The following is a 57671-nucleotide window of genomic DNA, read 5'->3' as shown; positions in this document are numbered from 1 at the left end:
TCGCGGAAGTCAGCAGTGGTATCCAACTGCCCGCCGAACGTCCGCTCGCTGTGGTCAATAAGCACCGGCGTATAGAACTGGCCGTCATACTTAACCAGCAGCGGTTTGTCATTGGCGATCAGTTCGGAAAACAGGCTGACGATAAACAGCACCATGAAAATCCACAGCGACCAGTAACCGCGACGATTACTTTTAAAACGCGCCCAGCGCGCCTGATTAATCGGGCTTAAGCGACTCATTGGCGTCCCTCAAAATCGATACGCGGATCCACCAGCGTATAGGTGATGTCGCTGACGATATTCAGCAATAAGCCGATCAGCGTGAAGATATACAGCGTGCCGAACATGACAGGATAGTCACGTTGCAGCGTGGCGTCATAGCCCAATAGACCGAGCCCGTTGAGCGAGAACATCACCTCAATCAGCAGCGAACCGGTGAAAAACATACTGATAAACGTGGCGGGGAAGCCAGCGATCACCAGCAGCATGGCATTGCGGAACACGTGGCGGTAGAGAATGCTCTTTTCATCCAGCCCCTTAGCGCGCGCGGTAACCACGTACTGCTTACGAATCTCATCCATAAAGGAGTTCTTGGTAAGCATGGTTAAGGTGGCGAAACCGCCAATGACGGAAGCCAGAACCGGTAGCGCGATATGCCACAAGTAATCGGTAATCTTGCTGTACCACGGCAGGGTATCAAAATTGCTGGAAACCAGCCCTCGAAGCGGGAACCAGTCCAGATAACTGCCGCCTGCGAACAGCACAATCAAAATGATCGCAAACAAAAACGCGGGAATGGCATAGCCGATAATGATTAACGTGCTGCTCCAGGTATCGAACGGTGTGCCGTTCTTCACGGCTTTTTTGATGCCAAGGGGGATCGATATCAGGTAGACGATCAACGTACTCCACAGCCCCAGTGTAATCGAAACCGGCATGCTCTCCTTAATGAGTTGCATCACCGAAGAGCCACGGAACAGGCTGTCGCCGAAGTCAAAACGCACGTAATCCCACAGCAGTTTAAAATAACGTTCATGGATCGGCTTATCGAAGCCATAGCGCTTGGTGATTTCCTCGATAACTTCCGGGTCAAGCCCGCGCGAACCCCGGTAAGCGTTCTCGATGTTGGGTGCGCCGCTGGTGCCTGTTCGTGCCATTCCGGCATCCATCCCACTGCTAGCTGTATAACCGCTGCCGTGGCCCATTTCAATTGCCGCGATGGCTTGATCTACCGGGCCGCCGGGGGCAATTTGCACAATGAAGAAATTAATCGTGATGATCGCCCACAGGGTTGGAATGACCAGCAAGAGGCGGCGTAACAGATACGTTCCCATTTTGATTCCTTAACGTCGCTCTGCGGGCAGCGTAGCCGCCTGTTTGGTGTCGAACCACCAGCCATCAAAACCAAGCGAATAGGCCGGGCGTACAGCAGGCATGGCAAACTTGTTCCAATAGGCGAAACGGTCATGATTGGAATACCACATCGGGATCATGAGCTGATTCCAGGTCAAGATCCTGTCCAGCGCGCGGCCTAATGACAGCAGGGGGACTTTCTGCCCTTGATGCTTAACGATTTCCTCGATGAGCGAATCAATCGCGGGATCGCTGACGCCCGGTCTGTTGTATGTCGAATCGATATACTGTGAGCTCCAGCGGATTTGCAGGTCGGCACTGGGGTAGAGAAACGCGCTGTACACCGTAGCCGTCATATCAAAATCCCGCTTACGGATGCGGTTGTTGAACTGCGTGCTGTCGATGTTACGTACGTTCATGGTGATGCCCAGCTTTTTCAGGCTCTGCTGAAAGGGCAGGACATACTGCGAGTTGCCAGCGCTGGGCAATAGCAGTTCAAATGTAAACGGCTGTCCGGTTTTGCTATTGACCAGTTTTTGATCTTTCAATTCCCAGCCAGCCTCTTCCAGCAGTTTGAGTGCCTTCAGCCAGTTTTGTCGATCATAACCGCTGCCATCGGAGGAGGGCGGTTGATAGCTGGGGCCAAAGACCTCGGCTGGCACCTTGTCCTTCAGCGGTGTCAACCATGCCAGTTCTTCTGCACTGGGTTCGCCTTTAGCGGCATACTCCGTATTCTGGAAATAGCTATCGGTACGTTGATAGGCGTTGTAATACAGAGCCTTGTTCATCCAGTTGAAGTCAAATGCCAGCGCTAACGCCTGACGCACGCGTCTATCCTGAAACAGCGGTCGCTGGATATTGAATGCCAGCCAGCGCGTATCCTGAGCGGATTGGTTGACCTGATCCTGTTTGATGATGTAGCCGCGCGCAAAGTTGCCGCCCTGATATTGTGTCGCCCAATGCTTTGGCGAGCCTTCTTCACGCAGATCGAAAGCTCCAGCTTTAAAGGCTTCCAGGGCAACGCTGTCGTCGAGATAGTAGTCGTAGCGGATTTTATCGAAATTGTACTGGCCTTTATTTACTGGCAAGTCGGCACCCCAATAGTCTTTCACACGAGAATAGGTGACATATTGTCCGGTACGATAGGCGGTGATGCGGTAAGGGCCGCTGGCAGGTGGCGGATACGATAGCGGATCGCTGAGTTTATGATTCTTCCAGAATTTCTCCGGCATGATGGGCAATGTCATCAGACTGAACATGCGGTTTTTGTCGGATACGGGAAAATCGAAGCGTACGGTCAGCGGTGCAACGGCCTTGGCGGTGACATCTTTAAAATAGATGCGAAACTGCGGCACACCCTGCGTCATAAACATATTGTAGGTAAACGCGACGTCAGCAGCGGTGATTGGTGAACCGTCATGAAAGCGGGCTTTGGGATTCATCTCGATTTCAATCCAGCGGAAATCCGCCGAATGACGTGTCGTCAGGGCGACCAGCGGATAATAACTGCCGGGTTCGTCATCAGAGGAAACAAAGAGCGAATCGTAGAGGCGTTCAGTACGTGCCGCTGCCACGCCACGTAGCGCGTAACGGTTGAAATTGTCAAAGGTACCCAGTGAGCTGAGAGTGATGCTACCGCCTTTGGGAGCATCAGGATTGACGTAATCAAAATGGCTGAAGTTCTCGGCATATTTGGGTTCACCCAAAAGTGCAAAGCTGGTGCTGTTTTCAGTCGTCTCGGCATACGCCCCAAGATGGGCCGTGCAGAGCAATACGGCAGCGATAACGCGCTTTAACATCTGACGGTAATCTCCTGCGAGTGGACGTTATCTGGTTGGGCGTCGTTTGATGCAGACATGCCATACCGTAACATCAACAATGCCGATTTCCTCGGCATAAAGTTCTTGAAATAATTAACATTCCCATCGGGAAGCTGCGTGTTTTCTTTTTATCATGAAATCAGGTGATAAACCTACCTTAATCACGGCCTGTTAATGTTTCAGGTTGTTGAGTCAGTCATATTTTGCGCAGTATGCCGCAGAAGGGGAGGAGCTCGGTGGTATTCGGGGGAAAAGCAGGCATAAAAAAACGTAGGGAATGTTTTTCAACGTTGCGTAGCAACGGCCTGTAGGGTGATGGACAAGGATGTCCATCATAAAAAAACGCCGCTTATAGTGATAAGCGGCGTTGATGTCGTCTGGTTTCGTTGGCTAACAGCAAAGTTCTTTTACTAACAAAACAATATCACAGCAAGGGAGAGATATTGTTTAGCTGGTTTTTCCTTTACTCAGGACACGGCGTCCTTCCTGATAACGCTTATTCCAGTAGTCTTCGGTCATCTTGGAAATGATGACACCACTGCTGGTTGACGCATGGACGAACTGATCGTTGCCAAGATAAATGCCAACGTGGCGGCCGGTTGAACCTGCACGGAACAGAACAAGATCGCCAACGCGCAATTTGCTGCGCTGAATTTGCTGGCCCATCTCTTGCTGTTCATAGGTTGAACGCGGTAAATCCATACCAAACTGTTCGCGGAAGGTGCGCTGAACGAAAGCTGAGCAGTCAATGCCACGGCGACTATCACCGCCTAAACGGTAACGAACACCTTTCCAGCTGGCATATTGGTTGAGTAACTTGGACTTGATGTCCACGTTACGAACCAGTGCTTCAAATTCATCCTGAGAGGCTTGCAGTAAAAGACCATCTTTATCATTAACTGCATGCATATCAGTTTGAGCTTTACTGTTGTATGCACTATTACTTCCACAGGCGGAGAGCATCATTGCTACCGCGACGGCAGGCACTGCCCGCCAGATATATCTCAGAATCGGTTGAGACTTGACCATTATTGTTATGTTCCCTTGCTGTCCTTAACGATAAATATCGCTATGTAGTATCCCCATTTCACTGGGGTATAAATGCCAAACGAAAACGAGACTCAGACTAAATCAGAGTTTCTTCTTAGCCAAACACTCATCGGCGAAAGTGTGCCGGAATGCACATTATTTCTCTTGCCGCTGGTAGTTCAGTGTGCGCTAAAAAGCAAACTTGAACGAGACTACCGTAACAGCAGCAGGATTGCGAGCAGTTTTAACTATTTTATTTATAAGATTTAATGATGTGTTCAGCTAAAAAATGTCGATGTAAAAAATCTGAAATCATGTGAATTTATACTGTCGATTTTTTAGGTAATAGTCGGTTTAACAGGGCAATAGCGGCATCGCTTGCTGGCGTTAATAGCCACCAGCTTAGCCCGACCAGAACAACCGAGAACGAACCAACGGCAATATCGGTAAACCAATGTGCACCAATCATGATGCGAGGCAATGAGAAAATCGCCATGATGGTCAGACCGATAGCGAAAGCGGTGCGGGTAAAATAACGCAGCATAAACGCAGCAAAGATCATCAGCATCATGCCGTGGTCGCCGGGGAAGCTGTCCGATGAAGCATCTTTGGTTGGAATACCAGTTAAATCCGAAACGCGGTTGACGTCACTAAAATAGAGCGTCGGGCTGGCGTGTTGCACCGGTAATAAATGTCCTGCCTGATTCAGCACGACGGCAGTTAACAGCATGACAAAACCGAGGATCAATAAACGGCGACGTTCTGTGGGCGTAGCTTTTAGATAAAACGACAGATACAGCAACCCCATCGCAACGAGCGCACAGCCGTCAAACGCGCGGTTATTAGTAATCGCAACCAGATGTAAAAACGTCGGGCTATCAACCAAGAGGCGGTTGAAATAGAAAAAGATATGGCTGTCGAGCGTGAGCCAAAAACCATGATTTTCCGGTAGATACCAGGATAAAAACAGGCCGATGCCCAATACATTGAGCATTAAAATAGAAGAAAAACGAGCAAATGACATAAGGCAAAACATCCAAACAAAGACGAAAAAACTCCAGTTTACTCTACGTTAGTTAAACGAGCCTTTAACAACGAGGCTTGTAACGTATTCCATTCTGCTGGTGTTTCATTAATGACTTCGATACGGCTATCAATCGGTGCCGCCGATCGGGTTTCTATATGAAGATCGTGTCCCTGACGGTTCACGACGAGCGTCCCTTCCTTTATACGCATTACCCCTTTAACCCGACTCACGGGAGAAAGGCGAACCCAGTCCAGCAGCGCGGCGGTATCAAAAGCGGTTTCAGGTGCGAATATCCAGCCGCAGGCGTGGTAGCCCTGTCCCTGATTGAGAGAGCGGCGCCAGGGTTGCCCACCCGGTAATTGCAGCGCGGCCAGGCCATTTTTTGGCTGATGCGCATGGTGATGTGCACCGTCCGGCAGTTCGCGCATGTTATATCTAGGCTGATCCAGCAGTTGCCAGCCAATGTTTCCCTGACTCGCCTCGATAATTTGTCGACCGCCGCCGCTTGCCTGCTGCCACTGCTGCAAGGCCGCGAGATCGTCGGCGGTATAAGTATCGCGCTTGTTGGCGATAATAATGTCAGCGGCGGCAAGCTGATCGCGGAAGTTCTCATTTTCCGTATAGCGAGTATCACTCAATTGACGCGCATCCAGTAGGCACAGCGTAGCCTGTAATGTCAGCCAGGGCTGATAGATATCACTCGTCAGCAAGGAGAGAATTTGTTTCGGGTGGCCGAGCCCCGTCGGTTCGATGAGCAACCGATGAGGCTTTTTCTGTTGCAGCAGCATATTCAGGCCAACCTGCATCGGCAAGCCGTTCACGCAGCACATGCAGCCGCCGGGAATCTCTTTCAGGACGGCACCGCTGTCCGCCAGTAACGCACCGTCAATGCCCACTTCGCCGAATTCATTGACCAGCACCGCCCAGACTTCGTCCTCAGGCTTTTGCGACAGAAGATGACGAATCGTGGTGGTTTTTCCACTACCCAGAAATCCCGTAATCAAATTGACTTTCGTTAGCATGGCAGGCTCCTAATGCGGGGAGGGTTGACGTGTGCCGGATTGGTCATCCGGCGACAAGTATTGTGCGGAAAGCACAATGTAGACTGTTAGTCTGCGCGGCCCATGTAGCGACGTTCTGGAATATGAATGCGGATCTTTTCACCTGCGCTCAGATATTCTGGAACAGGGATAACCAGACCAGTGCTCATGGTCGCAGGTTTGTTGCGCGAACTGGCTGAAGCACCTTTAATGCCCGGTGCCGTCTCAACAATTTCCAGATCGACCGTCTGTGGCAGTTCCAGCGCGATGATTTGGCCGTCCCAGCTCAATACCTGAATCCCCGGCATGCCGCCTTCAGGGATAAACAGCAGCTCTTCTTCTATTTGATCTTTTTTGAAGAGGTAAGGAGTGTAGTCCTCATCATCCATAAAGACATACTCATCGCCGTCAATATAGGAAAAAGTAACCGTGCGGCGCGTCAGCGTGATGGTATCGATAATGTCGTCGCCTTTAAAACGTTCTTCCACTTTCAAACCCGTGCGGACATCAGAAAAACGCATTTTGTACAGCGTGCTGGCTCCGCGGGCGCTAGGGCTCTGGACGTCGATGTCCTTTACCAGCAATAACTTGTCGTTATAGTTAACGACCATTCCGCGTTTAATCTCGTTCGCTCTTGCCATAAAAATTACCTGCTATAAAGGAGTGTGATTTTTGTGGCGACACGTTACTCGCGCCGGAGAATTCAGGCAAGCATAAGATACGTGGTCTTATATTGGTTTTTGGTAGAAGGGCTGTTATGGTGGCGCTCTCTACTTCTTGTCAGCCCACCGGAGAGCCTGCTGATGGACTGTCGCCCCCATTGCGGTGCCTGCTGTATCGCGGCATCGATTTCAACGCCGATGCCGGGTCTGCCGCACGGCAAACCTGCAAACACGCCCTGTATTCATCTTGATGACGCGATGCGCTGCGGGCTGTTTCATTCTCCACTGCGGCCTGCGGTTTGCGCGGGGCTGAAGCCGCGCGCCGATATGTGTTTCAGCCATCGTGATGAGGCGATGATTTATCTGCTAAAACTGGAAGCCGACACCGCCCCTTAACGTGCGGCGATCAGGCGTCTTTGATGCGCCACATACAATAGATAGAGCCAACGATCATCAGCAGCGCGAAGAAGAAGACGGCGTGATAGTTCCAGATTTCAGCAACAATTCCAGCCAGTGAGCCGGAGATGATCCAACCAACGCGCGTGGTATTGGTAAATAGCGTGGTGGCAGCGCCTGCCTGTCCGGGCATCAAGTCCTGAAAGTAAAGCATGCCGATTCCTGCCAGAATACCGATGAAAATGGCGTTCAACGCTTGTAACGCCAGCAGCGCTATTTCGCCATCAAGAACCAGTAAGCCGCCGAAGAACAGCAAACCAGAGGCAACGGCAAGCCGCATCAGGAAACGTTTACCGAAGCGTTTGGCAACGTAGCCCGCAATCAGCATCACCGGAATTTCCAACCCTGCGGCCACACCCATCATGATACCTGCCAGCTTTTCCGGCAGATGCAGCTCATGCACCAGATACAGCGGCATATTAATGAGGTAAATGCCGTTGCAGGTCCACATCAAGGTACAGGCTACGAACAGCAAGAGCGTGTCCCTACGGTTGCGGCGCGGTGATTCCAGCGTGGAAGTGGTCTTTTCCACGGCTTTGGGCATGGAAGGCAGAAAGAGTTTGACCAGAATGCCGCACAAGATAAAGACGACAGCGGCGGTCAGGTACATCGTTGTGAAGCCGAATCCCAGTGCCAGCGCAAAGGCGATAGGCGGGCCGACAACCCAGGCGAGAGAAATTTGCGCGCGGAGGATGGAGCTGAACATCGCTGCTTCACGACCGGTTTTATCCGCGTGCTCTCGCGCCAGTGCAAAAAGCTGTGGGTTCGCGGTCGAGCCAAAGCTGCTCAGCAACACGCCGATAAAGAGCAGAATAAAGTAGTTACGGTTCCATGCAAACAGCATGCAGGCCAGTGCGCCTAACAGACAGCAGACGAAGATCAGTGATTTGCGATCGCCCTGACGGTCCGAACGCGTAGCCAGCATTTGGCTGACGACAATGCCGATAACCGCGCTGCCGGTATAAAACATCCCGACTAAGAAAGGACGAGCCTGTACTTCGCTGGAAAGAAAGAGGCTGAGCGTAGGAAGTTGCAGGGCTCCGGCCGTTCCGGTCAGGAAGGCTATAACTAAAAATGCTGACGATGTCAGGTCGAGCGGACGTCGCGTTGTGTTTGCAGGAGTGAACATAAATTGATAGCGCTTGGAAAATAGGCAGAGGCTGTCGAGCGCGACATAGTACTCGGGTTTATAATGAAACAGAAATCTTGTTTCATTATTTTTCGTCAGCACGGCTTCAGCCATTGGGTGATTTTTGTTGGCGAGCAGCGCGTCATCCACGTTAAAATGTGCGTGATGTCAAAATTCTGTTACGTCAGCAGCGCAGAAAGCTTGCATAAATGGCGTAATAGAATGAGACTTTTGAAACGTTTCAGCGGAATTTTTTTTGAAACGCCCTAACAATCGACACATTTTTTTCTCATAAAAGCTGAAACGATTCAACTTTCAGCAAGAGAGGAGTGCCATGTTCCAGTTGTCACAGCAAGATATTCATTTGGGCGCAGCGGCCAGTACTAAGCAGGAAGCTATCCAGCTTGTTGCTTCAGCACTGACCGAGGCCGGGTGCGTTAACGCAGGGTATGTCGACGGCATGCTACAGCGCGAACAGCAAACATCCACCTATTTGGGAAGCGGCATTGCTATCCCTCACGGCACAACCGATACCCGCGATCTGGTATTGAAGACCGGGGTTCAAGTATTTCAGTTTCCTCAGGGTATTTCCTGGGGTGAAGATCAAACCGCCTACGTGGTGTTGGGGATTGCAGCCCGTTCTGATGAACACCTTGCGTTGCTGCGTCAGCTGACTCACGTCCTGAGCGACGATCGCGTCGCAGCACGTCTGGCAAGTACAACGTCAGCAGAAGAACTGCGTAGCCTGCTGATGGGCGAGCAGCAACTGGCGGAGTTCCGCTTTGATACCTCGCTGATCGCGCTGGACGTGGCGACCGATAATCTGCTGACGCTTCAGGCTCTGAACGCGGGTCGTCTTCAGCAGGTCGGTGCAGCAGACGCCAGCTTCGTCAGCACCGCAGTCAGCAACAAGCCGCTGAATCTGGGACAAGGCGTGTGGTTCAGCGATAGCGCTGTCGGTAACCTCAGCAGCGCGGCTGCGGTGGCACGTCCGGCTACGCCTTTCAGCGTTGACGGTGAAAACGTGGCCTTACTGGTGACGGTGGCCGCGGCTGACGATCAGGCTTTTGCGCCGATCGATTACCTGAGCAACCTGCTGATTGCACAAAAAGCGGAACGTCTGCTGACGGCTGATGCGCCGACGCTGCTGGCTTTACTGACCAGCGACGTACCGGAAGAAAGCGAAGTGCTGACGGCAGAATTTACCATTCGCAACGAACACGGTTTGCACGCGCGTCCGGGAACGATGCTGGTGAACGTGATCAAGCAGTTCAGCAGTGACATTACCGTCACCAATCTGGATGGCACAGGTAAACCGGCAAATGGCCGCAGCCTGATGAAAGTCGTCGCGCTGGGCGTGAAGAAAGGTCACAAACTGCGTTTCACCGCCAGCGGTAGCGATGCGGAACAAGCACTGGCCGCGATTGGCGAGGCGATTACGTCCGGTTTGGGCGAGGGGGCAGCATGAGCAGGAGAGTAGCCACAATCACCCTGAATCCAGCTTATGACCTGGTTGGCTATTGCCCGGAAGTTGAGAAAGGTGAAGTCAATCTGGTTCAGACAGCGGGTCTGCACGCTGCAGGCAAAGGTATCAACGTTGCCAAGGTGCTGAAAGATCTCGGGATTGATGTCACGGTAGGTGGCTTTCTGGGTAAAGACAATCAGGATGGTTTTCAGCAATTGTTCAGCGAGCTGGGCATTGCCAACCGTTTCCAGGTTGTGCCAGGACGTACGCGTATTAATGTCAAATTAACCGAAAAAGATGGCGACGTAACCGACTTCAACTTTTCCGGTTTTGAAGTGACACAGCAGGACTGGCAGCGTTTCGTCAATGATTCGCTGAGCTGGCTTGGGCAGTTCGACATGGTTGCGGTGAGCGGCAGTTTGCCTGCTGGCGTCGATCCTGATGCGTTTACCGACTGGATGTCGCGTCTGCGCACGCAGTGTCCTTGCATTATTTTCGACAGCAGCCGTGAAGCGCTGGTGGCGGGACTGAAAGCCTCTCCTTGGTTGGTGAAACCAAACCGCCGGGAGTTGGAGATATGGGCTGGGCGTAAATTACCTACGCTGGCTGATGTGGTGGATGCCGCCCACGCGCTGCGTGAGCAGGGTATTGCGCATGTTGTGATCTCACTGGGTGCAGAAGGCGCGCTGTGGGTGAATGCATCGGGTGCCTGGCTGGCAAAACCACCGGCTTGTGATGTGGTAAGTACGGTAGGTGCGGGCGACTCCATGGTTGGGGGGTTGATTTATGGCTTATTAATGCGTGAGTCCAGTGAGCACACTCTGCGTTTGGCTACGGCGGTTTCAGCGCTGGCCGTCAGCCAAAGTAATGTTGGTATTACCGATCGTCCTCAGTTGGCCGCAATGATGGCGCGTGTCGACCTCAAACCCTTTAACTGATACAGCAGGAGATAAACAATGAAAACGCTGCTGATTTTGGATAAATCACTGGGCCTGGCGAGAAGCCAACTGGTGAAGAACCTACTCGGCGCTGCCGCTGCGAAAGCAGGGGTGACGTTTACAGAACAAGCTAACGACGCTGAACTGGCGATCGTTCTGGGTGCGTCCGCTGCGGCGGATAGCGCACTGAATGGCAAGCAGGTTCATGTCGGTGATATCGAACTGGCTGTTTCGCAGCCGGACGCCTTCTTGGCGAAAGCGCAGGCTGAAGCCACGGTCTATCAGGCTGCGGCGTCAGCTCCCGTTCAGCAGCCTGCGGCTGCCAAACGCATTGTTGCAATAACGGCGTGCCCGACGGGTGTCGCGCACACGTTTATGGCGGCAGAAGCGATTGAAAGCGAAGCGAAAAAACGCGGCTGGTGGGTCAAAGTGGAAACACGCGGCTCCGTTGGCGCGGGCAACGCGATTACCCCAGAAGAAGTAGAACAGGCCGATCTGGTGATCGTCGCGGCGGATATTGAAGTCGATCTGGCGAAATTTGCCGGTAAGAAGATGTATCGCACCTCGACCGGGCTGGCACTGAAGAAAACGGCGCAGGAGTTAGATAAAGCGCAAGCTGAAGCTAAAGTGTATCAGCCATCCGGGCAAGCCAGTGCGTCAAGCGCTAGCGAGTCTGGTCAGAAAGGCGGAGCAGGCCCGTATCGTCACCTGTTGACCGGCGTGTCTTACATGCTGCCGATGGTGGTGGCGGGCGGTCTGTGTATCGCGCTGTCGTTTGTCTTTGGTATTGAAGCCTTTAAACAGGAAGGTACGCTGGCTGCGGCGCTGATGAAGATCGGCGGCGGCTCTGCCTTTGCGCTGATGGTGCCAGTGCTGGCGGGCTACATCGCGTTCTCCATTGCGGATCGTCCGGGCTTAACGCCGGGTCTGGTTGGCGGGATGTTAGCGGTGAGTACGGGAGCGGGCTTCCTCGGTGGGATCATTGCCGGTTTCCTGGCGGGTTATATTGCCAGAGCGATCAACAATAAACTGATTCTGCCGCAAAGTTTGACTGCGCTAAAACCGATCCTGATTATTCCGCTGTTCGCTACGTTGATCACCGGTCTTATCATGATTTACGTCGTTGGTACGCCAGTGGCGAAAATCCTGACTGGCCTGACAGGCTGGCTGCAATCCATGGGCACGGCGAATGCTGTGATTCTGGGTGCGATCCTGGGTGCGATGATGTGTACGGACATGGGCGGGCCGGTTAATAAGGTGGCTTACGTCTTCGGTACGACCTTACTCAGTAGCCAGATTTACGCACCGATGGCCGCCGTTATGGCTGCTGGTATGGTGCCACCGTTGGCAATGGGTCTGGCGACCGTGCTGGCAAGCAAGAAATTTAACCCGACCGAGCGTGAAGGCGGTAAAGCAGCGTTCGTACTGGGCCTGTGCTTTATTTCCGAAGGGGCGATTCCTTACGCGGCGCGTGATCCAATGCGCGTTCTGCCTTGCTGCATCATCGGTGGCGCACTGACTGGTGCGCTGTCGATGGCGGTGGGCGCTAAGCTGATGGCACCACACGGTGGTCTGTTCGTGCTGTTGATTCCTGGCGCGATTACCCCAGTTATTGGCTACCTGTTAGCGATCATTGCGGGAACCGCAGTGGCTGGCGTGCTGTACGCGCTGCTGAAACGCTCTGATGAACAACTGGCGAAAGTCGCGTAAGTCTGACTTTTACGATGCAGGAAACGGCGTCGTGAATAACAAGTAATGCCATAACACAAGGATGTGGATGAGATAGCGCCAGTTGGGTAAACCAACTGGCGCTTTTTACTATTATGGAGTGAAGAAGCTAATTAGCGCTGCGCTTCGGATTTGAGCCAGGCGATTTCGTCAGCCCAGATATCGGGGTTGATCGTTTCTAGAATCATCGGGATACCGTCAAAACGGGCATCTTTCATGATATAGCTGAAAGCGGTTTTGCCGATATTGCCTTCCCCCAGGCTATGGTGTCGGTCAACGCGGCTGCCGAACGCGCTTTTGGCATCATTCAAATGCATTCCGCGCAGATAGCGAAACCCAACAATGCGATCGAATTCAGCGAAAGTGGCTTCGCAATCGGCTTCTGTCCGCAGGTCATAACCACCGGCGAAAGCGTGGCAGGTATCGATACAGACGCCGACGCGGCTTTTATCTTCTACGCCGTCGATGATGGCCGCCAGATGCTCAAAGCGAAAACCCAAATTACTGCCTTGCCCGGCGGTGTTCTCAATCACAGCGGTGACGCCATCCGTTTCCGCCAGCGCGATATTGATAGACTCGGCGATACGTGCCAGACAGTCCGCTTCCTCTATCTGTTTCAGATGGCTGCCGGGGTGAAAATTTAGCAGGCTCAGCCCAAGCTGCTGGCAGCGAGACATTTCATCAATAAACGCGATGCGAGATTTCTCTAGCGCTTCGGCGTCCGGGTGACCCAGATTAATCAGATAGCTATCGTGGGGCAGAATCTGTGCTGGCGTATAGGCGTACTGCTCACAGGCGGTTTTAAAACGGTCGATGACCTCTGTACTGAGCGGCGCGGCCTGCCATTGGCGCTGGTTCTTGGTAAATAAAGCGAAAGCCGTCGCTTGTATCTCATGTGCGCGAATCACGGCCTGATCGACTCCGCCAGATGCGCTAACGTGCGCCCCGATGTATTTCATGTTGGTCTCCTCTGATAACGGAGACATTATGCAGGTTAATGAGACGTTAACAGGTAAATAATTTATCGTTAGCCGAATAAATGTTCGAAGAACAGATTAATGCCCGCACCGCCAACGACCAGCCAGAGAAACAGAACGAGTGCCAGCAGCAGCGGCTTTGCACCTGCCTGCTGGATGGCGCTGAAGCGGGTTGTGAGTCCTAATGCCACCATCGCCATGGTCAACAGCACATTATCGAGCTGTACCAACTGCGTGACGAGCGCAGTAGGAAGTAGCTGGAAGGAATTGAAGGCGGCTACGGCAATAAACCCCAGAGCAAACCACGGGAACATCAGTGGAATCGCGTCTTCCGCGTCACTTTTTTGCGTCGTTTTTTTCAGGTAAAACCCAAGAATGAGAAGGAAAGGGGCCAGCATCATCACGCGCAGCATTTTGCTGATGACGGCGATGTTCTCTGTTGCACCATCAATGGCATGTCCTGCGGCAACAACCTGAGCGACTTCGTGTATCGTTGAGCCAAAGTACAGGCCGACGATCTGGGGTGTGATGTCAATCCAGTGATGATCGAGATTGAGCTGATAGAGCCACGGATACAAAAACATCGCCGTCGTACCGAAAATCACCACGGTAGAAACCGCGACGGCAATCGCATTGCTGGATGCTTTGACCACGGGGGCTGTTGCCATGATCGCCGCCGCACCGCAGATGCTGCTGCCAGCGCCGATGAGCATCACGGTTTCATTGTCGAGTTTCAGCCAGCGTTTGCCTATCCAGCAGGCGAGTAGAAACGTCAACGTGACGACGGTAAGATCGACCGCGACACCGGTAAAGCCAACGGCAGCAACCTGCTGAAAGCTGAGGCGAAAACCATAAAGGATGATGCCCCAGCGGAGTAAATGCTGTTTGGCCCACTGCACGCCAGGATCGCACAGAGGATGAAGACGCGGATAAACGCTATTTCCCAGCACGATCCCAATTAGGATCGCCAATGTCAGTGAACCGGGTCCCCACTGGGCGATTTTCGGAATATTTGCCAGCCAGAGGAGCGAAAAAGTTATTAAACTTACTAACAGCAGACCGGGCAATCGCGCTTTTGCTCCATCAGGTGGGGCTATCGTAGGTAATGTCGCAGGAAGAGCCATGGATGTAGTGCCTATTCTGACCGTACCGAAAATTGAGAAGCCAGCTTATAATCCACAAGATTAAAAGAGAAATTGATTATATATTTATAACCTATAAGTATTTTAGATAAAGAGCGCACTATGCATATCACGTTACGTCAACTGGAAGTCTTTGCCGAAGTCCTGAAAAGTGGTTCAACGACACAGGCCTCCGTTGTGCTTGCCCTGTCTCAATCGGCTGTCAGCGCGGCTCTGGCGGATTTAGAAGGGCAGTTGGGTGTTCAACTTTTCGATCGCGTCGGCAAGCGTCTGGTGGTTAATGAACATGGGCGCCTGCTGTACCCGAAGGCACTGGCACTGCTTGAACAATCGATGGAAATTGAGCAACTGTTCCGGCGTGATAACGGAGCGCTGCGTGTGTATGCCAGCAGCACCATCGGCAACTATTTATTGCCTGCGATGATTGCCCGCTATCGTCATGACTACCCTGATATTCCGCTAGAGCTGCATGTTGGCAATACGAAAGATGTGATTACCCGCGTGTCTGAATTCAGTGTCGATTTAGGCTTGATCGAAGGGCCTTGCCATCACCCCGATTTGATTACGCAGCCCTGGTTGGAAGATGAGCTGGTGGTGTTTTGTTCTCCCGAACATCCGCTCAGCCGGGGCTCTGTATCATTAACGGCGCTGGCGGATGCGCACTGGATCCTGCGTGAACGTGGATCAGGCACGCGTGAAGTGCTGGATCATCTGCTGCTGACGCACCTGTCGCATTTCCATCTGGTGATGGAATTAGGTAATTCAGAGGCGATTAAACATGCGGTTCGCCACGGGATTGGCATCAGCTGCCTGTCACGGCATGTCATTGCCGAGCAGTTGGCGTCAGGTTCGCTGGTGGAGTTGAAGGTGCCGCTGCCTAAACTCACGCGGACGCTGTATCTGGTTCATCACCGACAGAAGCATCTTTCAAATGTGCTGCAGCGTTTCTTGAGTTATTGCTGCGAAACGCCATAGCGAAAATATTTTCTGCTGCTAATAATCGGACGTGAGTTATTAACCTCTCTTATAACTCGACGATCTTAACTATTCAGCACAACGCTATTTGCTACAATCCCGCCTCGATTTTTAGCACGAGCACGCAGGATAACAATGGCTCAGCACGATATTCAACAAACTACACAGGGCGCACCGACCCTGCGCCGTGAACTGAAAGCACGGCATTTAACGATGATCGCCATTGGCGGATCGATTGGCACCGGGTTATTTGTCGCGTCTGGTGCGACGGTTTCACAAGCAGGCCCAGGTGGCGCACTTCTGTCTTATGCCCTGATTGGGCTGATGGTTTACTTCCTGATGACCAGCCTGGGTGAACTGGCGGCGTTCATGCCGGTTTCCGGTTCGTTCTCCAGCTACGGTTCTCGCTATGTAGAAGAAGGGTTCGGCTTTGCGCTGGGCTGGAACTACTGGTACAACTGGGCGGTGACTATCGCGGTCGATCTGGTGGCGGCGCAGCTGGTAATGGGATATTGGTTCCCCGACGTCTCCGGCTGGATCTGGAGCGCGTTGTTCCTGGCGCTGATGTTCCTGCTTAACTACATTTCTGTGAAAGGATTTGGCGAAGCGGAATACTGGTTCTCACTGATTAAAGTGGTCACGGTCGTCGTTTTCATTGCCGTTGGCGTGATGATGATTACGGGCATCATGAGCGGTGCGGAAAATGCTGGATTCCACAACTGGGAAATTGGCGATGCGCCGTTTGCTGGCGGCTTCTCTGCCATGATCGGCGTGGCGATGATCGTCGGCTTCTCTTTTCAGGGAACGGAACTGATCGGCGTGGCGGCTGGAGAATCTCAGGAGCCAAGCAAAAATATTCCGCGTGCCATCCGTCAGGTTTTCTGGCGCATTCTGCTGTTCTACATCTTCGCGATTCTGATTATCAGCTTAATCATTCCGTATACCGATCCGAACCTGCTGCGTAATGATGTAAAAGACATTACGGTGAGCCCGTTCACGCTGGTGTTTGAGAACGCGGGCCTGCTGTCTGCGGCGGCGGTGATGAATGCGGTCATCCTGACGGCGGTGCTGTCGGCGGGTAACTCCGGGATGTACGCCTCTACACGTATGCTGTTTACGTTAGCATCGGAAGGGAAAGCGCCGCGCATTTTCGCCAGGCTGTCAAAAGGCGGTGTGCCGCGTAATGCGCTGTACGCAACTACGGTGGTGGCGGCGCTGTGTTTCCTGTCTTCTTTATATGGCAACCAAACGGTTTACCTGTGGCTGCTGAATACCTCCGGTATGACAGGCTTTATTGCCTGGCTGGGGATCGCGATCAGCCATTACCGGTTCCGTCGCGGCTATGTTATGCAAGGTCATGACCTGAATCGTCTGCCTTATCAATCGAGCTTCTTCCCGCTGGGGCCGATCTTTGCGTTTGTGCTCTGTCTGATCATTACGCTGGGTCAGAACTATCAGGCGTTTCTGGAAGATAAGATCGACTGGTATGGCGTGACGGCAACGTACATCGGTATCCCGCTGTTCCTGCTGATTTGGTTCGGCTATAAGCTGTATCGTGGAACGCGTTTCGTTAAGTATCAGGATATGACGTACCCCGATCATAAAGACTAAATCGTAAGAATGCGGTTAACCAACTCTGCTTTTTTATCTTAGAATCACCTCTCACGAACACCGCTGATAACATATTTATCAGCGGTGTTTTTATTTGGTAAAACTCGTTTTATATCAAATATTCTGAATGATATTGTTGCTGCGTATACCTTTCTGACTGTTTTTATTCTTCCCGATTAGCGTTTTCGCGCTACTAAAATCAGCATTTATAAACCGTAGTTAAACGAAACTAAAAATGCTAATACTTATCATTTACGTTTAAATGCATTCCTTTACACTATTTTTTGCAAAAAAACTCAATAAAATAACGAGGAATCATGAAAGGAAATTCTCTGATTAATCTCAAGAGTGCAGTGGCGCTGGCTCTGGCGGCAACAACAACAAACGTCGCGGTAGCCGCAGGTAATGATGATGTTTTGGTCGTTACAGCGAGTGGTTATGAGAAAAAGTTGACGAACGCTCCAGCCTCCATTTCTGTCGTCAGTGAAGAAGAGCTCTCTCAAAAAAGCTATCACGATCTGGGTGAAGCCTTAAGTGGCGTGGAAGGGGTTGATGTGCGCAGCGGCACGGGTAAAACCGGTGGTCTGGATATCAGCATTCGCGGTATGCCAAGCAGTTACACTCTGATTCTGATCGATGGCGTACGCCAGAACGCCAGCGGAGATACAACACCGAATGGTTTTGACACTATGAATACAGCGGTGATGCCGCCGTTGTCAGCCATTGAACGTATTGAAGTTATTCGTGGGCCGATGTCGACGCTGTATGGTTCTGATGCGATTGGTGGTGTGGTCAACATTATTACAAAGAAAAACAGTAAACAGTGGAGTGGCAGCGTTAATCTGTCACATACGGTGCAGGAACACCGTAAATGGGGCGACAGCTCAACGCTAGGGTTCTATACCTCAGGCCCGTTGGTGAACGAGCAATTTAGTTTGGCGTTACGCGGTAATCTGGAGCATCGACAGGCCTCCAGTGTGACCTCATTGAATAATAGTGGTGGTGATACTCGTATTCCCTTCCCGACGAAAACGGATAACTACAATGTGGGTGGGAAGTTGAGTTTCAAGACCAGCGAAGCGAATACGCTGTGGGTTGATGGCGATGTTTCGCGCCAGACTTATGATAATAAGAACAGCCAATTGGGACCGATTGGGATCACTGGCGGTGGTTATTGCGATGAGTTGCGCTTTGAGCGTAATAAGCTGGCGATTGGGCATGATACCGATCTGTCGTTTGGACGTTGGAGCTCGAACCTTTCCTATGCTGTGACCGAAAACAAAGGTCGCTTACTGACACCACGAGTGTTGAATACCGCTAATGCAAACCTTGCTGGTCGCGACCGCGAACTGAAAAATACCAACACTATCTTTGATACGATGCTGGTGTCGCCAGTCGGGGAAGATCATCTGCTAACGGTCGGAGGGCAATTTTGGAATGCACGCCTTAAAGACGGAATTGTGCTGGCAAACAGTGGCGAAACGTTCGAACAAAAAAGCTGGTCACTGTATGCGGAAGACGACTGGCAATTACTCGACCCATTGTCACTGACAGTAGGTGCCCGCTATGAGAAACATGATAGCTTCGGCGGCCATCTTAGCCCACGCGCTTATCTGGTGTGGAATGTTGCAGATGATTGGACGGTAAAAGGTGGTGTGAGTACCGGATACAAAGCGCCTTCTTTGGCACAATTGCATAACGGCGTCAGCGGCGTTGGCGGAAATGGAACAACGAGTACGATCGGTAATCCGAATCTTAAGCCGGAAGAGAGCACCAATTTTGAAACTGGGGTGTACTACGCGAACCCAGCAGATGTGAAGGCGAACATCACCGGGTTCGTTAACCATTATAAAAATGCGATTGATTCAGTTGAACTCAATAGTTCAACGGGGACGTATCGCAACATTGGCAAAGCCAGAACGCAAGGCGTGGAGCTGGCGACATCCTTCCCGGTAGTTGTGCCGGATATCACTCTTGCCTTGAACTATACCTACACACATAGTGAACAAATCGGTGGAAACAATCCCGGTGCGGCGTTAACTACCACGGCTAAGCATATGGCAAATGCCCGGCTGAATTGGAAGATTGATGAGCAGTGGAATAGTTGGCTGGCGGCAGAATATCGAGCTAAGACACCACGGTTTACGACCAACTATACGAATCTGAATGCGGCTCAAAAGCTGGTATATGACGATCGGGGGGCCGATCTGAAATCCTGGACGGTGGTGAATTTGGGTACTTCGTATAAATTAACGAAGGATGTTACGCTGAACGGCACGGTGAACAATTTGCTGGATAAGGATTTCTCTCAGGTACAGGCCTATACATCGGGTCGTAACACGTACTACGCTGGCGATTATTTCGGTAGTAGCTCTTTTACCTCAGGTTATGTCATGCCAGGTCGTAACTATTGGCTATCAGTAAACGTCAACTTCTGATATAGCACCTCCCCGGAATGGGCCAGCTCACTCCGGGGCATTACGACCCTCGCTTGCTTCCTCTCTCCAACGACATGTCACCACTTCTGCGGTTTTTCTCGCGAATGTATTCTTTATGATTAACAACGGGGCTTAGTTGTTACCCGTTATTATGGTTATCTCTTTGCTGATGTCATGATAACAATGAGCAGCCTGATTTATTTTTTTGTGATATTTCTGAATATTGACGCTAACAATGTCGATGAATGAAATTCATTATATTAGGTATTGTTAATTGCTTTAATGCTGACTACGCTTCACGTTACGGAGTGATGGATTTCCGATGAGGCAGGAAGTGTAACGTTATTAATACGTTCGTTGTCTTGTGTCGTACAGAGAATTTAATTCATTATTTTTGTATGAGAATACCTGTCGTGATTGACGACTGCGGAGCCCTTGATATCTGCAAGCGGAAATCAGTGTATGAATAGCAACCAGGGCACGATGATGTTAAAAATTACCTTTTTGGATAAAGGCTCACTGCCTGAGACCATTTTCCTGAAAAAGACGAGTTTTAGGCGTCCACAGTGCCGCCATGAATGGATTGAATATAACTATACCTCGCCCGATCACGTTATCGCCCGAGCAAAAGACACCCACGTTATCATCACGAATAAAGCCCTATTAACGCGAGACACCTTGGCCGCGTTGCCTGCGTTGAAGCTGATTGCCGTAACGGCAACGGGAACGGACAATATCGATCTTGTTGCTGCCAAAGAACTGGGCATCACGGTCAAAAATGTACCGGGCTACTCGACGCAAGCCGTATCAGAGCACGTGATTGCCATGATTTTTGCGCTAAAGCACAGTCTGATGGCGTGGTATCGCGATCAACTGAGCGATCGCTGGGCCAGCCAGTCGCAATTTGCGTATTTTGATCATCCGGTCAAGGACATCGCGGGTGCTACGCTGGGCATCATCGGCGCGGGTACGATTGGGCGGGAAGTCGCACGTCTGGCGCAAGCGCTGGGGATGAAGGTGATTTTTGCCGAGCACCGAGGAGCCGCACAGTGTCGCGCTGGGTATCTGCCGTTTGAAGACGTTCTGCGACTGGCGAATGTGATTTCACTCAACTGCCCGCTCAATGCGAGCACGCAGCATCTGATTAATGCGGAGACGCTCGCACTGTGTAAGCCCACCGCGTTTATTATTAACACCGCCAGAGGCGGGCTGATTGATGAGCGTGCGCTTGCAGAGGCTTTGCAGCAGCGCGTTATTGCCGGTGCTGCGCTAGACTGCCTGACGCAAGAACCGCCAACAAAAGACAATCCATTGATGGTCGCGGCGAAAACCCTGCCTAATCTTCTGATTACTCCGCATATCTCCTGGACTTCTGCCTCATCGCTGCAATTACTGATGGAAAAGACGATTGAAAATATTGATGAGTATGCTCAGCAGAACGGATACAAATAAGCTGTAATTTGATTTCGCCGGGTATGAAGGAATATTGCCCGGCAGAGGAATGATGATATTCATCAATTTTAATTGATTATCAAAATTGAACGTTTCATCGGTTCGAATCTTTCCCTGTCGATTATCTCTGTCGCTCTCGCTATATCGGCAGGGAATGAAAGCGGCGCACGTCAGACCTAAAGTGACAACGTTATTATTTGTGATTATTCCGAACCACTCTTGATTGTATGAGCGAATATTTATTTCTTAATAATAACGGAAGTAAATAATAGAGTGAATGCAGTGATATTTTTCGGCGGCAAAACGCCGCGTAATGAAGAAGGTATTGGTGAGCTGTATTATGAATCCGCCCCGAATTCGGATGAAGGGGCGGAAGCGAGAAGGTACTGAAAGCGAGACGTTACTGAAAGCTATAGCTATTAGCGCTTCTGGATATACGTCATGGCTAGCGCGAGTGCCAGCACCAGACCTTTGATGATATCCATCGCGTAATAAGGCACGGAGAGCATCACCAGTCCATTCTGCAAGACGCCAAGAATAACGGCACCGAGTAGCGTACCCAACGCGTTCGGCTTGCCGGATCCCGCCAGCGAGAAACCGATGTAGGCTGCGGCAACGGCATCCATCAAATAGCCGCCCCCAGCATTGACCTGCGAAGAGCCAATGCGTGATGCCAGTAAGATACCGCCCAGCGCCGCGAGTAGTGAAGAAAACACATACGCCTGTACCCGATAACGCGCCGTGCGAATGCCCGCCAGCCGCGCGGCTTCCGGGTTGCCGCCGATGGCGTACATCCGGCGGCCGTGCTTGGTGAGAGACAGATACAGTTGCACCAGTAACGTAACCGCCAGCATGATGACAACAATTACCGGCACCTGGCCCAGCGTGGCAAAGAATTCAGGAATGATGCCTTCCGCCATTTCCCCACTCGGCAGCACCATGTTCTGCGTGATGGAACCGCCGTAGCTGTAGGTCATCGCCACGCCCTGAATGACGAACAAACTGGCGAGCGTCGCCAGCATATCGGGAATCTTCAGCACGACGATGAGGAAGGCGTTGAATAGCCCGACCAGCGTACACAGCAGCAGCGTCAGGACAATCGCGCCTGTGGTGCCAAATCCATGCCAGACGAAAAGCGAGATAACCAGCGCATTAGCCAGCGAGGCCGTCGATCCCACGGAAAGGTCGAATCCACCCACGGACAGCGAAATGGAGACGCCAATGGCAATCACCGTAACGATGGCGATAGAACGCAGAATATTGATGATGTTATACGGATCGAGAAAGTTGTCCGACGCCAGCCCGAAGAGGGCAATCAGCGCAACAACCGTGATCAGCATGCCCCACTTATAGAGAAACTCGAAAACGTGGTGACGGAAGGGGAGCGCCCCGTTAGATGAAAGTGGGTGACTCACGCGGGAGTTCCTCCAGTTGAGTATAAAAGTAGGGTTTCTTCGTCAATCTCAGCGGCATTTAACTCTGCGACAATGCGGCCATCCCATAGCACGCAGATGCGATCGCAGAGCCCGACCAGTTCAGAGAACTCGCCCGACGCATAAATAATGCCTTTGCCCTGACGGGCGAGGCCGTCAATCAGGGTGAACAAGTCCTGTTTGGCCTTGATATCCACGCCTTTGGTGGGTTCGTCAAAAATCAAAACCTGTGCTTCACTGCGTAGCCACTTGCCGATAGCGACTTTCTGCTGATTCCCGCCCGACAGACGTGCCAGCTTTTGCGCCGGACCGGTGGTGCGAACCGCCAGCCGCTCAACGATCTGTTTTGCCCAGCCCAATGCCTTGCGACGGCTGAACAGGCCCCAGCGGGAAAAGCTATCGGTGGCGGTGATACTGAGATTCATGGTGACGGATTCATCAATAAAAATGCCTTCTTTGCGCCGCTCTTCAGGAACCAGCGCCAGACCCTGTTCGACGGACTGGTGCGGTGAATGCGGTCGCCAGGGTTTACCACGATATTCACCCTGTGCGATCTGGCAGGGTTCTGCGCCGAACAGCGCTTTACACAGCTCGGTTTTCCCCGCGCCCGCCAGCCCGGCAATGCCCAGAATTTCCCCTTTGCGCAGCGTGAGAGAAATATTGTGCAGCAGCGTTTCGTCGTGTAAACCGGTCACCTGAAGCAGCGTCTCTGCGGAAGGTGTCGTTCGGCGTGGCGGGAAGATATCGTCGAGCCGATGCCCCAGCATTCTCTCTACAATCTCTTCGCCGCTGAGCCCCTGCATCGCACCGCTGCTGACAAACTCGCCGTCACGCAGGACGGTCAACGTATCGCAGATTTCGCTCAACTCATGAATACGGTGGGAAATAAATACGATCCCGATACCATCGGCCTGTAAACGGCGTACTACCTCGAAGAGGCGCGCGCTTTCCGCCTGATCCAACGGGGCGGTGGGTTCATCTAAAATCAGGAAGCGACATTCGTGGGATAACGCGCGGGCGAGCAGAATTTGCTGTTTCTCCGCGAGCGAGCAGGTATCCAATCGTTGGCGAACATTGAGGTGAACGCCAAGCTGGTCAAGCAGCGCCTGCGCCTGACGATAGATCTGCGGCCAACTCAGCAGATGTCCGTCCTGCGCCAGCGTATCCAGCATAATGTTTTCCGCCACGGACAGCGTGGGGACCAGTGCGACATCGACTTCCTGCTGCACCAGATGAATGCCGTATCGCTTGGCATCACGCGGTGAATGGACGTCGACCTGCTTACCATTAATCAGAATGTCGCCCTGATAGTGATCGTAAGCGCCTGATAAGATCGTCATGAGCGTGGATTTACCCGCGCCGTTTGCGCCAGTCAGGGCATGAATCGAACCACCTTCCAGTGTGAAATTAACCTGCTTGAGGGCGTGGAAACCAGAAAAGGAGATGGAAATGTTGTGCATTTCCAGTCGGCTTTGGGAGGTAGGAATCATGGTCGGTAACGCTCTTGGCGGTCAAGGTCATGAAATAACGGAAAAGAAAGGTAGCACATATCCCAGAGAATTTAATACAGCTTCAAGTGTTTGAGAGTTATTGGCTATGAACGAAAAGGCATAAATTAAATAAAAAAGTTCTTAAGCTGGTGCAGGCAAGTGAATAAGATGGTTTTATCAATAGGGTAGCGCAGCAGATTCGGCTGTCAGACAAACATAAGATAAGAGCCGTGCTCAAGAGAAGGCACGGCGAGGAAGATTCAAACATGCACACAACGACAGTCCGCGTACAGGTTGGCCCTGCCAACTATTTCTCTTTCCCCGGCGCTATCGATAAGCTGCTGGAGTTTTATCCGCCGGACGTGCTGAAAAACGCGCTGTGGATCTATGGTGAGCGGGCGATTGCTGCGGCTCGACCGTATTTACCGGCAGAATTTGATGCACCTTCAGCCCGCCGCGTTCAGTTTGGCGCGCATTGTAGCGAAGGGGAAGTGGCAAAACTGGTGGCGCAGGCGGGCGATGAGTGTCAGGTCGTCATTGGCGTCGGCGGCGGAGCGGTGTTGGATACCGCGAAGGTTGCCGCGCGTCATATCGGTGTGCCGCTGGTGGCGATTCCGACTATTGCAGCGACCTGTGCGGCCTGGACACCGCTGTCCGTGTGGTATAACGATGCCGGGCAGGCGCTGCGCTTCGAGATTTTCACTGATGCTAACCATCTGGTGCTGGTGGAACCACGGATTATGCTGGCGGCACCGGTGGAATATCTGCTGGCTGGCGTCGGTGATACGCTGGCGAAGTGGTATGAAGCCGTCGTTCTCAGTCCTCAGCCGGAAACGCTGCCACTTTCAGTTCGGCTGGGCTTACAGGCCGCGCTGGATATCCGCAATGTATTGCTGCAACAAAGTGCAGCGGCGCTGGAAGCCGTCGAGCGTGGTGAACTGACGCAGGATTTTCTGGATGTCGTGGATGCGATCATTGCCGGAGGCGGCATGGTTGGCGGGTTGGGTGAGCGCTACACCCGCGTGGCGGCGGCGCATGCGGTTCATAACGGTTTAACGGTGTTGCCTCAAACCGAACGCTTCCTGCACGGCACCAAAGTGGCTTATGGCATTCTGGTACAAAGTGCGTTACTGGGCGATAACGACACATTGCTCCAGTTGAAGGAGGCGTTTAAGGCGTTTGGTTTGCCGACCTCGCTGGCTGCGCTGGATGTGGATATTCACGATCGCGCTGCGATTCAGGCCGTTATTGTTCGCACGTTGCAGGCGGGTGAATCCATTCATTATCTGCCGTTGACGCTCAATGAAGAGGTCTTGCTGGCCGCGTTTAACACCGTTGAGTCTACTGGGGAATAACCGGGTAGAAAGAGGAGGGCGGAGAGGATTCTCCGCCCCAAAGACTTTATCTCTAAAAAACCATGCTTTATCTTTAAAAACTACTGCGTTTTCTCGTAGGGGAATGAATTTTTGATAAAGTTGGCGTAGTAACGGTACTTCGTCTTGCTTGCCATCAGCTCTTCATAAATCATGCGTGCGACGCCGCTATAGAGATAGATGCTCCCATTCAGCAGTTCGACTTCCAACTGGCTTTTTTCTGCATCGTACCCGACTGAAAACAACTCTGTTGATGAAACTCGTTTTCTCTGCAAAATTAATCACTCCCAACGTATCAATACCGCATCCTGACGATATACCACCTTTCGAGCCTTCTAGCCATATTGTGTTATAACCTGAAGAACAGCGTTATAGCTCGAAATATATCGGGGTTAAACAGCAGCATATCTTTATTAGATCATGAATAATCAGTAAACGCTCACAGAATTCTTGCTCTGTCGCCCATCGACCCGCTTTGTTTGTCGTCGATGAGGGGATATTCCGATCGCACCGTTAATCCTGAGCAATAGCTCGTTGAAAAGCTGGCTGGCTTTCTATCCGCTCAATGTATTGCTGGATATGCGGGTAACGGTTGAAATCCAGACGCGTTTTCGCCAACACCAGCGGGACTGCCATTTGGATATCGGCACCGCTGAGCGACTCTCCCGCAAACCAATCTTGTTTAGTTAAATGCTGTTCGATGAACTGAAGTTGCGTCGTCAGCCGCGGCACAATAAAGGCCTGCTCGATACTTTGCACAATTTTGCGCGCGATAGGGCGGATGAAAAACGGCATCGGTGCGGATTCTGTTTTCGCCAATACTAAACGCATCACCAGCAGCGGCATGAGGGAACCTTCGGCAAAATGCAGCCAGAAGCGATAATCCAGCAGGGCTTGCCCGCTCTGTGGACGGAGCCTGCCGTTGCCGTAAGTTTCAATCAGGTATTCCACAATGGCTCCGGATTCGGCAATCGTCAGTTCGCCATCGGTAATCACCGGCGATTTCCCTAGCGGGTGGATTTGTTTGAGTGACGCCGGGGCGCTAAACGTTTTTGGGTCACGGGCGTAGCGAATGATTTCATAGTCAATGCCCAGTTCTTCCAGTAGCCAGGTCGCGCGGGTTGAGCGGGATTTTTCGAGGTGATGAACGTGTATCATCAAGATTTCCTTTTTGTTTGTCTTGGTTCCGTTATTCAGCACGGTGCAGGTGTGTGATTGTTTTACTGAGATTTGCTGTAACAGAGACGTGAAAATAGCACTCGGGAGACATCTCCCGAGTGCGGTTATCAGCTAGATGAGCATAGCCCATTATTCGTATCGCGATGATGCATACAACTATTTATGCGTACAAATAGTGGGCGTGGAAACGCAGGTGATCTTCGATGAAGCTAGCAATGAAGAAATAGCTGTGGTCATAGCCAGACTGTGTCCGCAGCGTCAGCGGCCAGTCATACTGGCTTGCCAGCGCTTCCAGTTTCGCCGGTTGCAGCTGGTCGGGGAGGAATTGATCGCAATCGCCCTGATCAACCAGCATAGGCAGCTTCTTCTGGCTATTCGCCAGCAAATGGCAGCTGTCATACTGCAACCACTGTGTTTCATCCTCGCCGAGGTAGGCGGTAAGCGCCTTGCGCCCCCACGGAACCTGGCTTGGGTTAACGATCGGTGCGAACGCCGACGCAGACAGGAATTGGTCCGGGTTGCGTAGCGCCAGCATCAGCGCGCCGTGCCCGCCCATCGAATGCCCACTGATGGACTGACGGCTATTCACGTTAAAATGTTGCTGGATCAGCGCGGGTAATTCGCTGCTGATGTAGTCATACATCCGGTAGTGTGCCGACCAAGGTGCCTGCGTGGCATTCACGTAGAATCCCGCGCCCTGACCCAGATCGTACCCTGCATCGTCCGCTACGCCATCGCCGCGCGGGCTGGTGTCTGGCATGACCAGCACCAGACCCAGCTCGGAGGCAACGCGCTGCGCGCCGGCTTTTGTCGTAAAATTTTCGTCATTGCAGGTTAACCCAGACAGCCAGTAAAGCACGGGCGGCGGCGTGTCATCCTGTGTCGGTGGCAGATAAATGCTGAACGTCATGGTGGTGTTCAGCGTTTCTGACACATGGCGGTAGCGCTGTTGCCAGCCGCCAAACATACGGTGTTCTTCCAGCAGTTCCAGTGATGAATTCATCGCTGTACAGCCTCCTTTATTCTGTTCCTGACGGTGGTGCAATTAACCGAAATGAATCACTGAGCGAATCGATTTGCCTTCATGCATTAAATCGAATGCCGTGTTGATCTCGTCCAGACCCATGGTGTGGGTGATGAAGTCATTCAGCGGGAATTCACCTTTCAGGTAACGATCGACAATGCCTGGCAGCTCGCTACGACCTTTCACGCCGCCGAAAGCAGAACCGCGCCATACGCGACCGGTCACCAGTTGGAACGGACGGGTTGCAATCTCTTCGCCAGCGCCAGCCACACCGATGATGATGGATTCGCCCCAGCCTTTATGACAGCACTCTAGCGCGGAACGCATAACATTGACGTTACCGATACACTCGAAGGAGAAGTCAACGCCGCCATCGGTCAGTTCAACAATGACGTCCTGAATCGGCTTATCGTAATCTTTCGGGTTGATCAGATCGGTAGCACCCAGTTTACGCGCCAGATCAAATTTGCTGGTGTTGAGATCGATACCGATGATGCGTCCGGCACCTGCCATTTGCGCCCCGATAATCGCCGACAGACCAATGCCGCCGAGGCCGAAAATCGCAACCGTATCGCCTGCTTTCACTTTTGCGGTATTCAGCACGGCGCCCATACCGGTGGTGACGCCACAGCCCAGCAGGCAGACTTCTTCCAGCGGCGCTTCTTTATTCACTTTCGCCAGCGAAATTTCAGGCACGACGGTGTGCTCTGCGAAGGTGGATGTGCCCATGTAGTGAAAAATCGGCTGGCCGTTTTTGGAGAAACGAGTGGTGCCGTCCGGCATCAGGCCTTTGCCCTGCGTGGAGCGAATAGCCTGACACAGGTTGGTTTTGCCAGAGCGACAGAATTTACATTCGCCACATTCTGGGGTGTAAAGCGGAATAACGTGATCGCCGACGGCAACGCTGGTCACGCCTTCCCCAATCGCTTCCACAATCCCGCCGCCTTCATGGCCAAGAATCGCTGGGAACACGCCTTCAGGATCTTTGCCGGACAGCGTGTAGGCATCCGTGTGGCACACGCCGGTTGCGACGATGCGTACCAACACTTCCCCTTTCTGTGGTGGCATCAGATCCACTTCTTCAACCGACAGTGGCTGGTTGGGACCCCAGGCGATGGCGGCGCGGGTTTTAATCATTTGCATGGTGGAGACTCCTAATGGCATTCCGTTATGGGTTGTAAGTTGAATGACAGGACGTAGCATTGCTCACTGTATCGTCCTCTCTTGAAAAGGGTCGTTCATGGAAAATAATGGGTTCATTCCGACTGAACGGGTGGTTCAATCATGCTGCTCTGTTCAATAATGAGCTTTTTAAGCGCCTCGACATTCGGGCCGAAGGCGTCGCGTCGCCAGACAAGCCAGGTGGACGCGGCGGCGATGTCGGGCGGTAATTCATGTACCTGAACGCGCGCGCCAGCGGGCAGCGATTCAAGGACGGCATAGGGGAGCATGGCGAGTCCGGCACCGCTAGCTACACAGGCAAGCATGGCATGGTATGAGTGGATTTCCATGATCGTGCTGGGCACCACGCCATCCTGCCGGAACCAGTTCTCAAGGCGCTTTCTGTAAGAACAGCTGGGGCGGAAGGCAAACAACGTATCGTGGCTGGCATCCCGTGCATGGGTAATCGGCGCGTGCGTCGTGTCCGATATCAGCACGAGTCGTTCCGTAAAACATGAACACCCATTCAGCTCATCGTAGACAACGGGGCCGTCCACTAACGCGGCTGCCAGCGTTCCCGCTCGCACGCGCTCAATGATTTCCCCCGATGTACCGGTGCTCAGGGACAGTGAAACATTGGGATAGCGCTGATGATAAGCCGCCAAGAGCGTAGGCAAACGCGTTGCCGCAGTGCTTTCCATCGAACCGAGTGCGAAATTACCTGCGGGTTCACCCGTGCGCGTCATGCTGATCGCTTCTTCGCTAAGTGCCAGAATGCGCTGCGCATAACATAAGAAATTGTGCCCAATAGGGGACAGGCGCAGGCGCTGTTTCTCACGGATAAACAGATCGGTGCCCAGTTCCAGTTCCAACTGGCGCAGCCGCGTGGTCAGATTTGAGGGTACCCGATGAAGCTGCTCTGCGGCGCGCGCGACGGAGCCCGTTTCGGCGACGAGACAGAACATGCGGAGCTGGGTCAAATCCATATCTTTCTCTTTTCGTAATGAACTGGTGTTTGATTATTCATTTTTTGTGAAGTTTAGCGGCAAGCAGCGCATTTCGCAACTGGCTTACGCCACACTGATGTGAACGTAGCGTGAACCCTGCGTGATGAGATGTGCTCGGAATGATGAAAATGACGGACGTAATTATCATCAAGATTAATATCTGGGCTTAGAAAGAGAAGAAAACGATAAAATGATCGCGGCCGGAATTAATAGCATCACAATCAACTATTGCTGCGAATAGGACATATTTTCTAATGAATAGGGCAGAATGAAAAAAATAAGAATAATCACAGAAAAATAAATCCGTATTTTCCCTGACGCAATAGCGAAGGCGTAAAAATAAATAGATAATTAAAATAAACAGTTAAATGTATATGTGAATTGCCGTATCAGAGCAATAGCCAGAAACTATCGCAATTCTTCATTTTGATCGCATTTATTGATGCAAGAGCGTAAAGTGCCCGTCTAAAGTGCCGATAATGTTAATGTATGGTAGGAATATCTTATCGTTATTGTAAGGAAGTGTATCTTTTGGTCATTAAAGGAAAATAACTCTAACTAATGAGAGCCTCTGCTCTTCATTAAATGACGTAACACCCGGCGTATTTCCAATTAAAAATGTGCGGCTATCTTGCAGAAAGCGCAGAGGAAAATCGCCAGATAATTTATAGGAGTCTTCTGTGAATTTTTTAAAAAATATCACCATCAGGGCAATGCTTTTAACAATATTGGGTCTGTTTCTGGCTGTATGGGGGGGAGCGTCTTTCTTTACCACTACCTCACTAAGCAGCATGACTAAACTATTGGAGTCCAGCGAAACTCAGCGTAAAAACGTAGAGATGCTGGTGAAAGGCAATGACCAGTATTTTCGTACGGTTACTCGCTTGTTGCGTTCTATGGATTTCCAACAAACAGGTGAAACTGCGGAAGCAGAAAAAGTATTTACGTCAGCAACGACTGCGTTTAAAAACACGTCAGATCAACTGGCTGCGTTTAAAGCCGTTGTACATGTCGGTGTCGATAAAGAAACGGCAGACAATATGATCGCCGCGTGGACCCAGATATTGGATAACGGGTTGACGCCGATGCTGAACGCCGCGCGTGAGAATCGTCAAGAAGAATTTCGTCAGCTTTTCCGTAAAACCTACCCGCCGCTGAGCGTGGCGTTTGGTGCGAATATGGATAAATACCAGACCGCGATGATTTCGTCGTCAGAGGCGTCAATGAACGAGGTCTATGGTCTGGTTGGCTGGAGCAACCATATTCTGCTGGGTGCGATGGTTCTTGGATTGCTCATCCTGCTGCTGACGGATCGCTATCTGGTTCACTATCTGGTCAAGCCGTTGAATATGATCAAAGGGTATTTTCAGGTGCTGGCTGCCGGTCAGCTTGGTCACCCGCTTGAAGAGTTTGGCCGCAACTGTGCAGGACAACTGATTCCTTATCTGAAAGAGATGCAGGGCAGTCTGGTTAATACGGTTTCCATTATTCGCGACAGCTCTGCATCAATTCATCAGGGCTCAAGCGAAATTAAAAGCGGCAATAACGATCTGTCCGCACGTACCGAGCAGCAGGCCGCCGCACTGGAGCAGACCGCTGCCAGTATGGAAGAGCTGAGTGCGACGGTGAAACAGAATGCCGATAACGTCCATCAGGCTACCAAGCTGGCGCAGGACGCTTCTGTTGCGGCGAAGAAAGGTGGTGACGTCACGGCTGATGTGATGGCGACGATGGCAAGTATTACGACTAGCTCGAAGAAAATTGCCGATATCACCAGTGTCATTAACGGTATTGCCTTCCAGACCAATATTCTGGCGCTGAACGCCGCGGTAGAAGCCGCCAGAGCTGGCGAACAAGGCCGCGGCTTTGCGGTCGTTGCGGGCGAAGTCCGTAATCTGGCGCAGCGCAGTGCTCAGGCAGCGAAAGAAATTGAAAGCCTGATTACCGAATCGGTTGAACGTGTCACCATGGGGTCAAATCAGGTCACACAAACCGGCGAAGCGATGGATTCCATCATTTCCGCCATTACCCGAGTGAACGATCTGATGGGCGAAATCGCATCGGCATCGGATGAACAGAGTCGCGGTATTACTCAGATTGGGCAGGCTGTTACCGAGATGGATGGCGTTACACAGCAGAACTCCGCACTGGTACAGGAATCTGCCGCTGCCGCTGCATCGTTGGAAGATCAGGCCCGTCAGTTAACTGAAGCGGTATCGGTGTTCCAACTGTCGGGTTCAGAGGCACTTCGTCGTCCCCAGCAGCGTCTGGCGGAGAACGTGCCAGCAACCCAAAAGCCGATGTTATTAGCGGCCGCTGGCGGTAAGAAGGGCAATGCTAACGACAACTGGGAAACCTTCTGATAGCTTCACAGCACGGGTCGTCAGGGCGCTGACGACCGCAAAAATCAGATGATTTATCGTTAAAAGCACTGGGATAGTCTCCCGGTGCTTTTTTGTTTATCGCTGACTTTTTTGTTTATCACTGAATAGCTACGGCTGAATAGGCGTTTTTTTGTGCATACGTTTCGGCCTTGTTACGGCACACAGGCACATCCGCCACGCTTGATAACTTGAATCTATTTCAACAATCATGACATACAATCGCTGGATAATCGTGACTCTCTCAACTAGAGTGTTGACGGCGCTAGGGTCTGACCAAGGCCGTGATAGTGCGATAGGCATAGTTACACCTGCAGGAGAATAATAATGTCATCACTAAGTAAAGAAGCCGTTATGGTGCACGAAGCGCTGCTGTCACGCGGTCTGGAAACGCCGCTGCGCGGCGCGTTGTTGGATCGGGATACGCGTAAGCAACGTATTGCCGAGCATATGACGGAAATTATGAATTTGCTGAGCCTCGATCTGGGCGATGACAGCCTGGCTGAAACACCGACGCGTATCGCCAAAATGTACGTTGATGAGATATTCTCCGGTTTGGACTACGCCAACTTCCCCAAAATCACCATCATTGAAAACAAAATGAAGGTCGATGAAATGGTTACCGTACGGGATATCACGCTGACCAGCACCTGTGAACACCATTTCGTGACGATCGATGGAAAAGCCACGGTGGCATATATTCCGAAAGATGGCGTCATCGGCTTGTCGAAACTCAATCGAATCGTCCAGTTTTTCTCTCAGCGCCCTCAGGTGCAGGAACGCTTAACTCAGCAGATTCTGGTCGCGCTGCAAACGCTGTTGGGAACCAACAACGTGGCGGTCTCGATTGATGCGGTGCACTACTGCGTGAAGGCACGTGGCATTCGTGATGCGACCAGTGCTACGACCACCACATCGCTCGGCGGGCTGTTTAAGTCCAGCCAAAATACGCGCCAGGAATTCTTGCGCGCGGTGCGTCACCACAATTAAGCCCTCTCTTATTGGCGATGATGAAGAAAATGCGCTTTGTCATCGTCAAATCGGTCATCGTCAAATCAGTAAGCATCTTCGCTTTTTCTCTGTATGTGCATACAATCGCTACTTCGATGATTTGAAAATGTAATTTGTATGCCTTCTCACTCTATACCGTCACCGCATTCGCCACCCTCGCGGATCGTTGCGCTGGATTTCGCGCGCGGCGTCGCCATCTTGGGTATTTTGCTGCTGAATATTACGGCGTTTGGCTTACCGCACGCGGCCTACCTGAATCCGGCCTGGCAGGGAGAAACCACATTATCTGATGCCTTAACCTGGGCGGCGATGGACCTGCTTGCACAAGCAAAATTTTTGACGTTGTTTTCTCTTCTTTTTGGCGCAGGGTTACAGCTGCTGTTGTCGCGGGGAAAACGCTGGGTACACGCACGTCTGTTCTGGTTGATGATCATCGGGCTGATTCATGCCATTTTCCTGTGGGATGGTGACATTTTACTCGACTATGCGCTGATTGGGCTGGTGTGTTACGGCATGATTCGCCACGCGGAAAGCAGTCGGTTGTTAATGCGGACGGGGGCGGTCCTGTATTTGGTGGGGATCGGCGTACTGTTTGTGTTGAGCCAGATTTTGAGCCTGCAACCGGGACGTTTCTGGCTGCCGGGCATGGCGGACATCGCCTATGAGGCCTACTGGCGGGCGTTAGGTGGGCCGGAAGCGTGGGGGAACCGTGTCGATCTGCTGACGGAAAGCCTGCTGTCACTGGGCGTGCAGTACGGCTGGCTGTTGGCGGGATCGATGCTGCTGGGAGCCGGCTTGATGCGTAGCGGCTGGCTGAAAGGTGAATTCAGTACGGCACACTACCGTAAGGTTGCGCTGTGGCTGATTCCGCTGGGTGTGGCAATTAACAGCATTGGCGTGGTAGGGCAGTGGCTGGTGGGTTGGGAATATCGCTGGAGCGGGTTGTTATTGCAGATCCCGCGTGAACTGAGTTCACCTTTGCAGGCGATAGGGTATCTGGCGCTGTGCTATGGCTTCTGGGCTACGCTGTGCCAATGGCGCATCACCTACTGGATTACGGATGTCGGGCGCATGGCGTTAACCAACTATTTGCTGCAAACGCTGATTTGTGTCGCGTTGTTTAATCAGCTTGGCCTGTTTATGGCGTTCAGCCGCCTGCAACTGCTGGCACTGGTTCCCGCTATCTGGATCGCCAATCTGGTCTTTTCTCACTACTGGCTACGCTATTTCCGTCAGGGACCGCTCGAATGGCTATGGCGTACGCTCACCAATGCGATAGGGAAAACGGCGTAGAGAAAGACCCTACGGTGCAGCCTGCTCGTGGTGAGCTTCGGATTCGGACTCGGGTTTTGCCAGTTGCTCCGGTTTAGCCTGATGCACTGGCGCGGGAAGCACCTGCTCCGGCAGGACGGCAGGATAATCCGGAGCATCCTCTGGAATGGTATGCTCGGCAGGAATCGGCACCTGTGGCCCTAAAAAGCGCGGCTCGCGTTTGAGGATATACAGGTCGAACAGCGCGCCCAGACGAGCGCCAAATTCACGAACCCGCACGGTCATCATATTTTTCGGGGAAGGCACGGCGTAACACTGCGCCTGAATACCGAGATGCAGCGCGATGAAGAGCGCTCGTTCACAGTGAAAACGCTGGGTGATGATGGTGAAATCGTTGGTATCAAACACCTTGCGCGTTCTGACGATGGAATCCAGCGTGCGGAACCCTGCATAGTCCAGCACGATATCCGAAGGCGGAACGCCTGCGGCGATCAAGTCACGACGCATCGTCATCGGTTCATTGTAACTTTGTAGCGCGTTATCACCGCTCAATAGCAGATAGCTGACTTTACCGCTGTTGTAAGCGTTAATCGTCCCTTGCATACGGAACAGGTAATACTGATTGATTACGCCAGTACGGTAGTATTTTGCCGTTCCCAAGACGACGCCGACCTGACGTTTCGGCAAGGTCTGAAGTTCATCGTAAATAAATGGCGCGGTTTTCCAACTGATCCAACGATCGAGGGCAAAAGCAGAGAGCAGCAGCACGCCAATGAGGGCTAACAAACCGAATGTCAGGCGTTTCCACATGCTTATGCCTCAGGTAAGGCGAGTAGACTAATCATGCCCCAAGGCTACTTTACCTGACAGGGGGACGCAAGACGCAGGCGAGGAACGGGCGGTTTATTGATTGAATTTTCAGCGTTCGGGGCGAGATGGTGTAAAAATAAAACGCCAGCTTTTCGGGCTGAAAAGCTGGCGTGATAAGCGTATTAAACGCGGCTACCCCACAGATCGTACTCGTCTGCGTGTTCGACCTTCACCTTGACGATGTCACCGACTTTCACGCCAGTTTCGCCGTTCAGGTAAACCGCGCCGTCAATTTCAGGGGCGTCAGCCATGCTGCGGCCAATCGCACCTTCTTCGTCGATTTCATCGATCAGCACCAGCACTTCACGGCCAATTTTATCCTGCAAACGCTGGGTGGAAATCGCCTGCTGAAGCTGCATGAAGCGGTGGAAACGCTCTTCTTTGACCTCTTCCGGCACCTGATCTGGCAATTCGTTTGCCGCTGCGCCTTCGACCGGGCTGAATTTAAAGCAGCCCACGCGGTCAAGTTTGGCTTCTTTCAGGAAGTCGAGCAGCATCTGGAAGTCTTCTTCCGTTTCGCCAGGGAAGCCGACAATAAAGGTAGAACGCAGCGTTAAGTCTGGGCAGATTTCGCGCCAGCGCTTAATGCGCTCCAGCGTTCTTTCTACCGCGCCAGGGCGCTTCATCAGCTTGAGAATTTTCGGGCTGGCGTGCTGGAGTGGAATATCCAGATAAGGCAGGATTTTGCCTTCTGCCATTAATGGGATCACATCGTCTACGTGCGGGTAAGGGTAGACATAGTGCAGGCGCACCCACACGCCGAGAGACGACAGTTGTTCACACAGGCTGACCATGCTGGTTTTGACTGGTTGCCCGTTCCAAAAGCCGGTGCGCTGCTTCACATCCGCGCCGTACGCAGAAGTATCCTGAGAAATCACCAGCAGTTCTTTTACCCCGGCATCAACCAGACGTTTCGCTTCGTCTAGCACTGAACCGATTGGACGGCTATCTAAATCGCCACGCATGGAAGGGATGATGCAGAACGTACAGCGGTGGTTACAGCCTTCTGAAATTTTCAGATAGGCGTAATGGCGCGGCGTGAGTTTCACACCTTGCTCGGGAACCAGACTGGTAAACGGGTTGTGCGTTGGCTTGGGAACATATTGATGCACGTGCGACAGCACCTGCTCGTAGCTGTGCGGACCGGTAATTTCCAGCACTTTTGGATGCACTTCGCGTATTTGGTTTTCTTTGGCACCCAGACAGCCCGTTACGATGACTTTACCGTTTTCATTCAGCGCTTCGCCGATGGCTTCCAGCGACTCTTGTACGGCGCTGTCAATAAAACCACAGGTATTGACGATCACCAGTTCAGCGTCGTCATAACGTGGGACGACCTGATAACCTTCAGTACGCAGTTCGGTCAGAATCCTCTCGGAGTCGACGAGGTTTTTCGGGCAACCGAGGGAAACAAAGCCGATACGTGGTTGTTGCATATTATTCGCTCACAAAATAAACAGAAAATAAAAACCGGAGGATTCTACACCATAGTTGATTATCCTTATAGTCAGTGGTGTAAAACTCAGCATTTTATCGCTGTGGTGATGGTGTTTTTAACGGCTGAATTTCTTCAATAAATGTAAACCTTGCCCCGTTTTTTTGCACAAACATCGCCTGCCGCCTAAATTTACAGGACTTTTTGTTGGATGGAGACAACGCTATGCCCCATTGCCTGATGCCTCGCGATTCTGCTTCACACACCGTGTTACGACGATTTTCTGCTGCACCGCATTGGCTGCTGCTCAGTGCGACGCTGCTGTTTTCCAGCCAGCTATTGGCGGCGGAGCCGAAGGTGACGGAATTGCAGGATAAGCTGGATCACCCGTGGTCATTAGCGTTTTTACCGGAAGAACAGGGGATTCTGATTACGGAGCGCGCCGGGAATTTACGTTTATGGAAAGCGGGTAGCGCGCTGTCTGCGCCGATAGCCGGTGTACCAAAAGTTTTTGCTAAATCACAAGGTGGATTGCTGGAAGTCGCGCTATCGCCGGATTTTGCACAGAATCGGCGCATCTACCTGAGCTTTGCCGAAGAGGGGAGCGAGGGTAAAGCGGGAACCGCTGTCGGCTACGGTAAACTCTCTGAAGATAATAAACGGTTAGAGAATTTCACGGTCTTCTTCCGTCAGGAACCGAAGCTGTCGACGGGTAACCATTTCGGCGGCAAGCTGGCCTTTGATCGACAAGGGCATCTGTTTATTGCGCTGGGTGAAAATAACGAGCGTCCGACAGCACAAGATCTGGATAAATTACAGGGCAAAATTGTTCGTTTGACCACTGAGGGTAAAGTGCCGTCCGATAACCCGTTTGTGAATACGCCTAACGCACGACCAGAAATCTGGTCTTACGGACATCGTAACCCGCAGGGATTAGCGATTAATCCGTGGTCTGGCGCGCTGTGGGAAAATGAACACGGTCCGAAAGGCGGCGATGAAATCAATATTCCCAAAGCGGGCGAAAATTACGGCTGGCCGATTGCGACACACGGCATTAACTATTCCGGGCTGAAGATTCCAGAAGCGAAAGGAAAAGAGATCGCCGGGATGGTGAACCCCGATTTTTACTGGGAAAAATCACCGGGCATCAGTGGAATGGCCTTCTATAATAGCGATCGTTTCCCGCAGTGGAAAAATTCCGTCTTTATCGGCGCGCTGGCAGAAAAGAACCTGATTCGTCTGACGCTTGATGGCGATAAGGTGGCTTCCCAAGAGCGCTTGCTGGGCGACCGCGGCGAACGTATACGCGACGTAAGACTGGGGCCGGACGGCTACCTCTATCTGCTGACCGATCACGACAATGGCAAATTGCTGAAAGTCGGGTTGGAGTAATAAATCAGGCACCTTGCGGTGCCTGTTTTACTTAAGACAGCGGAATCATGACGTGCTTCTGATACGCCGGGCGTTCGGTGAGTTGCTGATACCAGCGTTCCAGATGAGGATGCGACTGTTGTTCAATCGGCATATTCAGCCAGCCGTAAGCAATGCAGCCCAGCGGAATATCGCCAACGCCAAACTGTTCGCCGGATAGCCACGGCTGATTAGCCAGAACGGTATCGACTATATCGAACAGACGTTCGCATTCGGCGATGCCTTTCTGTACTAACGCCATATCGCGTTTTTCTGGCGCAACGCGCACCATATTAATGAACACCGGCCCGAAAGAGACGGCGAAGGAGGTGGCCCAGTCCATCCACTTCTCGGCACTTGCGCGTTTGCTCGCGTCTGCAATGTACAGCGAATCCTGACCATACTGTGCCGCCAGATAACGTACGATGGTGTTGGATTCCCACAGCACCAGATCGCCGTCCCGCAAGCAGGGGATGAGGCCATTAGGGTTCATCGCCAGATAATCGGCCTCATGGTTGAGACCGAATTGTCCGCCCGCTGCAATATGCTGATAAGGCAACGCCAGTTCTTCTGCACACCATAGGACCTTCTTTACGTTGGTCGAATTATCACGACCCCAAATCGTTATCATACTGCCCCCTTTCTTCGTGAAGCCTGTCTCGGTTATCCGCGACAGCCGATGAGAAATAATGATATGCCTTTTTAGTCTTTATGATTTAACCCGCCATTCTTAATAATGACAGCAAGTTACATTCAGACAGGAAAGTTACACAATGACATTGACGCATTCTGTTCGCGCCGTGCTGGGCATCACACTGCTTGCTGCCGGTATGCAACTGGCCATTGCCAGCAGCGATCCACAGACGATCACGTTTGGCGTAGCCCCCGGGCCGTATGGCGACATGGTGAATCTGGCCATCAAACCTGAGCTGGTGAAAAAAGGCTACAAGGTCGTCGTGCGTGAATTTAGTGATTACGTTCAGCCTAATCTGGCGCTGGCCAACGGCAGTATTGATGCCAACCTCTTCCAGCATACGCTGTATCTGGAAAAATTCGCCGCCGATAAAGGGTTAAAAATTTCCCCGCTGATTACCGTGCCGACAGCCAGCATGGGCTTCTACTCGAAGAAAATCAAATCGCTGGATGAGCTGAAAAAAGGAGATGTGGTCACGCTCTCTAATGACGCGACCAATCTGGCGCGCGGCCTGCGTTTCCTGCAATCGATAGGGCTGGTTACCATTAAAGCGGATATCGATCCGACCAAAGCGTCTGAGAAAGATATTCTTGAAAACCCGCGTGGGTTGGTCTTCAAACCGATGGAAGCGGCACAATTGCCCCGAACGCTGGATAGCGTAACGGCATCGCTGGTGAATGGTAATTTCGCGCTGGCGTCTGGGATGAAACTGTCATCGGCCATCAAGCTGGAAACGCTGGATGAGAACCTGAAGAATATTATTGCTGTGCGTACCGACGATCTCGATAAACCGTTTGTTAAAGAGACCAAAGCGATTGTGGAATCACCCGCGTATGCTGCGGTGATCAACGATCCCGCGTTGATGTATAGCCAATTCCAGAAACCAGAGTGGATGCAGGCGAAAACGCCAGCGCCCGCACAGTAAGTTTCAGGCTACACAAAATATCCTTTGGCCGGTCTATGACCGGCTTTCTTCTTTTCCGCTCAGGCCAGGAGTTTGCGGATAATGATCCAGTTAGAAGGGGTTAGTGTTGACTTCTTGCACGGGAAGCAGCCAGAAAACCGCGCAGTAGACAACGTGTCGTTGCACATCTCGCGTGGTGAAGTTTACGGGATTGTCGGTACCAGTGGCGCGGGGAAAAGCACGCTGCTGCGGACTATCAATCTCTTGCAGCGCCCGACGTCAGGCCGGGTGCTCGTCAATGGCGTGCTCATCAGCGAATTAGCTGGGCAACCGCTGCGAGAACAGCGGCAAAAAATTGGCATGATATTTCAGCATTTCAACCTGATGCAGACGCGTACCGTGGCAGAAAACGTGGCGTTCAGCCTGAAAGCCGCTGGGAAATCCAGTGCGGATATTGCAGCGCGCGTGCCGGAAATCCTGAATCTGGTAGGGTTGACGGATAAAGCGTTGTCTTATCCGGCGCAGCTCAGCGGCGGTCAGAAACAGCGCGTGGGCATCGCCAGAGCCATTGCCAACGATCCCGAAGTGTTGTTGTGTGATGAGCCGACCTCGGCACTCGATCTGGAAACCTCAGCCGCTATTCTGGCGCTGCTGAAAGAGATTAACGAGAAACTGGGCATTACCATCGTGCTGATTTCTCATGAGATGAGCGTGATTAAGGCTGTTTGCGATCGGGTTGCGGTGATGACGGGTGGTCGGGTTGTGGAAGAGGGCGATGTTTTCGATATCTTCGCGACGCCGCAGCACGCGTTTACCCGTCAACTGGTGTCCCATACGCTCGATCTCGCGTTGCCACCCCGCTTGCTGGAGGGGTTACAGGGCACATTACTGAAGATTCTGTTTGTTGGCGAATCGGCGGAGCAACCCGTGCTGTCGGATGTTGCAACGCGCTTTGGCGTGTCGGTTAATATCTTGCACGGTAAGATCGAATACATCGGCAACCGTGCGCTAGGCATACTCGTGGCGCTATTAACCCATCCATCCGACCCCGTAAAAGTGACGGAAGCGGTGGAACATATTCAGGTAAGAACGGCGAAGGTGGAGGTGCTGCATGGCTGATTTATGGATCGATCTGGTCGCGGCGTTCGGCGAAACGTTCCAGATGGTGGGGATTTCCACGCTGCTTGCTGTGATCGGCGGTTTGCCGCTGGGGCTGCTGATTTACGTCACCGATAGAAACCTGTTCTGGCAAAACCGCGCCGTCTATCTGTTTGGCACGGTGCTGGTGAATATTATCCGTTCTATTCCCTTCGTGATTCTGCTGGTCTTGCTGTTGCCGCTGACGCAGTGTCTCTTGGGGAATACGATTGGGCCTGTGGCGGCGGCGGTGCCAATGTCGGTCGCCGCGATCGCGTTTTATGCGCGTCTGGTGGATAGCGCGCTGCGTGAAATCGATCCCGGTATCGTGGAAGCGGCCGAAGCGTTTGGAGCCAGCCCGATGCGTATTATCGGCACGGTGCTGCTGCCAGAGGCGAAAGCGGGACTATTGCGTGGCCTGACGATTACTCTGGTGAGCCTCATCGGTTATTCGGCGATGGCGGGCATTGTCGGCGGCGGCGGGGTGGGTGATTTGGCGATCCGCTTCGGTTATTACCGCTATGAAACCGAGGTGATGGTGATTACCGTTATTGCGCTGGTTATTCTGGTGCAGGTGGTACAGACGCTGGGTGACTGGCTGTCAAAACGCGCAGATAAGCGCGAACGTCGCTAAGGGTATTTCCAACCGCTGGGCACGAGGGCGTCTGTGCTGCCATGTCCCTCGTGCTATCCGCTATTTTTCTGGTAGTCTTGCCGTCTGCATTTTCAGACATTCCTTATTTTTCCCTAAGTCATTTTTTTATCTGCCTTTTTTTAGAAACTTTCATTTCTTTGACTATCTTTACAGAATGAACGGTTTTCATCCCACAGATGACGCGTTACCTTTGTATGTTACTAAAGTTTTCAAAACATATTGAAAATTAAGAATTTTTAACGACTGATGGATATCGCGGCGAACTCATGAAAACAACTCCTTTCCTGACCAGACTCACGTCTTTCTCTGTAGGTACGGTATTGCTTGTTGGTTTAGTGCCATTCACCTATGCGGAACAGTTGCCAGCGGTGCCGCAAATTGATGCCAAAGCCTATATCCTGATCGATCACCACAGCGGTAAAGTGCTGGCGGAAAGCAATGCCGATGAGCGCCTTGACCCTGCCAGCCTGACAAAAATTATGGCGAGCTATGTGATTGGGCAGGCGATCAAATCCGGTAAAATTCGTCCGACGGATGAAGTGACCGTCGGAAAAGATGCCTGGGCAACCGGCAATCCGGCGCTACGCGGTTCGTCGCTGATGTTCCTTAAGCCGGGCGACCGCATCCCTGTTTCTGAGTTAAATAAAGGCATTGTCATTCAGTCAGGCAATGATGCCAGTATCGCGCTGGCGGATTACGTCGCGGGTAGTCAGGATGCGTTCGTTAGCCTGATGAACAATTATGCGAAGGCGCTTAACCTGACGAATACGAATTTTCTTACTGTGCACGGGCTCGATGCGCCGGGGCAGTACAGCACCGCGCGCGATATGGCGCTATTAGGGCAGGCGCTGATTCGCGATGTGCCAGAAGAATACGCGTTGCACAAGGAAAAAGAGTTCACCTTCAATAACATTCGCCAGCCTAACCGTAACCGTCTGCTGTGGAGCACTAACCTGAATGTAGACGGTGTGAAAACTGGCCATACCAACGGAGCGGGGCACAATCTGGTGGCCTCGGCCACCGAAGGTAATATGCGCCTGATTTCCGTGGTGTTGGGGGCGCAAACGGATGCCATTCGCTTCCGTGAAAGTGAAAAACTGCTCACCTGGGGCTTCCGCTTTTTCGAAACGGTAACGCCTATCAAGACGGATGCGCCTTTTACCACGCAGCGGGTCTGGTTTGGTACTGAGAAAGAGGCACGGCTTGGCGTCGCACAGGATGCTGCGCTGACCATCCCGAAAGGACAAATGAAGAACCTGAAAGCCAGCTTTACGCTCAATCAGCCGCAGCTTTCCGCACCGCTAACCAAGAATCAGGTTGTCGGCACTATCGACTTCCAACTGGACGGCAAGAGCATCGGACAGCGCGAACTGGTCGCGATGGATGATATTCCAGAGGCCGGTTTCTTTAGCCGCCTCTGGGATACGGTTATGATGAAGGTGCAGCAGTGGTTCGGTGGGCTATTCGGCTAAGAGCCTACCTCATTAGGGCTATTTTATTTGCCATTTTGAACCTGGGCAGTGCTCGAAATCCTCACGTACTACGTGTACGCTCCGGTTTCTGCGCGCTGTCCGTGTCCAAACTGGCTGCACCAATAACGCCTACTGGGACAGACTCTAATTCCCTGGGTGGATGAGCTGAATGCCGTTGTTGGAAAAATAGCGTAAGTAGGATTCGCTCGGGGCGCAGTCGGAAATGACCGTATCAAACAGCGTCATCGGGCCGATACAGGCGCGTTTGATCTGACCGAATTTGCTGCTATCCGCCACCATAATAATTCGCTGCGCGGTCGCCATCGCGCGTTGCTTCATGCCCAGTTCAGCAAAGTTAAAGCAGGTGGCACCCGCAGTCAGTTCGATACCTGCCGCAGAGATAAAGGCTTTATTCGGGCAGATGTTGTCCAGCTCACTTCGCTGGTTGAGCGGGGTAAAAATCGCGTTATCTGGATGGTATTCCCCGCCGCACAAAATCACTCTGCACGCCTTTTTTTCCTGTAGCGCTAAAAACGTGTTCAGAGAATAACAAATCGCGGTAAAGGATAATTCATCAGGAATGGCATCGATGATGAAGGGAATCGTGGTGCCACAGTCGAAAAAAACGGTATCGTTTGCTTCCACCAGATAGGCAGCGGCGGTACCGATAGCCTGCTTCTCTCTTACGTGCTTGCTCTGCTGGTCGGAGACAAAATAATTCGTGACACCGTTATTCTTCAGGTCGCTAACAACGTAGCCGCCGAGCAGCATGACGCTGGTGGAATCTGCATTCAGATCGCGGCGCACGGTCATCTCGGACACGCCGAGTAGCTGTGCGGCGTCTTTAAGATGGAGTTTATCGGTTTTCTTTAATGCCTGAGCCAGTCTGCCGATTCGTTCGTCGCGCCGCGTTTCCATAAAATTCCCTGCTAGTAAGCTATTTTTGTTGTTAGTAGTTTCCTGCTGCGGCTGTTTCACCTGAAACGATAGCGACGCCTGAGCTAGTGCCGATACGCGTGGCACCTGCTTCAATCATACGCTGTGCCGTTTGGCGATCGCGAACCGCGCCGGATGCTTTGACACCCATCTCGCTGCCGACGGTGCTACGCATCAGTCGAACGTGTTCTTCACGTGCGCCACCCGTACTGAAACCGGTAGACGTTTTGACGAACGTGACATCCAACTGACGACACATCTCACACACCATGACAATCTGTTCGTCATCAAGCAGACAGGTTTCCAATATTACCTTCAACGGTATAGCGGCGCAAACCTCACGCACGGCCTGAATATCTGCTTTGACGGCGGCAATATTCCCGCTTTTCAGCCAGCCAACGTTAATCACCATATCGATTTCCTGAGCACCGACATCAATCGCCGCTTTCGCTTCAAAAGCCTTGCTGGATGTCAGGCCTGCACCAAGAGGGAAACCGATAACCGAGCATACCTGTACTTCAGTGCCTTTCAGCTTTTCGGCCACTAAAGGAACGTAACCTGAGTTAACACAGACGGCATAAAAACGGTGAGCGATCGCTTCATCGCACAGAGTGGCGATTTGCTGTTCGGTGGCATTGGCTGCCAACAGGGTGTGGTCGATATAGCGTGCGTAGTCAGTCATGGCAAATCCTTGGAGATGTATACCCGTCATACTTCAAGCTGCTTGTGCGTTGGCAGCCCTTACTTACCCCAGTCACTTACTTGTGTAAGCTCCTGGGGATTCGCGCGGTTGCCGCCTTCACGCAACTCGAATTATTTAGGGTATCGATTAGAAATCAGATAGCGTGATTATGACACTCAATAATTTTAATGTCACAAAAATAACAATAAAATTAAATTTTGTTATGTTAATAACAAAAAATGAAGTAAATGTGATACCGACGATAGGGAGAATGAAAAGGTGGAGGGGTTTGAATCGTATGAAACAGAAAAGAAAACGCCCATCGTTCTTGAACCTGAAAGGCGGGAACGATGGGCTCCTCAATAAGGGGAATCAAAGAAAAGCAGTGGCACTTATTCAGACTTTAGAGCAAAGAAAAAGTTCTGGCTTTTAAAAAATAATATGACGATTTTTTACATTTTTTCAGCCGGGCAGTTCAGGCCAGATAACCACGATAAGTGAGCCCGCTAAGGTGAGTAGCACGTTAGCGATGGCATAGGTACCTGCATAGCCGAGCGCAGGGATGTTACTGCGTGCCGTATCGCTGATAATTTCCATTGCGGGGGCGCAAGTTCGTGCCCCCATCATGGCACCAAACAACAGTGCACGGTTCATTTTCAGCACATACGCACCAAACAGAAAACAAATCACCACTGGCAGCAGACTAACAATCAGTCCTGAAGCTAGCATCTGGATACCGACTTCTCCCAGACTGCTGTTGATGGTGCTACCTGCACTCAGACCAACGCCCGCCATAAAAACCATCAGGCCGAATTCTTTGACCATGTTAAGTGCGCCTTGCGGAATATAGCCGAAGGTCGGGTGGTTGGCGCGCAGGAACCCCAGCATGATACCAGCGAACAGTAATCCAGCCGCGTTACCGATGCCAAAGGTGAAGTTACTGAACTGGATGGTGATCAGCCCGACCATCACGCCGATGACGAAAAAGGCGCAGAAGGCGAGCAGATCGGTGACCTGACTATGAATAGAAATGAACCCGATCCTATCCGCAATGCTTTTTACCCGTCTTGCATCACCGCTGACCTGCAAGACATCGCCTTTATTCAGGACGACGTTATCGTCAATCGGCATTTCAATCTGGCTGCGGACAATGCGGTTAAGAAAACAGCCGTGATCGGTCAGCTTCAATTGGCTCAGGCGTTTGCCGACGGCATTGTGGTTCTTGACGACGATCTCTTCCGTCACGATGCGCATGTCCAGCAAATCGCGGTCGAAAACTTCCTTGCCATCGCGGAAATTGGAATTCAGGCGGGAATGGGCATCAGGATAGCCGACCAGCGCGATCTCATCGCCGATTTGCAAGACGGCGTCACCATCAGGGTTGGCCAGAATTCCGTTGCGTCGGATGCGTTCGATGTAGCAGCCAGTTTGTCGATAGATCCCCAGCTCGCGCAAATTCTTGCCGTCCGCCCAATCAACCAGTTCCGGCCCGACGCGATAGGCGCGAATCACCGGTAGATAGACTTTTCTCTGGCTGTCCGGGTCTAATCCGCGCTCGCGTGCAATCTGTTGAGCGCTGGTGGGTAAATCCTGATGCTGGAGTTTGGGCAGGTAGCGTGCGCCAAAAATGAGGCTGACCAGACCGACCAGATACGTCAGCGCATAGCCCAGACTCAGGTGATCTTGCTCAATACCGAGCTGGTTACCCAAGCTGGCGGTATTGCGCAGCGTATCGCCAGCCCCGACCAGTACCGGCGTTGAGGTCATAGAGCCGGCCAGCATCCCCGCCGTCAGGCCAATTCCCCAACCAAAGAATTTGCCTAAGCCTAACGCCAGTAACATGGCGCTGCCGACCATCACCAGCGCCAGCATGAAATAATTCTTTCCGTCGCGGAAGAAAATAGAAAAGAAATTCGGCCCAGCTTCCACGCCCACGCAAAAAATAAATAACATAAAACCGAGGCTCAGCGCTTCGGTATTAATCGAAAAATGCTGTTGGCCGAGTAATAAAGAAACAACTAAAACTCCAATGGAATTACCGAGTTGTACTGGCCCGAGGCGCAATTTCCCCAGGCAGAGTCCTAATGAAAGAACCACGAATAAAAGTAGAATGTAATTCCCATTTAACAAATCAGCGACGTTTATATTCATGGAATGTAACTTGTTGTTTACCAGTAAGTTCTTGATGTTATTCATTATAGCGGCTAGATTTAGCCATGAAATGCATGAATTCCCGTGACGGTATCAATACGCGTCAGCTGAAAGGAATTAGCCTCGTTCAGTATAATTTATCCGATAAAAATTGTTCAGTGTAATTATTGTTTAATTTAATGATTGTGGTGCCGCTGTTGAAGAAATACGTTGGGTTATCGTCTTTTCCTGTGGACAGCCCGCGTGTCGAATAAATCGTAGCGAAGCCTCATGTTTTTCATATCGGGGAATAGATACACCAATCATTTTTACCATGCCGCATATTTTCGGTATCTGGTTGATGCAGGTTGGGAGGCATATTGAGTGGGGGCGATTTATGGCAAGAAATAAAGGCTGGGTCGGTGCGACCTGCTGTTTTTTATTGTTCACCGTCGTGTTTCTGAGTCAAAAGATTGAGGTGTCAGAGGTTGCGGTGAGTGATGGGCTACGCGGTAGTCCAGGAATGTTGCTTTTTCTGCTGCCTGGCATGGTGGCCTGTTTTCTTTCTGCGCGCGGTCGCCTGCTTTACCCGCTGTTTGGCGCGCTGGCGGCAATGCCCGTATGCTTGTTGGTGCTCCACTTGTGGAATACGCCGATGCGTTCTTTCTGGCAAGAACTGGCCTACGTAATGAGCGCGGTCTTTTGGTGCGTACTGGGAGCAATGGGCGTGCTGTGTTTGCGGAGTCTGTATCGACGCTATCTTCGTTGAGAGGGTTCTATTCTGAACCTATAAAAAAGCGCGGACGGTCTCCGCGCTTGTTTTGTCAGTTTGATGATCTACTGTTTTGTCAGCTTGATGATTATGACTGGAACAGGGCCAGGTGCTCTTTGGCATAGGCTTCAAAATCAGTGCAGCCGCCGATGTGTTTTTCATCCAGAAAAATCTGCGGTACGGTTTCAACCGGCTTTCCAACCGTCTTGGACAAATCTTCTTTCGAGATGCCTTCTGCGTGGATGTCTACATAGCGAAAGCTGAAGTCATCACGTTGCTCGGCCAGTTTCTCTGCCAGTTCTTTCGCACGTACACAATAAGGGCAAGCTGGGCGCCCGAAAATTACAGCGAACATGTAAACTCCTTTGTAAAATTAGAAAAATGTTCTCATTCTTGAAACGGATAGCGTGACGCCTATTACAGACAAGGTCACGGCTAAAAGTGTTACGGTCAATGAGGTTACTGCGAATCGCGCTACTATACCGAAATTTATCAATACTATGCCCGCATTCATTGATGAAAAAAAGTAGTCATTACCTGTTACAACGATTTGCTGAAGCTATTAGGTGGTGAGGTAATGCAGATTCCGCCTGAGCTACGATATAATCTCGTCATACTTCAAGCTGCCTATGAGATGTACTTTACCGACTGAAGGATGCCAGTGTGACACCAATGATTGATTTGCTACAGCGCCACCGTTCTATTCGCGCATTTACGTCTCAGGCCATAACGGATGAGCAACGCCACGCCATCATTACCTCCGCACAAAGTGCGTCCAGCTCCAGCTTTTTACAATGCAGCTCAATTATCCGTATTACCGATCCTGCCGTGCGGGAAACGCTCGTTCATTATACCGGTGAGCAAGGCTATGTGGCACAGGCGGCGGAATTTTGGGTCTTTTGTGCCGATTTCCATCGGCATGTGGCGATCTTCCCACAGGCAGAAACTGGGCTGGCGGAGCAATTGCTGATTGGCTGCGTCGATACCGCTATCATGGCGCAGAATGCGCTGGTTGCCGCCGAATCATTGGGATTGGGCGGGGTATTTATCGGCGGGATCCGCAATCGAATTGCTGACGTGACGCAGCTGTTGCAACTGCCAACGTTAGTTCTGCCGTTGTTTGGCCTGTGTCTGGGGCACCCGGACGCGGAACCCATGCTAAAACCGCGCATGCCAACCGCTATGCTGCTGCATGAAAATGTCTATCAGCCACTCAACCGCGATGTGCTGGCGCAATACGATCAGCAAATGGTGGAATATTATCTACAACGTACCGGTAGTCGTCGTGAAAGCTGGAGTGAGCACGTGGAACGGACGCTGAAAAAAGAGTTACGTCCCTTTATGCTGGACTACTTACATCAACAAGGATGGGCGATACGCTAGTATCCGTAGGATATTTATGAAGATAGCCATTCTGTCTCGTGATGGGGCGTTATATTCCTGCAAACGCCTGCGTGAAGCGGCTGAGGCGCGCAAGCACAGCATTGAGATTATTGACCCGCTTTCCTGCTACATGAATATCAATTCGGCGGCGCCGTCGGTGCATTACCGCGGGCGTCGGCTGGATAAATTTGATGCGGTTATTCCGCGTATCGGTTCACAGATCACGTTTTATGGTACGGCGGTATTGCGCCAGTTTGAAATGCTGGGCAGCTACCCGCTGAATAATTCTGTCGCCATCATTCGCGCCCGCGACAAACTGCATTCGCTGCAACTGCTTGCCCGCGAAGGAATTGATTTGCCTATCACCGGATTTGCTCACTCACCGGATGATACCGGCGATCTGATTGCGATGGTGGGCGGTGCGCCGCTGGTCGTAAAACTGGTGGAAGGTACACAGGGAATCGGTGTGGTATTGGCCGAGACGCGACAGGCGGCGGAAAGCGTGATTGATGCCTTTCGCGGGCTGAATGCGCACATCCTGGTGCAGGAATACGTGCATGAAGCGCAGGGTAAAGATATCCGCTGTTTTGTGATCGGCAACCGGGTTGTTGCAGCAATTGAGCGACAGGCGAAAGCGGGGGAATTCCGTTCAAACCTGCATCGCGGCGGGTCAGCGAATAAAGTGAAGATTACGGCGAAGGAGCGTGCGATCGCCATCAAGGCGACAAAAACGCTGGGGCTGAATGTTGCAGGCGTCGATATTTTGCGTGCCGATAGGGGGCCGCTGGTGATGGAAGTCAACGCCTCGCCGGGGCTGGAAGGGATTGAAACGACGACCGGACTCGATATTGCCGACATGATGATTGAGTTTATTGAGCAAAATACCCTGAGGCGCTTCGCAATATCGACAACAATAAGTAAAAGTTAGCTTTCTGAAACAGGGACCGCGCCGTAAAATACGGTGTTGCTTATTGGCGCATAGGCACCGGACAGCGGCGCTCTCCGGCGTGTCACCGTGCAGCGGAACGAGGAAAGCGGGTGGTGGGGCGCTTTTATCATGGCATCGTCGCGCAATATTCCGTAAGCTATGGGCCGTTTTTAACCGCGTTTCTGTTTTAAGGCGGCTTCTGTTTTAACATCGTTCCTGAGTGAGCGGTGCTCTCTTTTCACAACGCTGTCTTTACGGCGACAGGTATGAGGCAAATATGATGGATTCACTCATCGTCCCGGATTTGGCTATGCTACGGCGGTGGCTGGATCAACTGAATATTCTGTATTTCGAATGTGATTCCTGTCAGGCGCTCCATCTTCCTCATATGCAAAATTTTGATGGCGTGTTCGATGCGAAAGTTGATCTGGTAGATAACGTAATCCTGTTTTCCGCACTTGCCGAAGTGAAGCCCAGCGCGTTGATTCCTCTGGTCGGCGACCTGAGCCAAATCAATGCCAGTTCGTTGACCGTCAAGGCGTTTATCGACGTTCAGGACGATAACCTGCCGAAGCTGATCGTCTGCCAGTCATTCAGTGTGGCTGCCGGCATGACGCTGGAACAATTCAGACATTTCATGCAGCAGTCCGAAGAGCAGATCTCAATGGTGATTCTTGAGGCCAGTGCTAATAATCTGCTGTTTATCGGCGAGGAAGAAGAGGGCTCTGCTGCCAGAGTCACCACCTCACATCTGCATTGATACGGTTGCTGCCAACGGCAGCAATTGGTTTTACTTATTTTCCTTTCGGCGTCATTTATTCTGCTTATTTCGCATTATTGCCAGATATTTCACTTTGTTTGCCGCCAAACGCCTTCATCACATCGATAAAATGTGAATAAATAATCGTTAAAACCCATTTTTTACGTTCAAGTATGGTGCGCACGATGTTGTGGGGTTATGCTTTATTCCTGTAAGACACAGACAGCGAAATCAGGGCTATGTCTGTGTCTGAGCGAATAAAAATCGGTGCATACTCATTCACCGGTTGGATAGCGCGGCAGGACATATTTTGTATCGGAACGATACAGATTAACTCCCATGAATCACCCCTTGTATGGAGGAAGGAACGGATGTTCACCCAACGTAAAAAATGGCTATCGGGTGTTGTTACCGGCTTGCTGATGGCCGCGTCCGTCACCGCATCTGCGGAAGAGAAAACGCTGCATGTTTATAACTGGTCCGACTATATCGCACCGAACACGTTAGCCAATTTCCAGAAAGAAACCGGTATTAAGGTCGTCTATGACGTGTTTGACTCCAACGAAGTGTTGGAAGGCAAACTCATGGCGGGCAGCACGGGTTTTGATCTGGTCGTGCCTTCTGCTAGCTTCCTGGAGCGCCAGCTCTCTGCGGGAGTTTTTCAGCCATTAGACAAGAGCAAACTGCCGAATTACAAAAATCTGGATCCTGAGCTGATGAAGTTGATCGCACAGCACGATCCAGACAATAAATATGCCCTGCCTTACCTGTGGGCGACCACGGGCATCGGCTATAACGTTGAGAAAGTGAAAGCCGCGCTGGGTGCTGATGCACCGGTTAACAGCTGGGATTTGGTGCTGAAGCCAGAAAATCTGGAAAAGCTGAAAAGCTGTGGTGTCTCCTTCCTGGATGCACCGGAAGAGATCTTTGCAACCGTGCTGAACTATCAGGGTAAAGATCCGAACAGCACCAAGCCGGGTGATTACACCACCTCTGCGACCGATCTGCTGCTGAAACTGCGTCCGAACATTCGCTACTTCCATTCGTCGCAATACATTAACGATCTGGCAAACGGCGATATCTGCGTCGCGGTAGGCTGGGCGGGTGACATTTTGCAGGCAGGGAATCGTGCGAAAGAAGCGAAGAACGGCGTGAATATCCAGTACAGCATTCCAAAAGAAGGCGCGCTGGCATTCTTTGACGTTCTCGCCATTCCGAAAGATGCTAAAAATCTGGATGAAGCCTATGCGTTTCTGGATTACCTGATGAAGCCAGAAGTGATGGCTGAAATCAGTAACCACGTATATTACGCGAGCGGTAATCTGGCTTCCTTACCGTTGGTGAACGAAGAAATTCGTAATAACCCAGGCGTTTATCCGCCAGCGGATGTGCGTGCCAAACTGTTTACGCTCAAAGTGCAATCTCCTCAGATTGACCGTACGCGTACTCGCGCATGGACTAAGGTTAAAAGCGGCAAGTAGCCTCTTGGATCTGAATCGTTACCCACGCGCTTGACGGTTGCTGGTCTCAGCAACCTGAGAATGGATGGGTATAAAATGTGGCGAACAGGCGGCTAACCCGCCTGTTCGTTCTCTATATTGTGTCACACCGCTGAATGCAAAAGCCCTGAATGGCGGCATCCACGGTGTGACTTGTTCTGCTTTTGCCGGAGAGCAATGCGAAGTGAATGACGCGATCCCCCGCCCTCAATCAAAACCTCAAAAAGCGGCCACGCCGCTGCTGGAAGTGCGTAACCTGACGAAGTCTTTCGATGGTCAGGCCGCCGTCGATGATGTCAGTCTGACGATTTATAAAGGCGAAATTTTTGCTCTGCTGGGTGCCTCTGGCTGTGGGAAATCCACGCTGTTGCGCATGCTGGCAGGTTTTGAGCTTCCCACGCAGGGGCAGATTGTTCTGGATGGTCAGGATTTGTCATTGGTGCCGCCTTACCAGCGTCCCATTAATATGATGTTCCAGTCTTATGCGCTGTTCCCACATATGACGGTGGAAAAGAATATCGCGTTTGGTCTGAAGCAGGACAAGCTACCGCGCGCAGAAATTAAAGATCGTGTGGAAGAGATGTTATCGCTGGTGCACATGCAAGAGTTCGCCAATCGTAAACCGCATCAGCTTTCCGGCGGCCAGCGTCAGCGTGTTGCGTTGGCTCGTAGTCTGGCGAAGCGTCCCAAACTTCTGCTGCTGGACGAACCGATGGGGGCGCTGGACAAAAAATTGCGCGACCGCATGCAGCTTGAAGTCGTCGATATTCTGGAACGTGTGGGCGTGACCTGCGTGATGGTGACGCACGATCAGGAAGAAGCCATGACCATGGCGGGTCGTATTGCCATTATGAATCGCGGTAAATTCGTACAGATTGGCGAACCGGAAGAGATTTATGAACACCCGAACACGCGTTTCAGCGCGGAGTTCATCGGCTCAGTCAATATGTTTGAAGGGATCTTGCAGGAACGTCAGGACGATGCGCTGATCATTAAAAGCCCCGGACTGGTGCATCCGCTGAAGGTGGATTCGGATGTCTCGGTGGTCGATGGCGTTCCGGTCTACATCGCGTTGCGTCCTGAGAAAATCATGCTGTGCGAAGAGGTTCCGGCCGACGGTTGTAACTTCGCGGTAGGGGAAGTGGTGCATATCGCTTATCTGGGCGACTTGTCGATTTACCACGTCAGACTCAACAGCGGGCAAACTATCAGCGCGCAGTTACAAAATGCCTACCGCTATCGCAAAGGCACGCCGACCTGTGGAGATGAGGTCCGGCTGTGTTGGGATGCGGATAGCTGTGTGGTTCTGACGGTGTAGCGAGGAAGAAAACCATGACTTCATTTCCCGAACATAACACGGCGGAACCACCGGGCAAGGCTAGATTCTGGCTCCGTGTGTTGATGGCGCGCTGGCGTCAAAAACATGGGCGCAAGCTGGTCATCGCGCTGCCGTATCTGTGGCTGCTGCTGCTGTTTATGCTGCCGTTCCTGATCGTGTTCAAAATCAGTCTTGCAGAGATGGCGCGGGCGATCCCGCCTTATACCGATCTGGTTTCGTGGCTGGACGGCAAGTTGGATATTTCCCTGAACCTTGGGAACTACCTGCATTTATTGGACGATCCGCTGTATTTCGATGCCTATATGCAATCGCTTCAGGTTGCTGCCGTGTCGACGCTGTGCTGCTTGCTTATCGGCTATCCGCTAGCTTGGGCGGTGGCGCACAGTAAACCGTCAACGCGTAATATCCTGTTGTTGCTGGTGATTCTTCCATCGTGGACATCATTCCTGATTCGCGTCTACGCCTGGATGGGGATTCTGAAAAATAACGGAATCCTGAATAACTTTCTGCTGTGGCTGGGTGTGATCGATGAACCGCTGGTCATTCTGCACACCAATTTGGCGGTTTATATCGGCGTTGTGTATTCCTATCTGCCGTTTATGGTGTTGCCGATCTATACCGCGTTGATGCGTCTGGACTATTCGTTAGTGGAAGCGTCGTTGGATCTGGGCGCGCGACCGCTAAGAACCTTCTTCAGCGTGATCGTCCCCTTAACGAAAGGCGGAATTATTGCGGGCTCTATGCTGGTCTTCATCCCTGCGGTGGGGGAGTACGTGATTCCAGAACTGCTCGGCGGTCCGGACAGCATCATGATTGGCCGTATTCTGTGGCAGGAATTCTTCAATAACCGCGATTGGCCGGTGGCATCTGCCGTTGCCGTCGTCATGCTGTTGCTGTTGATTATGCCGATTATCTGGTTCCACAAACATCAGAGTAAAACTGCGGAGGGTGAAGCGTGAATAATTTACCTGTCGTTCGCTCACCGTGGCGTATTGTGATTTTGGTGCTGTGCTTTACGTTCCTCTATGCGCCGATGCTGATGCTGGTGATCTACTCGTTCAACAGTTCCAAGCTGGTGACCGTATGGGCTGGCTGGTCAGCACGTTGGTACGTCGAACTGTTCCACAATACGGCGATGATCAGCGCAGTGCTCCTGAGCCTGACGATTGCTGCCGCCTCGGCAACGATGGCCGTGATTCTTGGGACGATCGCCGCCGTGGTCATGGTGCGTTTTGGCCGTTTCCGTGGCTCCAATGGGTTTGCTTTTATGCTGACGGCACCGCTGGTCATGCCGGATGTGATTACCGGCCTGTCGCTGTTGTTGCTCTTTGTTGCATTAGGGCATGCCATTGGGTGGCCAGCAGAGCGAGGGATGTTCACTATCTGGCTGGCGCACGTCACGTTCTGTACCGCGTATGTCACCGTGGTGATCAGCGCTCGCATGCGTGAGCTTGATCGTTCGATTGAAGAAGCAGCGATGGATCTGGGGGCGAATCCGCTCAAGGTGTTCTTCATCATCACTGTGCCGATGATAGCTCCCGCGCTGCTTTCCGGCTGGCTGCTGGCGTTTACGCTGTCGCTGGACGATCTGGTTATCGCCAGCTTCGTAGCTGGGCCCGGCTCGACAACGTTACCAATGCTGGTGTTCTCCAGCGTCAGAATGGGCGTTAATCCACAAATTAACGCCTTGGCTTCCCTGATATTGTTAGTCGTTGGTATTATTGGGTTTATCGCCTGGTGGTTTATGGCGAGAGCAGAGAAGCAGCGCTATCGTGATATGCAAAAAGCGAGACGCGGCTGATTCGATTTCTCATCGTAATTTGTTAGCCTAGCGAAGATTTCCAGCAACGCCGCCAGAGTATGGGGGCGTTGCTGTTTTATATCAGTATCACGTTTTATATTGGCATCGGATTCTATATTGGTGCTGTATTTTTGGCGAGTAAATGCCACATGAAGGGAGAGCGTTGAAATTCTGTACACGAAGAAGGAAATGACACAACGCAAAGTTTATGCCCCGGTGCCAGTGATGGTGGCGGGGATTGCGATTATTGCCACCCGTTTTTTGGGGATTTTGCTGCTGGTGTGGGAGCTAGGGCTCAGCGATTTGAGCGGCTGGATTGGCAGCAACGCGGAAGCCTGGGATTCAACGCTGGTGTTACTGCTATCGCTGATTATCGTCGGCGTTGAAATTCGCTGTGGCTTTGCCGTTTTGGCCGGAGTGAACTGGGGGCGATGGGGTTATGTGGCCTGTCAGGCCGTCGTGGTGTGTTACCTGCTGCTAGCGTCACTCAGTGAACTTATGCCAGCGATATTTCATATCTCAGGAGAGAACAATGCTGCCGTGCTGCATCAGCTCCTGTTGCAAAAGATCCCGGATCTTCTGGTGATTGTTTTACTATTTTTGCCACGACGCAGTAAGCGTTTTTTTACGCGGCAGAAGTAGGCATTTCTCTCTTATGAGCTAATCTGGCTGCTGGCGTCACCATGAATCAGTAAAAGGTCGCAGGGTGACGCCGCCAGAGTGATATAATCCTCGCATTCCGTATTATTTTAATAGTTAGATTTTTATGCATTGTGCCCGCTACAGCACGGGAACCTGTCGTTCCTGCCAATGGTTGGAAAAAGCCTACCCGCAGCAATTGTCTGATAAGCAGCAGCATCTTGAAGGTTTGCTGCACCCTCACGCCGTGCAGCGCTGGTTGCCCGTGCAACCTTCTGCGCAGTCTGCATTTCGTAATAAAGCCAAAATGGTGGTAAGCGGCAGTGTGGAACGCCCGCTGCTGGGGATGCTGCATCGCGATGGAACGGCGGTGGATCTCTGCGATTGCCCGCTTTATCCGTCCAGCTTTGCGCCGGTTTTCGACGTGCTTAAAGTCTTCATCGCAAGGGCAGGGCTGACGCCTTATAACGTGGCTCGACGTCGCGGGGAACTGAAATACCTGCTGCTGACAGAAAGTAGGCAGCACGGTACGTTCATGCTGCGTTTTGTCTTGCGCTCAGAAACGAAGCTTGCGCAGTTGCGTGCCGCATTGCCGTGGCTACAGCAGCAATTACCTCAGCTTGAGGTGATATCCGCCAATATCCAGCCTGTACATCAGGCCATTATGGAAGGGAAAACGGAGATTATCCTGAGTGACGCTGCCGCGCTGGCTGAACAATTCAATCAGGTACCGCTGTATATTCGCCCGCAAAGCTTTTTCCAGACGAACCCACAGGTGGCAGCCGCGCTGTATGCGACAGCACGCGATTGGGTTGCAGAGTTGGATATTACTAGCATGTGGGATCTGTTTTGCGGGGTAGGGGGTTTTGGCCTGCACTGTGCTTCACCTGAGATGCGTCTGACGGGCATTGAAATCAGCGCTGAGGCGATAGCCTGCGCGCGTCGCTCTGCGGAACAGTTAGGGTTGAAGCAGGTGGAGTTTCAGGCGCTGGATTCAACGCAGTTCGCGACAGCTAAAGCGGAAATTCCCGATCTGGTGTTGGTCAATCCGCCGCGCCGAGGTATCGGCAGCGAACTGTGTGCCTACCTGAGCCGCATGGCACCAGACTATATTCTCTATTCCAGCTGTAACGCTGAAAGCATGGCGAAAGATATGACGGAATTGGCGAATTACCGTGCGCTGCGCGTACAGCTGTTCGATATGTTCCCGCATACGGCGCACTACGAAGTGCTGACGTTACTGAAGCGTGAGGATGGCTAAGGCAAAGTCAGGACATCTGAATGCTTTGTGGGATTTGCTATAAAAGGCGTAAAAAATTATGCATCGGTGGGCTTGACCGCCGAGTGAGCGGCATGGATGCCGCGAAAGTCAGTGCCGCGTCGGACAAAACGTCAACGAGGTTTTGAACAGCACTTGTGCTGGCCCGAAGGGCGAGCCCCATTTATGGGGCGAGTAAACGCGTCACTGGCGGCTCGATTAGCGGTCATGAACGCCGATGGGACCGCGCAGCGGCATAATTCACGCCTTCAAAGCCAGAGGTCAAGGAGCTGCGGCGGTTGAGTAACCGTGTTGCCAGTCAAGCACTTCAATCGGTTACGACGCCGTAATTTTTGTCATAGGGCTGTTGAGTATGAAGTACGCCATAGCATAGA

The 57671-nt window shown here is 51.9% G+C and carries 52 protein-coding genes (1 of these 52 running past the window's edge); 27 read left to right on the top strand and 25 right to left on the bottom strand.

Annotated elements, in window-relative coordinates; genetic code table 11:
• From BUB06_RS18090 to yeiP, 7 genes are all read right to left on the bottom strand, one after another.
• Nucleotides 1-239: the start of an ABC transporter permease gene (locus BUB06_RS18090; RefSeq protein WP_039475622.1), read on the bottom strand. 787 nt of this gene lie to the left of the window's left edge; 239 of the gene's 1026 nt are visible here — the first part of the coding sequence; the start codon lies at nt 237-239; its stop codon lies beyond the left edge, outside the window.
• The gene (locus BUB06_RS18085) at nt 236-1333 is read right to left on the bottom strand and encodes a microcin C ABC transporter permease YejB (RefSeq protein ID WP_039475625.1); all 1098 of its coding nucleotides are present in this window, start codon (nt 1331-1333) and stop codon (nt 236-238) included. The genes BUB06_RS18090 and BUB06_RS18085 overlap by 4 nt, the downstream gene beginning before the upstream one ends.
• A gap of 9 nt (nt 1334-1342) precedes the next feature.
• Entirely contained in the window at nt 1343-3151 is a 1809-nt protein-coding gene (locus BUB06_RS18080) for an extracellular solute-binding protein (protein ID WP_039475630.1), read from the bottom strand.
• A gap of 468 nt (nt 3152-3619) precedes the next feature.
• Nucleotides 3620-4201 carry a bifunctional murein DD-endopeptidase/murein LD-carboxypeptidase gene (mepS, locus tag BUB06_RS18075; protein ID WP_010277383.1) on the bottom strand — a complete coding sequence of 194 codons (582 nt, stop codon included), beginning with the start codon at nt 4199-4201 and terminating at the stop codon, nt 3620-3622.
• 322 nt (nt 4202-4523) lie between these two features.
• Nucleotides 4524-5225 (bottom strand): phosphatase PAP2 family protein, encoded by a 702-nt coding sequence (locus tag BUB06_RS18070; protein ID WP_039475632.1) that lies wholly within the window; start codon nt 5223-5225, stop codon nt 4524-4526.
• 38 nt (nt 5226-5263) lie between these two features.
• A complete protein-coding gene (locus tag BUB06_RS18065; protein WP_039475634.1) occupies nt 5264-6250 on the bottom strand; it encodes a CobW family GTP-binding protein in 987 nt (328 codons plus the stop codon).
• 86 nt (nt 6251-6336) lie between these two features.
• The gene (gene yeiP, locus BUB06_RS18060) at nt 6337-6909 is read right to left on the bottom strand and encodes an elongation factor P-like protein YeiP (RefSeq protein ID WP_010277377.1); all 573 of its coding nucleotides are present in this window, start codon (nt 6907-6909) and stop codon (nt 6337-6339) included.
• A gap of 162 nt (nt 6910-7071) precedes the next feature.
• On the opposite strand from yeiP, the gene BUB06_RS18055 reads away from it, so the two are divergent.
• Nucleotides 7072-7326, top strand: a complete 255-nt coding sequence (locus BUB06_RS18055) for a hypothetical protein (RefSeq protein WP_010294776.1) — start codon at nt 7072-7074, stop codon at nt 7324-7326.
• 10 nt (nt 7327-7336) lie between these two features.
• Here BUB06_RS18055 and setB read toward each other — a convergent pair whose 3' ends face one another.
• Entirely contained in the window at nt 7337-8515 is a 1179-nt protein-coding gene (gene setB / locus BUB06_RS18050; protein ID WP_029367301.1) for a sugar efflux transporter SetB, read from the bottom strand.
• Nucleotides 8516-8849: 334 nt separating this feature from the next.
• On the opposite strand from setB, the gene fruB reads away from it, so the two are divergent.
• The 3 genes from fruB to fruA are packed head-to-tail and all read left to right on the top strand — an operon-like array spanning nt 8850 to nt 12628.
• Nucleotides 8850-9983, top strand: a complete 1134-nt coding sequence (gene fruB, locus BUB06_RS18045; RefSeq protein WP_039475637.1) for a fused PTS fructose transporter subunit IIA/HPr protein — start codon at nt 8850-8852, stop codon at nt 9981-9983.
• Complete coding sequence (gene fruK, locus BUB06_RS18040; RefSeq protein WP_005967280.1) at nt 9980-10918, top strand: 1-phosphofructokinase; 939 nt, start codon at nt 9980-9982, stop codon at nt 10916-10918. Before fruB ends, fruK begins: the two co-directional genes overlap by 4 nt.
• A gap of 18 nt (nt 10919-10936) precedes the next feature.
• A complete protein-coding gene (gene fruA / locus BUB06_RS18035; protein ID WP_039475640.1) occupies nt 10937-12628 on the top strand; it encodes a PTS fructose transporter subunit IIBC in 1692 nt (563 codons plus the stop codon).
• Nucleotides 12629-12759: 131 nt separating this feature from the next.
• On the opposite strand, the gene nfo is transcribed toward fruA, so the two are convergent.
• On the bottom strand, nt 12760-13605 hold the full coding sequence (nfo, locus tag BUB06_RS18030; protein WP_039475642.1) for a deoxyribonuclease IV: 846 nt from the start codon (nt 13603-13605) through the stop codon (nt 12760-12762).
• Between the two features lie 68 nt (nt 13606-13673).
• Nucleotides 13674-14747 carry a YeiH family protein gene (locus BUB06_RS18025; RefSeq protein WP_039475645.1) on the bottom strand — a complete coding sequence of 358 codons (1074 nt, stop codon included), beginning with the start codon at nt 14745-14747 and terminating at the stop codon, nt 13674-13676.
• A 120-nt stretch (nt 14748-14867) separates the two neighbouring features.
• Between BUB06_RS18025 and yieE the strand changes: the two genes are divergently transcribed.
• The 4 genes from yieE to BUB06_RS18005 all read left to right on the top strand — a co-directional run bounded on the left by yieE (nt 14868) and on the right by BUB06_RS18005 (nt 21241).
• Complete coding sequence (gene yieE / locus BUB06_RS18020) at nt 14868-15740, top strand: DNA-binding transcriptional regulator YeiE (RefSeq protein ID WP_010294758.1); 873 nt, start codon at nt 14868-14870, stop codon at nt 15738-15740.
• A gap of 135 nt (nt 15741-15875) precedes the next feature.
• Nucleotides 15876-17351 (top strand): amino acid permease, encoded by a 1476-nt coding sequence (locus tag BUB06_RS18015; RefSeq protein WP_039475649.1) that lies wholly within the window; start codon nt 15876-15878, stop codon nt 17349-17351.
• Between the two features lie 317 nt (nt 17352-17668).
• The gene (locus tag BUB06_RS18010) at nt 17669-19789 is read left to right on the top strand and encodes a TonB-dependent receptor (RefSeq protein WP_039475651.1); all 2121 of its coding nucleotides are present in this window, start codon (nt 17669-17671) and stop codon (nt 19787-19789) included.
• Between the two features lie 462 nt (nt 19790-20251).
• Nucleotides 20252-21241: a 2-hydroxyacid dehydrogenase gene (locus tag BUB06_RS18005; protein ID WP_080726810.1), complete on the top strand. Its 990-nt coding sequence runs from the start codon at nt 20252-20254 to the stop codon at nt 21239-21241.
• Between the two features lie 419 nt (nt 21242-21660).
• Here the strand turns inward: BUB06_RS18005 and BUB06_RS18000 are convergent, their stop codons facing one another.
• Both BUB06_RS18000 and BUB06_RS17995 read right to left on the bottom strand, forming a co-directional pair.
• A complete protein-coding gene (locus tag BUB06_RS18000) occupies nt 21661-22581 on the bottom strand; it encodes an ABC transporter permease (protein WP_236689873.1) in 921 nt (306 codons plus the stop codon).
• 71 nt (nt 22582-22652) lie between these two features.
• A complete protein-coding gene (locus BUB06_RS17995; protein ID WP_039475654.1) occupies nt 22653-24164 on the bottom strand; it encodes a sugar ABC transporter ATP-binding protein in 1512 nt (503 codons plus the stop codon).
• Nucleotides 24165-24430: 266 nt separating this feature from the next.
• Here BUB06_RS17995 and BUB06_RS17990 point away from each other — a divergent pair, with 266 nt between their 5' ends.
• A complete protein-coding gene (locus tag BUB06_RS17990; protein WP_010294744.1) occupies nt 24431-25519 on the top strand; it encodes an oxidoreductase in 1089 nt (362 codons plus the stop codon).
• A gap of 80 nt (nt 25520-25599) precedes the next feature.
• On the opposite strand, the gene BUB06_RS17985 is transcribed toward BUB06_RS17990, so the two are convergent.
• From BUB06_RS17985 to BUB06_RS22210, 6 genes are all read right to left on the bottom strand, one after another.
• On the bottom strand, nt 25600-25812 hold the full coding sequence (locus BUB06_RS17985) for a KTSC domain-containing protein (protein WP_029367290.1): 213 nt from the start codon (nt 25810-25812) through the stop codon (nt 25600-25602).
• 238 nt (nt 25813-26050) lie between these two features.
• The gene (locus tag BUB06_RS17980) at nt 26051-26695 is read right to left on the bottom strand and encodes a glutathione S-transferase (RefSeq protein ID WP_039475656.1); all 645 of its coding nucleotides are present in this window, start codon (nt 26693-26695) and stop codon (nt 26051-26053) included.
• Nucleotides 26696-26876: 181 nt separating this feature from the next.
• Complete coding sequence (gene fghA, locus BUB06_RS17975) at nt 26877-27719, bottom strand: S-formylglutathione hydrolase (RefSeq protein WP_039475658.1); 843 nt, start codon at nt 27717-27719, stop codon at nt 26877-26879.
• A gap of 42 nt (nt 27720-27761) precedes the next feature.
• The gene (locus BUB06_RS17970; RefSeq protein WP_010294737.1) at nt 27762-28883 is read right to left on the bottom strand and encodes an S-(hydroxymethyl)glutathione dehydrogenase/class III alcohol dehydrogenase; all 1122 of its coding nucleotides are present in this window, start codon (nt 28881-28883) and stop codon (nt 27762-27764) included.
• A 113-nt stretch (nt 28884-28996) separates the two neighbouring features.
• Nucleotides 28997-29887: a putrescine utilization regulator PtrR gene (gene ptrR, locus BUB06_RS17965; protein WP_039475661.1), complete on the bottom strand. Its 891-nt coding sequence runs from the start codon at nt 29885-29887 to the stop codon at nt 28997-28999.
• A gap of 559 nt (nt 29888-30446) precedes the next feature.
• Nucleotides 30447-30701 (bottom strand): hypothetical protein, encoded by a 255-nt coding sequence (locus BUB06_RS22210; protein WP_010294727.1) that lies wholly within the window; start codon nt 30699-30701, stop codon nt 30447-30449.
• Here BUB06_RS22210 and BUB06_RS17960 point away from each other — a divergent pair.
• From BUB06_RS17960 to yeiB, 3 genes are all read left to right on the top strand, one after another.
• Complete coding sequence (locus BUB06_RS17960) at nt 30589-32271, top strand: methyl-accepting chemotaxis protein (protein ID WP_029367285.1); 1683 nt, start codon at nt 30589-30591, stop codon at nt 32269-32271. The two genes, BUB06_RS22210 and BUB06_RS17960, sit on opposite strands and share 113 nt — an antisense overlap.
• Before the next feature lie 345 nt (nt 32272-32616).
• Entirely contained in the window at nt 32617-33279 is a 663-nt protein-coding gene (gene folE / locus BUB06_RS17955) for a GTP cyclohydrolase I FolE (protein WP_010294723.1), read from the top strand.
• A gap of 138 nt (nt 33280-33417) precedes the next feature.
• Nucleotides 33418-34593, top strand: a complete 1176-nt coding sequence (gene yeiB, locus BUB06_RS17950; RefSeq protein ID WP_039475663.1) for a DUF418 domain-containing protein YeiB — start codon at nt 33418-33420, stop codon at nt 34591-34593.
• Between the two features lie 9 nt (nt 34594-34602).
• On the opposite strand, the gene sanA is transcribed toward yeiB, so the two are convergent.
• Entirely contained in the window at nt 34603-35382 is a 780-nt protein-coding gene (sanA, locus tag BUB06_RS17945) for an outer membrane permeability protein SanA (protein WP_039475665.1), read from the bottom strand.
• A 182-nt stretch (nt 35383-35564) separates the two neighbouring features.
• Nucleotides 35565-36878, bottom strand: a complete 1314-nt coding sequence (gene rimO, locus BUB06_RS17940) for a 30S ribosomal protein S12 methylthiotransferase RimO (protein ID WP_039475671.1) — start codon at nt 36876-36878, stop codon at nt 35565-35567.
• Nucleotides 36879-37102: 224 nt separating this feature from the next.
• On the opposite strand from rimO, the gene BUB06_RS17935 reads away from it, so the two are divergent.
• Complete coding sequence (locus tag BUB06_RS17935; RefSeq protein WP_039475673.1) at nt 37103-38269, top strand: PQQ-dependent sugar dehydrogenase; 1167 nt, start codon at nt 37103-37105, stop codon at nt 38267-38269.
• A 31-nt stretch (nt 38270-38300) separates the two neighbouring features.
• Here the strand turns inward: BUB06_RS17935 and BUB06_RS17930 are convergent, their stop codons facing one another.
• Nucleotides 38301-38918, bottom strand: a complete 618-nt coding sequence (locus BUB06_RS17930; protein WP_039475675.1) for a glutathione S-transferase family protein — start codon at nt 38916-38918, stop codon at nt 38301-38303.
• Nucleotides 38919-39060: 142 nt separating this feature from the next.
• On the opposite strand from BUB06_RS17930, the gene BUB06_RS17925 reads away from it, so the two are divergent.
• The 4 genes from BUB06_RS17925 to BUB06_RS17910 all read left to right on the top strand — a co-directional run bounded on the left by BUB06_RS17925 (nt 39061) and on the right by BUB06_RS17910 (nt 43149).
• On the top strand, nt 39061-39906 hold the full coding sequence (locus BUB06_RS17925; protein WP_039475676.1) for a MetQ/NlpA family ABC transporter substrate-binding protein: 846 nt from the start codon (nt 39061-39063) through the stop codon (nt 39904-39906).
• Nucleotides 39907-39987: 81 nt separating this feature from the next.
• Entirely contained in the window at nt 39988-41004 is a 1017-nt protein-coding gene (locus BUB06_RS17920) for a methionine ABC transporter ATP-binding protein (RefSeq protein ID WP_039475678.1), read from the top strand.
• Nucleotides 40997-41656 (top strand): methionine ABC transporter permease, encoded by a 660-nt coding sequence (locus BUB06_RS17915; RefSeq protein WP_014915042.1) that lies wholly within the window; start codon nt 40997-40999, stop codon nt 41654-41656. Before BUB06_RS17920 ends, BUB06_RS17915 begins: the two co-directional genes overlap by 8 nt.
• 287 nt (nt 41657-41943) lie before the next feature.
• Complete coding sequence (locus BUB06_RS17910; protein ID WP_010307319.1) at nt 41944-43149, top strand: serine hydrolase; 1206 nt, start codon at nt 41944-41946, stop codon at nt 43147-43149.
• Nucleotides 43150-43293: 144 nt separating this feature from the next.
• Here the strand turns inward: BUB06_RS17910 and deoR are convergent, their stop codons facing one another.
• The 3 genes from deoR to BUB06_RS17885 all read right to left on the bottom strand — a co-directional run bounded on the left by deoR (nt 43294) and on the right by BUB06_RS17885 (nt 46918).
• Nucleotides 43294-44067: a DNA-binding transcriptional repressor DeoR gene (deoR, locus tag BUB06_RS17900; RefSeq protein ID WP_039475681.1), complete on the bottom strand. Its 774-nt coding sequence runs from the start codon at nt 44065-44067 to the stop codon at nt 43294-43296.
• A 31-nt stretch (nt 44068-44098) separates the two neighbouring features.
• Nucleotides 44099-44767 carry a deoxyribose-phosphate aldolase gene (gene deoC, locus BUB06_RS17895; protein ID WP_039475682.1) on the bottom strand — a complete coding sequence of 223 codons (669 nt, stop codon included), beginning with the start codon at nt 44765-44767 and terminating at the stop codon, nt 44099-44101.
• 462 nt (nt 44768-45229) lie between these two features.
• A complete protein-coding gene (locus BUB06_RS17885; protein WP_010306652.1) occupies nt 45230-46918 on the bottom strand; it encodes an aspartate:alanine antiporter in 1689 nt (562 codons plus the stop codon).
• A gap of 376 nt (nt 46919-47294) precedes the next feature.
• Between BUB06_RS17885 and BUB06_RS17880 the strand changes: the two genes are divergently transcribed.
• Nucleotides 47295-47666, top strand: coding sequence for an inner membrane protein YbjM (locus BUB06_RS17880; protein WP_010306649.1), 372 nt, complete (start codon nt 47295-47297; stop codon nt 47664-47666).
• Nucleotides 47667-47757: 91 nt separating this feature from the next.
• Here BUB06_RS17880 and BUB06_RS17875 read toward each other — a convergent pair whose 3' ends face one another.
• A complete protein-coding gene (locus BUB06_RS17875; RefSeq protein WP_010277298.1) occupies nt 47758-48024 on the bottom strand; it encodes a GrxA family glutaredoxin in 267 nt (88 codons plus the stop codon).
• A gap of 308 nt (nt 48025-48332) precedes the next feature.
• Here BUB06_RS17875 and nfsA point away from each other — a divergent pair, with 308 nt between their 5' ends.
• From nfsA to rlmC, 9 genes are all read left to right on the top strand, one after another.
• Nucleotides 48333-49052, top strand: a complete 720-nt coding sequence (gene nfsA, locus BUB06_RS17870; RefSeq protein WP_039475687.1) for an oxygen-insensitive NADPH nitroreductase — start codon at nt 48333-48335, stop codon at nt 49050-49052.
• A gap of 16 nt (nt 49053-49068) precedes the next feature.
• A complete protein-coding gene (rimK, locus tag BUB06_RS17865) occupies nt 49069-49980 on the top strand; it encodes a 30S ribosomal protein S6--L-glutamate ligase (protein ID WP_039475690.1) in 912 nt (303 codons plus the stop codon).
• A gap of 280 nt (nt 49981-50260) precedes the next feature.
• On the top strand, nt 50261-50740 hold the full coding sequence (locus BUB06_RS17860) for a type III secretion system chaperone family protein (RefSeq protein ID WP_010306638.1): 480 nt from the start codon (nt 50261-50263) through the stop codon (nt 50738-50740).
• A gap of 371 nt (nt 50741-51111) precedes the next feature.
• On the top strand, nt 51112-52221 hold the full coding sequence (gene potF, locus BUB06_RS17855; protein ID WP_010306634.1) for a spermidine/putrescine ABC transporter substrate-binding protein PotF: 1110 nt from the start codon (nt 51112-51114) through the stop codon (nt 52219-52221).
• A gap of 202 nt (nt 52222-52423) precedes the next feature.
• The gene (potG, locus tag BUB06_RS17850) at nt 52424-53557 is read left to right on the top strand and encodes a putrescine ABC transporter ATP-binding subunit PotG (RefSeq protein ID WP_039475710.1); all 1134 of its coding nucleotides are present in this window, start codon (nt 52424-52426) and stop codon (nt 53555-53557) included.
• 14 nt (nt 53558-53571) lie between these two features.
• Nucleotides 53572-54537: a putrescine ABC transporter permease PotH gene (gene potH, locus BUB06_RS17845; protein ID WP_039475692.1), complete on the top strand. Its 966-nt coding sequence runs from the start codon at nt 53572-53574 to the stop codon at nt 54535-54537.
• Nucleotides 54534-55379: a putrescine ABC transporter permease PotI gene (potI, locus tag BUB06_RS17840; RefSeq protein ID WP_010306623.1), complete on the top strand. Its 846-nt coding sequence runs from the start codon at nt 54534-54536 to the stop codon at nt 55377-55379. Before potH ends, potI begins: the two co-directional genes overlap by 4 nt.
• 189 nt (nt 55380-55568) lie before the next feature.
• The gene (locus tag BUB06_RS17835) at nt 55569-56021 is read left to right on the top strand and encodes a YbjO family protein (RefSeq protein ID WP_039475695.1); all 453 of its coding nucleotides are present in this window, start codon (nt 55569-55571) and stop codon (nt 56019-56021) included.
• Nucleotides 56022-56145: 124 nt separating this feature from the next.
• Entirely contained in the window at nt 56146-57279 is a 1134-nt protein-coding gene (rlmC, locus tag BUB06_RS17830) for a 23S rRNA (uracil(747)-C(5))-methyltransferase RlmC (RefSeq protein ID WP_039475698.1), read from the top strand.
• Nucleotides 57280-57671: the final 392 nt, after the last annotated feature.

The sequence above is a fragment of the Pectobacterium carotovorum genome, assembly GCF_900129615.1.
GTDB classification, from domain to species: domain Bacteria; phylum Pseudomonadota; class Gammaproteobacteria; order Enterobacterales; family Enterobacteriaceae; genus Pectobacterium; species Pectobacterium carotovorum.
This window is presented reverse-complemented; position numbering and strand designations above follow the sequence as displayed.

What these genes read in the sequence shown, in the direction of transcription:
- BUB06_RS18080 (WP_039475630.1), bottom strand. Translation starts at nt 3,151, where the DNA reads ATGTTAAAGCGCGTTATCGCTGCCGTATTGCTCTGCACGGCCCATCTT.
- rlmC (WP_039475698.1), top strand. Translation starts at nt 56,146, where the DNA reads ATGCATTGTGCCCGCTACAGCACGGGAACCTGTCGTTCCTGCCAATGG.
- deoC (WP_039475682.1), bottom strand. Translation starts at nt 44,767, where the DNA reads ATGACTGACTACGCACGCTATATCGACCACACCCTGTTGGCAGCCAAT.
- yeiP (WP_010277377.1), bottom strand. Translation starts at nt 6,909, where the DNA reads ATGGCAAGAGCGAACGAGATTAAACGCGGAATGGTCGTTAACTATAAC.
- folE (WP_010294723.1), top strand. Translation starts at nt 32,617, where the DNA reads ATGTCATCACTAAGTAAAGAAGCCGTTATGGTGCACGAAGCGCTGCTG.
- BUB06_RS18085 (WP_039475625.1), bottom strand. Translation starts at nt 1,333, where the DNA reads ATGGGAACGTATCTGTTACGCCGCCTCTTGCTGGTCATTCCAACCCTG.
- BUB06_RS17875 (WP_010277298.1), bottom strand. Translation starts at nt 48,024, where the DNA reads ATGTTCGCTGTAATTTTCGGGCGCCCAGCTTGCCCTTATTGTGTACGT.
- yieE (WP_010294758.1), top strand. Translation starts at nt 14,868, where the DNA reads ATGCATATCACGTTACGTCAACTGGAAGTCTTTGCCGAAGTCCTGAAA.
- mepS (WP_010277383.1), bottom strand. Translation starts at nt 4,201, where the DNA reads ATGGTCAAGTCTCAACCGATTCTGAGATATATCTGGCGGGCAGTGCCT.
- nfo (WP_039475642.1), bottom strand. Translation starts at nt 13,605, where the DNA reads ATGAAATACATCGGGGCGCACGTTAGCGCATCTGGCGGAGTCGATCAG.
- fruA (WP_039475640.1), top strand. Translation starts at nt 10,937, where the DNA reads ATGAAAACGCTGCTGATTTTGGATAAATCACTGGGCCTGGCGAGAAGC.
- BUB06_RS18000 (WP_236689873.1), bottom strand. Translation starts at nt 22,581, where the DNA reads ATGCTGATCACGGTTGTTGCGCTGATTGCCCTCTTCGGGCTGGCGTCG.
- yeiB (WP_039475663.1), top strand. Translation starts at nt 33,418, where the DNA reads ATGCCTTCTCACTCTATACCGTCACCGCATTCGCCACCCTCGCGGATC.
- fghA (WP_039475658.1), bottom strand. Translation starts at nt 27,719, where the DNA reads ATGAATTCATCACTGGAACTGCTGGAAGAACACCGTATGTTTGGCGGC.
- BUB06_RS18055 (WP_010294776.1), top strand. Translation starts at nt 7,072, where the DNA reads ATGGACTGTCGCCCCCATTGCGGTGCCTGCTGTATCGCGGCATCGATT.
- BUB06_RS18010 (WP_039475651.1), top strand. Translation starts at nt 17,669, where the DNA reads ATGAAAGGAAATTCTCTGATTAATCTCAAGAGTGCAGTGGCGCTGGCT.
- BUB06_RS18065 (WP_039475634.1), bottom strand. Translation starts at nt 6,250, where the DNA reads ATGCTAACGAAAGTCAATTTGATTACGGGATTTCTGGGTAGTGGAAAA.
- BUB06_RS17860 (WP_010306638.1), top strand. Translation starts at nt 50,261, where the DNA reads ATGGATTCACTCATCGTCCCGGATTTGGCTATGCTACGGCGGTGGCTG.
- rimO (WP_039475671.1), bottom strand. Translation starts at nt 36,878, where the DNA reads ATGCAACAACCACGTATCGGCTTTGTTTCCCTCGGTTGCCCGAAAAAC.
- BUB06_RS17885 (WP_010306652.1), bottom strand. Translation starts at nt 46,918, where the DNA reads ATGAATATAAACGTCGCTGATTTGTTAAATGGGAATTACATTCTACTT.
- BUB06_RS22210 (WP_010294727.1), bottom strand. Translation starts at nt 30,701, where the DNA reads ATGCTGCTTAGTGAGGTAGTGGTAAAGAAAGACGCTCCCCCCCATACA.
- BUB06_RS17930 (WP_039475675.1), bottom strand. Translation starts at nt 38,918, where the DNA reads ATGATAACGATTTGGGGTCGTGATAATTCGACCAACGTAAAGAAGGTC.
- fruK (WP_005967280.1), top strand. Translation starts at nt 9,980, where the DNA reads ATGAGCAGGAGAGTAGCCACAATCACCCTGAATCCAGCTTATGACCTG.
- ptrR (WP_039475661.1), bottom strand. Translation starts at nt 29,887, where the DNA reads ATGGATTTGACCCAGCTCCGCATGTTCTGTCTCGTCGCCGAAACGGGC.
- BUB06_RS18025 (WP_039475645.1), bottom strand. Translation starts at nt 14,747, where the DNA reads ATGGCTCTTCCTGCGACATTACCTACGATAGCCCCACCTGATGGAGCA.
- potF (WP_010306634.1), top strand. Translation starts at nt 51,112, where the DNA reads ATGTTCACCCAACGTAAAAAATGGCTATCGGGTGTTGTTACCGGCTTG.
- BUB06_RS17880 (WP_010306649.1), top strand. Translation starts at nt 47,295, where the DNA reads ATGGCAAGAAATAAAGGCTGGGTCGGTGCGACCTGCTGTTTTTTATTG.
- BUB06_RS18070 (WP_039475632.1), bottom strand. Translation starts at nt 5,225, where the DNA reads ATGTCATTTGCTCGTTTTTCTTCTATTTTAATGCTCAATGTATTGGGC.
- BUB06_RS18005 (WP_080726810.1), top strand. Translation starts at nt 20,252, where the DNA reads ATGAATAGCAACCAGGGCACGATGATGTTAAAAATTACCTTTTTGGAT.
- BUB06_RS17915 (WP_014915042.1), top strand. Translation starts at nt 40,997, where the DNA reads ATGGCTGATTTATGGATCGATCTGGTCGCGGCGTTCGGCGAAACGTTC.
- BUB06_RS18015 (WP_039475649.1), top strand. Translation starts at nt 15,876, where the DNA reads ATGGCTCAGCACGATATTCAACAAACTACACAGGGCGCACCGACCCTG.
- BUB06_RS17995 (WP_039475654.1), bottom strand. Translation starts at nt 24,164, where the DNA reads ATGATTCCTACCTCCCAAAGCCGACTGGAAATGCACAACATTTCCATC.
- setB (WP_029367301.1), bottom strand. Translation starts at nt 8,515, where the DNA reads ATGTTCACTCCTGCAAACACAACGCGACGTCCGCTCGACCTGACATCG.
- BUB06_RS17970 (WP_010294737.1), bottom strand. Translation starts at nt 28,883, where the DNA reads ATGCAAATGATTAAAACCCGCGCCGCCATCGCCTGGGGTCCCAACCAG.
- BUB06_RS17925 (WP_039475676.1), top strand. Translation starts at nt 39,061, where the DNA reads ATGACATTGACGCATTCTGTTCGCGCCGTGCTGGGCATCACACTGCTT.
- rimK (WP_039475690.1), top strand. Translation starts at nt 49,069, where the DNA reads ATGAAGATAGCCATTCTGTCTCGTGATGGGGCGTTATATTCCTGCAAA.
- deoR (WP_039475681.1), bottom strand. Translation starts at nt 44,067, where the DNA reads ATGGAAACGCGGCGCGACGAACGAATCGGCAGACTGGCTCAGGCATTA.
- sanA (WP_039475665.1), bottom strand. Translation starts at nt 35,382, where the DNA reads ATGTGGAAACGCCTGACATTCGGTTTGTTAGCCCTCATTGGCGTGCTG.
- potH (WP_039475692.1), top strand. Translation starts at nt 53,572, where the DNA reads ATGACTTCATTTCCCGAACATAACACGGCGGAACCACCGGGCAAGGCT.
- BUB06_RS17935 (WP_039475673.1), top strand. Translation starts at nt 37,103, where the DNA reads ATGCCCCATTGCCTGATGCCTCGCGATTCTGCTTCACACACCGTGTTA.
- BUB06_RS17980 (WP_039475656.1), bottom strand. Translation starts at nt 26,695, where the DNA reads ATGATACACGTTCATCACCTCGAAAAATCCCGCTCAACCCGCGCGACC.
- fruB (WP_039475637.1), top strand. Translation starts at nt 8,850, where the DNA reads ATGTTCCAGTTGTCACAGCAAGATATTCATTTGGGCGCAGCGGCCAGT.
- BUB06_RS17990 (WP_010294744.1), top strand. Translation starts at nt 24,431, where the DNA reads ATGCACACAACGACAGTCCGCGTACAGGTTGGCCCTGCCAACTATTTC.
- BUB06_RS17835 (WP_039475695.1), top strand. Translation starts at nt 55,569, where the DNA reads ATGACACAACGCAAAGTTTATGCCCCGGTGCCAGTGATGGTGGCGGGG.
- BUB06_RS17920 (WP_039475678.1), top strand. Translation starts at nt 39,988, where the DNA reads ATGATCCAGTTAGAAGGGGTTAGTGTTGACTTCTTGCACGGGAAGCAG.
- BUB06_RS17910 (WP_010307319.1), top strand. Translation starts at nt 41,944, where the DNA reads ATGAAAACAACTCCTTTCCTGACCAGACTCACGTCTTTCTCTGTAGGT.